Raw genomic sequence first — 46,840 nt, 5'->3', positions numbered from 1 at the left:
GCGCACCCCATGTCCTCAAGGCGATCCGCCGCCGTTTTCCGTGGCTGCGCCACATCTTCGCCGATGGTGGCTACGCCGGAGCCAAGTTGAGGCGAGCAATGTGCGGCCATGGTGACTGGACGATCGAAATCGTCAAGCGTTCGGATCACGCCAAGGGCTTCGTCGTCCTGCCCAAGAGATGGGTGGTGGAAAGGACTTTCGCCTGGCTTGGACGCTGCCGCCGTCTCGCCAAGGATTGGGAGAAATCGATCGAAAGCGCAACCGCATGGGCGCAAATCGCTTCAATCAGAATGCTCACGCGGGGACATCCCAATGCAGGTCGCCGACTATCGGACGCAGACCCGCGTTAGAGCAGGCTTTTGTCAGGCATGTACTCAGCGGTTGTCGGCATTGCGACTGAATGGCGGGAGCTTGACACTACGCGCTGCTACGAAATGCCCGCTGAGCCCACGAATTCACCTCGGCACGCGATTTGCTCTGGTCACGGTATGTCGCCAATCGCAGCGCGATGGTCTTCGGGCGGTGCGTCGCTGTTCGCGAGGTCCCGATGGTTTGCTGTGGCAATGATAGTGGCTCCGTTGTGACCGGGGAAAATCTCAGGAGTGTTGGATGCGATCTAGAGTTCTTCATTTGCGAGCCACAACGATCGCCCACGTCGCGGGCGGTACAGCCAAAGCGGCAGACCTTGAGCCAGGAGGGAAGCCGGGGGTGTGGGACTGGTCTGGAAGTTATGTTTGCGGACGGGTCGGTAGGTGGGTGCGGTCGAACCTGCTGCGCCAATTCCTACGGTCGGGCGACCTATGGCGATACCGACATGTTCGATTTCAACCGGCTGCACCTGCCGCTCGGCTAAGGGCTGTATCTGTGCCTGGGCGCTGCGCTGGCGCGCCCGGAATTGGGAAGTGCCTTCCCCCCGCCGTTCGTGCGGTCGGAGGATCTGGCGCTGGTAATCGCCGCAGAGGACGTCGTCTACGCGCTGTCTTAACTCATTTGCTGCCCGCAGTCTGCCCATCATCTTCCGCCCCTTCCAGGCTCAGAGAGTAAAGCGTCACCATGTCCGAACAATCCTTGCCGGCGCTGCCGATGTGGCGGGTCGATCACATCGAGCCCTCGCCCGAGATGTTGGCGCTACGTGCCAAAGGTCCGATCCACCGCGTGCGCCTTCCGTCCGGGCACGAATGCTGGTGGGTGACAGGCTATGACGAGGCCAAGGCGGTGCTGTCTGACGCGGCATTCCGGCCCGCGGGAATGCCTCCGGCGGATTTCACCCCGGATTCGGTCATTCTCGGTTCGCCGGGATGGCTGGTCTCGCACGAAGGGGACGAGCATGCTCGGTTACGCACGATCGTGGCGCCGGCCTTCAGCAACAGCAGGGTGAAGCTGCTTACGCAGCAGGTCGAGGCGATCACCGTGCAGTTGTTCGATACGCTGGCGGTTCAGCCCCAGCCCGCAGACTTGCGACGCCATGTCTCCTTTCCGCTTCCGGCCAAGGTAATCAGCGCGCTGATGGGCGTGCCCTTCGAGGAACACGCCTTTTTCGCAGGACTCTCCGACGAGGTGATGACGCACCAGCATGAAAGCGGCCCGCGCAGCGCGTCGGGCCTGGCCTGGGAAGAGCTCCGCGCCTACATTCACGGCAAAATACGGGGCAAGCGACAGGATCCGGGCGATAACCTGCTGACGGATCTGCTCGCCGCGGTCGACCAGGGCAAAGCGACCGAGGAAGAGGCGATCGGCCTCGCGGCGGGCGTGCTGGTGGCGGGGCACGAGAGCACCGTCGCGCAGATCGAATTCGGCCTGCTGGCCATGTTTCGCCATCCGCAACAGCGCGAACGCCTGGTCCGCGATCCGTCCCTGGTGGACAAGGCGGTGGAGGAAATACTGCGCATGTATTCGCCTGGTGCGGGCTGGGACGGCATCATGCGCTATCCCCGGACCGACGTCACCATCGCAGGCGTGCATATACCCGCGGAGAGCAAAGTACTGGTCGGCCTGCCGGCGACCTCGTTTGATCCGCGCCATTTCAAAGACCCGGAAGTCTTCGACATCGGACGCGACGCAAATCCCCACCTGGCGTTCTCCTACGGGCAGCACAATTGCATCGGGGCGGCGCTGGCCAGGCTGGAACTGAAGGCCGTATTCGGTTCGATCTTCCAGCGCTTTCCCGCGTTGCGCCTGGCCGTGGCGCCCGAAGAACTGAAGTTGCGCAAGGAGATCATCACCGGCGGGTTCGAGGAGATGCCGGTGATCTGGTGCGGACGCCGCCCGGTATCGCAATTTTCTCATTTGAGGGCGCCTGGCGCGCGCCGGTCAGATCAGCCACCCGACAGGTAACCAAGATGGACGTGCAAGAAACCAAGGCAGCATGCCACGACGCCTTCGCCGAGCTGGCGTCGCCAGCATGCATCCAAGACCCGTACCCGTTCATGCGGTGGTTGCAAGAGCACGATCCGGTGCACCGCGCGGCGTCGGGCATCTTTCTGTTGAGCCGCCACGCCGACATCTACTGGGCGTTCAAGGCCACGGGCGATGCGTTTCGGGGACCGGCGCCATCCGAACTGGCGCGCTATTTTCCGCGTGCGGCGAGCAGCCTGTCGCTCAATCTGCTGGCGTCCACGCTAGCCATGAAGGAACCACCGACGCATACGCGTCTGCGCCGGCTGATTTCGCGCGATTTCACCGTGGGCCATATTGACAACCTGCGCCCGAGCATCGCGCGCATCGTCGCAGCCCGCCTGGATGGCATGGCGCCCGCACTGGAGCGAGGAGAGGCGGTGGACCTGCATCGGGAATTCGCACTGGCCTTGCCCATGCTTGTCTTCGCTGAATTGTTCGGCATGCCCCAAGAAGACATTTTCGAGCTCTCAGCGATCGTCAGCGCCATTCTAGAAGGCCTGAGCCCGCACGCCAGCGATCCACAGCTCGCCGCGGCGGACGTGGCCAGCGCCAGGGTGAAGGCCTATTTCGGCGACCTCATATTGCGCAAGCGCGCCGATCCCTGCCGCGACATCGTGTCGACACTGGTCGGCGCACACAGCGACGATGCCGACACGCTTTCGGACGCGGAGTTGATCAGCATGCTGTGGGGCATGTTGCTGGGCGGTTTCGCCACCACTGCTGCGACTATCGACCATGCGGTGCTGGCGATGCTGGCCTACCCCGAGGAGCGGCACTGGCTGCAGGGAGACGCCGCAGGGGTGGAGGCATTCGTGGAAGAAGTACTGCGCTGCGAGGCGCCCGCCATGTTCAGCTCCATTCCGCGTATCGCCCAGCGCGACATCGAATTGCGTGGCGTGGTGATCCCGAAGGACGCGGACGTGCGCGTGCTGATCGCGGCCGGCAATCGCGACCCGGACGCTTTCGCTGATCCCGACCGATTCGATCCGGTGCGGTTCTACGGCACCAGGCCTGGCATGTCGAACGACGGAAAGATTATGCTGAGCTTCGGCCACGGCATCCACTTCTGCCTAGGTGCGCAACTCGCCAGGGTGCAGCTGGCCGAGAGCCTGCCGCAGATCCAGGCGCGCTTTCCCACGTTGGCCTTGGCCGAGCAGCCGACCCGGGAGCCCTCAGCGTTCCTTAGGACGTTCCGCGCGCTGCCGGTGCGGCTGCACGCGCAGGCGGCGGCTGAGGTTCGCGTCGTGGTCGACCAGGACCTGTGCGGAACCACTGGTCAGTGCGTGTTGACGCTGCCGGGCGCCTTTCGTCAGCGCGAACCGGACGGCGTGGCCGAAGTGTGCATGGCGACGGTCCCGCAGGCGCTGCACGCCGCCGTACGGCTAGCAGAAAGCCAGTGCCCGGTCGCTGCCATTCGGGTGATCGAAAGCGAAGCCGGCGATAACCACTGCACCAACCCCGGCCCTACGCCCTCTCAGGCAGACGCTGAGCGACATGCAGCGAAAGACCTACGCAATCCAGGAGAACATGATGGAACGATTTAAAGGCAAGGTGGCCGTGGTGACCGGCGCCGGCGCCGGGATCGGCAAGGCATGCGCCCTCGCCATCGCACGCGAGGGCGGAAGAGTGGTGGTGGCCGACATTGATGGCCCCGCTGCCATCGCCTGCACCGCACAGATCGCAGCCGAAGCGGGCCAAGCGCTGGCCGTGGCCATGGACATCGCAGATGCGCAGGCGGTGGCAGAGCTTTTCCAAACGGCGAAGCGGCGCTTCGGTGGGGTAGACGTGCTTGTGAACAATGCGAGCGCCATGCATTTGACCCCGCACGACCGCGCGATCCTCGACCTGGACGTGGCGGTCTGGGACAAGACCATGGCGACCAATTTGCGCGGCACGCTCCTCTGCTGCCGGCAGGCCATCCCACAAATGATCACCCGCGGTGGTGGCGCGATCGTGAACATGTCATCGTGCCAAGGGCTCAGCGGCGACACCGCACTGACGTCCTACGCCGCGTCGAAGGCCGCAATGAACATGCTGTCGGCCTCGCTTGCCACCCAGTACGGACACGCGAAGATCCGCTGCAACGCGGTTGCGCCAGGTCTTATCATGACGGAACGCCTCTTCGCCAAGCTGGACGAGTGCATGCAACGGCATCTACACCGGCACCAGCTCCTGCCGCACGTCGGCCGCCCCGAGGACGTAGCCGCGCTGGTCGCATTCCTGCTCTCCGACGAGGCTGCGTTCATCACCGGCCAGGTGTTGTGTATCGACGGCGGCATGTTGTCGCATGTTCCAACCTACGCCGACGGTGGCAACAGCGCGGCTCTGCCGGCCGGTGACGCCGCCGAAGCAGCCGCAACGTCGCACTGTTGATGGACATGCTGCTCAACCCGCTGAACCGCTGGCACCGGCTACGGGACGACATCCCGGTCATGCCTGGCGCTTTCCCCCTGGTCGGGCATCTTCCCGCCATCGTCTGCGATCTGCCGCGCCTGCTGCGGCGCGCCGAAAGGACGCTAGGCAGCCACTTCTGGCTGGATTTCGGCCCGGCCGGACACCTGATGACATGCCTGGATCCGGATGCGCTCGCATTGCTCCGGCACAAGGAAGTGTCCTCGGCACTGATCGAAGAGATGGCGCCCGACATCCTTGGCGGAACGTTGGTCACTTTGGACGGTAGCGCGCACCGGCAGGCGCGCGATGGGATAAAGGCGGCGTTTCTGCCCAGGGGTCTGACCGAGGCCGGCATCGGCGAGCTGTTCGAACCAATTATTCGGGCTCAGGTCAAGGCGTGGCGCGACCGCGGTGAAGTCGCTATCCTGCCAGACACCCGCAACCTGATGCTTAAACTCACCTTCAGTCTCATGGGCATCCCCGCCCAAGACCTGTCGGAGTGGCATCGCAAGTACCGGCAACTGCTACAATTGATGGTCGCGCCCCCGATCGACCTGCCGGGGATGCCATTGCGGCGCGGCCGCGCCGCCCGCGATTGGATCGACGCGCAGTCGCGCCAGTTCATCCGGGACGCGCGCGCGCGCGCCGCGCGCACCGGGTTGATCAACGACATGGTGAGCGCCTTCGATCGCAGCGACGGCGCGCTCTCCGATGACGTCCTGGTCGCCAATATCCGCTTGCTGCTGCTTGCCGGCCACGAGACCTCCGCCTCAACGATGGCCTGGACGGTGATCGAGCTGGCGCAGCAGCCAGAGCTGTGGGACGCCCTGGTCGAAGAGGCCCAACGCGTGGGCGCGGTGCCGACCGGGCACGAGGACCTGGCGCAATGTCCGGTCGCAGAGGCACTGTTTCGGGAGACGCTACGAATGCATCCGGCTTCCTCGCTCGTACCGCGTCGCGCGATGCAGGAATTACAACTCGGCCAGCGGCGCATTCCTGCGGGCACTCATTTGTGCATCCCACTGCTGCATTTCTCGACCTCGGCGCTGCTGCACGAAGCGCCTGATCAGTTCCGTCTGGGACGGTGGCTGCAACGCCCGGAGCCGATCCGGCCGGTGGACATGCTGCAGTTCGGTGCCGGCCCACACGTCTGCATGGGCTATCATCTAGTATGGCTGGAGCTGGTGCAGTTCAGCATCGCCTTGGCATTGACCATGCATGAGGCCGGGGTGCGGCCGCGGTTGATGAGCGGCGTCGAAAATGGCCGGCGCTATTACCCGACCGCACATCCGTCCATGACGATCCGCATCGGATTCTCATGAGCTAGGATCGTCTGCCCCGTGTCAAGAGGCAGCGGCGCCGGCGATGGGCGGCAATGCTGCACTCGGCGCGCGCGCCCGGTGCGACGCCGGCAACACCGCGGCTCGCCGCTCGCCGCGACATTCTCTGTCACGTACAAGGAGATGAACAACATGCAGACGGGTTCCACGCTAAACGACGACCGAACTGGCGTTTCCCCGTTCGACGGATTGGGCGCGCAGGCGTGCGGCGGAGTGCCGGTGCGCGCGTCCGTACGCATGGTCGCGCTATGCGCCGTCGCGGAGGATGCCGCGCGTTACGCTGTTCCGCGCGCTGGATCGCTATCGCGCCTGTTTCGGCCTTGTATCGTAGGTGGTCGAGGATGACACGCCAGCGGATGACGCGACGCTGGGCGAGCCCCCGGCAAGCATGTGGCGGAGAAGAATGCAACCGGCGTGCCGATCACGGAGCTGCATGCAGCGCGCCTATGGCCCGAGGCCGAGGAAGCCGTCACCCCGCTGCGATCGGTCGGCGGCAGCGCTAGATGCTACATTGTGTCCGATTCCACGGCGCAGATCGCAGCGGTTGCCCACCGCGGTCCGCCGCGCTGTCCGGCGGACCGCCGTCAGCATAGGTGCGCTTCGCCGCGACGGGCCCGCGGCGGTGCCCGGCGTCCGCCCCATCCTGCTTCTCGTCAACTGCCTGCAGAGGGAACATCCCGCATGAATGCGCTGTCCGAACAGATCCTTTCTGAATTGCGCCACCTGCTGAACGACACGCGCGATGGCGGCAGCGTCAGTCCCTCCGTTTACGACACGGCGCGCGTTTTGCACTTCCGCGGCAACGTCACCGGTCGGCAGAACGCATACGCGTGGCTCATGGCGCAGCAACAGGCGGATGGCGGGTGGGGAAGTGCTGACTTCCCACTGTTCCGCCATGCACCCACGTGGGCGGCGTTGCTTGCATTGCAGCGTGCCGATCCTCTTCCCGGCGCTGCGGACGCAGTTCAGGCTGCAACGCGGTTCCTCGAGCGCCAGCCGGATCCCTACGCAGATGCGGTGCCGGAAGACGCGCCGGTAGGCGCGGAGCTGATCCTGCCGCAGATCTCCGGCGAGGCTACATCCTTGGTGGACGACGTGGTGTTTCCGCGCTACCCGGCGCTGTTGCCATTGCGGCAGGCGTGCCTGGCCAAGTTGGGGACGGTGGGACCGCTGCCGAGCGGCCATCCGTTGTTGCACTCCTGGGAAGCCTGGGGGACGTCGCCGACCACGGCATCCCTGGACGACGACGGCAGCATCGGCATCAGCCCGGCGGCAACCGCCGCGTGGCGTGCGCACGCCCTCACACAGGCGAGCGCGCCACAGGTTGGGCGTGCCGACAGGTATCTTCAGGCCGCATCGCGCGCGGCGCGCAGCGGCATCGAAGGTGTCGTTCCCAGCGTCTGGCCGATCAACGTGTTCGAGCCGTGCTGGTCGCTGTACACTCTGCATCTGGCCGGGTTGTTTTCGCATCCCGCGCTCGCCGAGGCGGTAGGCGTGATCGTCGCGCAGCTCGATGCCTGTCTGGGCGTGCGCGGTCTGGGTCCGGCCTTGCACTTCGCGGCCGATGCGGACGACACCGCCGTTGCGTTGTGCATCCTGCGCCTAGCAGGACGCAACCCGGCTGCCGACGCGTTGCGCCATTTCGAAATCGGCGGGCTGTTCGTTACCTTTCCCGGCGAGCGCAATGCCTCGGTGTCCACCAACATCCACGCCCTGCATGCGTTCAGACTGTTGGGAAAGCCCACCGCCGGCACCAGCGCTTACCTTGAGGCCAATCGCAACCCGGACGGTCTATGGGACAACGAAAAATGGCACGTTTCGTGGCTGTATCCCACCGCGCATGCAATCGCTGCGCTCGCGCAAGGCGCGCCCCAGTGGCGCGACGAGCGCGCGCTGGCGGCGCTGTTGCAGGCGCAGCGCGACGACGGCGGCTGGGGCGCCGGTCGCGCGTCAACATTTGAGGAAACCGCCTATGCGCTGTTCGCCTTGCACGTGATGGATGGGCGCGAAGAGCCGACAGGGCGCGCCCGCATCGCGCTGGCGGTCGCGCACGCGCTGGAGTGGATGCTCGCTCGCCATGAGGCGCATGAATTGCCGCAGACGCCGCTGTGGATCGGCAAGGAATTGTATTGCCCGACCCGGGTCGTGCGCGTGATCGAACTCGCCGGCTTGTGGCTGGCTCTTCGTTGGGGGCGGCGCATCCCGGCCGAGGGAGCAGGAGGAATAGCGCAATGATCCCGACCGAAAGCGCGCTGCAGCAAGTACTGGAGTGGGGGCGTTCCCTGATCGGATTCGCCGACGAGCATGCCGTGGAAGCAGTTAGGGGCGGACAGTACATCCTGCAGCGTATCCAACCGAGCCTGCACGATACCAGCGCCCGCACCGGCCGGGATCCGCAGGACGAAAAGCTGATCGTGGCGTTTTATCGCGAGTTGGCGCTACTGTTTTGGCTCGACGATTGCAACGACCTTGGCCTGATCGCGCCAGAGCAGCTGGCCGCGGTGGAGCAGGCGCTGGGGCAGGGCGTGCCATGCGCGCTCCCCGGGTTCGAGGGCTGCGCTGTGCTGCGCGCTTCCCTGGCCGCGCTCGCCTACGATAGGCGCGACTATACTGCGCTTCTTAACGATACCCGGTGCTACTGCGCGGCGCTTCGCGCCGGTCACGCGCAGGCGGCGGGGGCGCAACGCTGGTCTTACGCCGAATACTTGCACAATTCCATCGATTCGATCGCCTACGCGAACGTGTTCTGTTGCCTGTCGTTGCTTTGGGGGCTGGACATGGCGACCCTGCGCGCGCGTCCGGCGTTTCGCCAGGTACTGCGGCTCATCTCCACGATAGGGCGCCTGCAGAACGATTTGCATGGACGCGCCAAGGATAGGTCGGCGGGAGAGGCCGACAACGCTGCCATCCTGCTCCTGCAGCGTTATCCGGCTATGCCTGTGGAGGATTTCCTCAACGACGAGCTGGCCGGCCATGAGCGCATGCTGCACCGAGTGATGGTGGAGGAAAGCTTTCCTGCGCCATGGGGACCGTTAATCGAGGCCATGGCGGCCATTCGCGCGAAGTACTACGAGACCTCGATCAGCCGCTACGGCAACGATGCTGCGGGGGGAGGCCAGCGTGCGCCGGCGTGAACGCGCGGGAGGCGGCGGCGTGCGCGCAGCGCCCTCGGTCCGATCCGACGCAACGCCAACGCCCAATACGGCGGATCAAGCGAGCATGTGCGACGACGCCCTGACCCGGCGCAAGGACGACCATCTGGACCTCGTGCTTAATCGGCGAACGGCGCCAGCCACGGTCGCCGCCGGCTGGGAGCAAATCCGGTTCGAACACTGCGCACTACCCGAGCTGGACCTGACGCAGATCGGACTGCGCACCTCGCTGTTAGGCAAGCCCATGCGTGCGCCGCTGCTGATCAGTTCCATGACCGGCGGAATGCCACGCGCCGAGGCCATCAATCGGCATCTGAGCGAGGCGGCGCAAGCCTTGGGGATCGCCATGTGCGTCGGTTCGCAGCGCGTGAGCCTGCAATCGCGCAATTCCCAGGGACTGACGCGCGCGCTTCGCCGCCTGGCGCCTGACATTCCCTTGCTGGCCAATATCGGCGCCGCGCAACTGCGTGAGGCCGACGGCCTTGATCTGGCGCGCCGGGCTGTCGATGCGCTGGAGGCTGATGGGCTGATCGTCCATCTCAATCCGCTGCAGGAAGCGCTACAGCCGGATGGCGACCGCGACTGGCGCGGCGTCCTGGCGCAGATGGCTCGCGCCGCGCGTAGCGTGGGCGTGCCGATCGTGGCCAAAGAAGTGGGGTCGGGCCTGTCCGCCTCGGTGGCCTGCGCGCTCGTCGAGGCGGGTGTTGCGGTGATTGATGTCGCCGGAGCGGGCGGCACCAGTTGGGCCGCGGTGGAGGGCGAGCGCGCCCGCGATGCCGCCGGCCGTGCAGTGGCGATGGCGTTCGCCGATTGGGGGATCCCGACACCGGCCAGTTTGCAGGCGGTACGTCGGGCGCTGCCAACGGTGAAGCTTATCGCGTCCGGCGGGATCCGCGATGGCGTCGACGTGGCCAAGGCCATTCGCCTGGGCGCGGACATCGCCGGGCAGGCAGCCGGCGTGCTGCCAGCGGCTACGGTATCGACCGAAGCGGTCGTCGCGCATTTCGAGGTCGTCATCCGCCAGTTGGCCGTCGCCTGCTTTTGCACCGGCTCACCTAATCTGGCGACGTTGCGCCAGGCGCGCTTGTTGCCCTCCGCGCATCCGCCAGCTGGATGATGCCGTCGTCGCTCGCTCGTGTCGGCCGGCGCCTAGCTGGTTGCAAAAACCGTTAACGCTAAAGCTAGACCTCTAATCCACCTGGCCCACGGGTTCGATACAGGGAACGAAGTGTTCATGAGGCAGCTGTTGACGATGAAGCGGTAATGATGCCGCCGGTTAGCTAGGTTATGCGTAACGGAATTCGGAGCTCATAAAGGTGCGCAATCCAGCGCCGCTTGTTGAATTAGCCCGGCTTTTCCCGGTCCCGCCACGCCTTTGCAAAGTGCATGATTCAGCCAGTTAACGAAGGACCGTTTGTGAGGGCTGGCAGGAACGGTGTCACCTATCTGTTCGAGATACGCGTAAAATCTGGCGGCTGCGCTGTCCAATCCTTCGCCGCGAACGATACTGGGCCGCTTCAGCTGCGTGTCCACGGCAGGCAATTTGCCAAGCACTTCGGCGCGACCGACTGTATCTGCGATGTCGTCGGCGATCTGATACGCATGCCCGAGCAATTCCCCCACCTTAGACCATGGGGCCGGATCAACATCACTTGCCAGGGCACCGCACGTGGCCGCTGCGACAAAGAGGGAGCCGGTCTTGTAATGGTGATAGCGGTCGATTGGGACGTGCGTCATTGCCTCCATCGACTGTCCGGCGATCAGTCCGTGACTGGGGCCGACCGCCTCCGCAACCACCTCGATCATGCGCGCGCCCAACTCAGGTGTTAGCGCAGCCTGCAGGCTGAGGTATTTGAAAGCCATCACAATCAAGGCATCGCCAGCCAAAACGGCGATAGGCTCTCCGAAAAGCCGGTGCACCGTCGGTCTGCCGCGGCGTAGCGCGGCGTTATCGAAGCAAGGCAAGTCGTCATGCACCAACGAGGCACAGTGTAGCAATTCAATTGCTGCCGCGGCTCTTGTCGCCAGCTCAGGATGTCTTTCGCCGCACACATAGGAGACTTTCAAGCAGAGCTTGGGGCGCATCCGGGAGCCACCTGGAAACACTGCCGCGTCTAGCGCTCCACGCAGGTGAGCCGGCGCAGCCGGACTTAGAGCACTATCCATGGCAGCTCGCAGCGCATGCTCGATGAGCTTGTCGCTATCACAAACGACGTCGGCTTGGTGATTCGAAATCATATCGCATCTCCACTTTTGAGACGAAAACGAACATCGGGCCTAGTCCAACCGGTGCCAAACAAAAGGCCAATTTCGCTGTGTCTCTTCAGGTTCCAGGGCGCCGTTAAGTTTAGCGGGGTGCGGCGGCCAACATGCGGCACCGGCGTCACCAATGAACCCGCGTGCCAGTGGGAGCCCTAACTCGGCAAGGCGATCTCCCGCTGGAATCCCTCGAAGCAGTCCCATTCGCGGCGACATGACATCTGGACGAATTCGGTTATTTCGATCGCGTGCGAAAAACATTGGCTCTGGCGGCGCTGTCGGCCAGAATGGCATTGCTCTCGACGTCTTGATCCAAAGCCGAAGAGGCTCCCGCGCTGAGCAGTGGCTCGTGACAAAGCTCTTTGGATCGGCTGCACGCCGCCGCGCGTGATGATCGCTGACGAGCTCCGTTCGTAGGGTACGACATGGGCGAAGATGGGCCTTACATCTAAAAGTGTTGGTCATCGTCGATAGTAACCACTGGAGCTTGGACCGGAACCATTGCCGGCAGAGATCTGGGCTCTTACAAGCAATTGGTGTACCACCAGAGCATTGTTAGTGAATGGTTCAATGGCGGCAGAAGGCGCCTTCCGGTGCTCACCGTGTGTCGGGAGTCGTAGATTGTGCCACTCCGCCTAGTATGTGAACGCCGTCAACCTTGCGAGCGATCCGTCCGAAGGCCGACCCAGCATTGGGAGTGAATTGGGTCGAGCTCACAATGCACGTCGGCACTTGCATCATGCCAACCTGTCAATGTGCGCGATCGCACGCGACTGTTATCTTTGCGTCAATTGCGGTCGAACCAATGCTTTTGACGCTTCACGAGGTTACGCTGCCGATAGACCCAGCGGAGAAGAGGACTGAGCCCTTCCTGTTGCTCTTCGGCGCGATGTTGCCGAAGCCTTAGACTCGACCGGCTTGGCGAGGATTTCGGCGCTGCCGTAGCCCTAGTCGGCCGGCAGGAAACCGCTTCGAGAAGTCGGTCCCCGACCGCCTTTTGCTAGCGGACTAAAAGGTCGGAGCAGGTGGATATGCAGCGCTCTCCTTCGATAGCTTGGTTGAAGGAGGGGGAATTTCGAACCTACACGCTTGCGGGAGCGGTAACCGATATGGGTTCTTGGCTGGGTGATCTCCAGCACGGCGGAGCTTTCCCAGCTAGCCAAATGGGATATCCTGGGACGGGGAAATGGATCGGTTTTCGAAATTATTTTTTATCGTCCTCAACGATGACGGCTTAGAAGATGTTGAGCATTGAATGTGAATTTTCGCTCAAATTCGACGCTAACCTAGATGATTCAGTGGCGGGTGCGGCCATAGCAACAGATCTTTCACGGAACTGGGCGACCGGTCTCAGCGCCTGTTTTGCATGCATTCCTGAAGCAATTTGGCTAAACCCTCAAATATTTGCTATAACGCAAAAAATGCCCAAAATGGGTATTTAAAACGGTTGTAGTGTGGCGATGACAAGTGGTTCAAATCCGCTCAGTTGGCGCACGCCTACAACGAGTGGCAGGAAAACAGGGACGTGCGGTGACGGAAGATCTAACAAGCTACAGAAGTTCGAGAGGCCTCGTCAGCACCGCCGATCCGGAGGTTGACAAGCCGATCTGTCGAAAGCCAGGTTTCGACGGCAAAATTACATCCCTGGGACACATGGAGGAATTGATCAGCGCGTTCCTGAAAAAGACACGCGAAGCGCAAGGCCTGTCTCGTGCGGACGTTGCTCCAATGCTTGGTCTGTCCATCCCTGTATACGGACGCTACGAGCGGGCATTTTCCAAAATGACTGTTACCCGGATGATCCATCTGTGTGAGATTCTTGGCTTTATGCCTATCGATATGATCTTTGAAGCTGCGCCACATCTTTGGGGCCGTACATCGGAGGAGGCCGAGGATTGTCTCACACTGGCTCGGGTTCTCAGGAGACTTCCGAACGGCACGACGCGCGATCTTATTCGGCTCCTGCAGCGAATGATCCCCGATGACGACGATAGCGACAGGGGTATCAGTGATGTAGCGGAGACCGTGAAGTGAGCTGGGTTTGTCTATGACGCCCCCGACCAGTTGCAGTATTGGTGATAGCCGGGTGTCGCAGCCGACGCGCTGTCGTCGGTGTGCAGACACCCACAATCTCACAACTTAGCTTTTCACTCGCATTTCCGTCTGAACACAATACGTGCCGATTGCGCAATATTCGATCGTTGGTTGGCGTCGATCTTGCTCGATGCTCGAGCGATTCGTCGACGAGCGATGCCAAGTCTATTTGCATGCGCTTTGCTTCGACAGTAGGGTCTGTGATTAACTCCCACATTGGGTTCTCCTGCTCAATGCCATGTGGGTATTCGAGCTGCCGGCGCGCATGCTTTTTTCAATTACTAAATCGAAGCCTGTCCTCTCCGCGCCTCTGTTTCATCGCGCCGATCCCTTTGTGCCATTAGGCTCGGAAATAGCCTTTCGACATCACGGATCAGGTTCCGCGAAAAGGGGTCGACTCGCCGAGACGGGAAACGCAGCTAGACAAACCTCGCTGTTCATGGCTGCCGCCCTTCAGAGGTACTATGAGGGCATCGCCTAGGGCAGCCAACACGCGCAGCCGTGATTGGTTGGCCGTGAGCCGAGAGTCTCCACGTGCAGGACAAAAGACCACCATGCCCGCACACGACGTCCCGGAAGGTGTTCATAGCCAATTTGGCGCAATTGGATAATCCTTGCGTGAAGCGATTTCGGTGTTGGCTAGATCTATGTACTTGCGCTCACTGATATATTTGAGTGAACGATAGCAAGCGGGTGAGGTTCGCGTGGACAAAATTGCGCCAAATGAGACCGAAATTCAAACATTGGTGGTTCCAAGCACATCACTTTCCGGGTAAAGAGCTCTGGCGCATTTACCTCAGTCGGAGCAATGTCAGGACCATCATTGAAGCAATGGATTAATGAACTCGGTTTGCAACAAGTCGATGATCCAGGCATAGACAAGCCGGTCTATCGAAAACCTTTTGACGGACGGATTGCACTTAGCGCCGAACTCGAAAACTTGATCAGCATCAGCCTTCGCGAAGCCCGCGATAAGCGAAAACTCCCGCGCTCGAAACTGGCGCCCTTGCTTGGCATCACTAAGCAGGTCTACGGCCGGTACGAAAATGGAGTATCCCGCTTGACCGTGAGCCGACTGATTCATCTGTGTGAGGTTTTGGATGCGACTCCGGAAGAGATTATCGCCCCGGCGGCACCTTATCTTTGGGGCGAAACTGAAACCAAAGCGGTTCTGCTGTTGGCTACTATCGTGAAGTTGCGGACTTTCGATGAAGAGATTTTGCAAGATATTTACAGCTTACTAAGCCGCATAGACGAGACCGGTAGCGATAGCGGCGATGGTGCTGTGAAAGTCGCGTCTACCAGCGCCACTGCAGACGATCGCGAATAAGGTGTAGATCGCTCGCGTCAAGAAACAGAACGTGCGTCCGTCCCTGATGAAGTTCTATCAGAAGCCGCGACCAAACGCTCGCGCCGTTGCTGGTTGCCGAAGCGAGCTTTGCGCAGGCGGTTAGGACTAGCTGCCGACCAATTATCGCCACAGCTCTGCGGGGCATAGGTGGGTAAACGGGGAGGCGCATGTTGGGTCAACTGGTCCAACTCATCCCTGCTCTCGGCCGCTGAAGGGGTTGCGCGGTCGTCTTACGCGGCAAGGAGGAAGGTCACGTCAAAGCCTAAGAAACCCGTATATTCATCATCCAAAGCATCGATGATTTCATTGACACAATTAATTTTACCAATCTCCCATGATGATGCATTAGGAATCTTGATCTCAGACGCGAGTGACGGCGAAACCTTCGACGGTCCGGACTGGCTATAGCGCGAACCCGAGCAACGGAGCCGACATGCAGCGGGGTGACCGCTGCTTCAATCAAACAATGCGTGCTTCAAAATAGCAGCAAGAAATACCAAAGGAGGTCTTTGCATGCGTTCTGAGCTGCGGTGGAAGCTGTGCTGGGAAAACGAGCTGGACATCATCGACCATGTCGATCCTCCCGAGTTCTTTCGCAAAGCTTATGGGCCGACCGGGGTCTTCAATACAAAGCTTTTCAGCGGTAGCCAAAGCTGGGCAAGGCGCGCCGACAACGTGCATTGGCAGGCGACGGGCGTTGACAAAGGCGCACGCGCGGCGATGAAGAGCCAGCGGCCAGCCGTCCTGTGGTTCACCGGACTTTCCGGCTCCGGCAAGTCCACAATCGCCAATGCGCTCGACCGGTTGCTGCATGCCCGCGGTAAGCACACCTACATCCTCGACGGCGACAACGTGCGCCACGGGCTCAATCGCGACCTAGGCTTCAACCAGTCTGATCGCGTCGAGAACATCCGCCGCGTCGCCGAGGTCGCTAAGCTGATGGCCGATGCCGGGCTGATCGTGCTCGTATCCTTGATCTCGCCGTTCCGCGGCGAACGCCGGATGGCTCGCGAACTGATGGAGGAGGGGGAGTTCATCGAAATCTTCGTCGACATGCCGCTCGAAGAATGCGCGCGGCGCGATCCGAAGGGGCTTTATCGGAAGGCGTTCGCTGGCAAGATAGCCAATTTCACCGGCGTTTCCTCACCGTACGAGATCCCTGAGAGCCCCTGAGAGCCCTGAGTTGCATCTCGAAACGGTTGGCCACGACCCTGCGGCGTTGGCGTTTGAGATCGAACAGTTCCTCGAAAGGCGAATGGAGCAAAGTGACGCATGATTGTGAGAGTGCGGAGGCTTAAGCATTGGCGGCTTGAGGCGGCCGCGGCGGTCCTTGGCTATTAACTACGCGGTGGTCGTTGCAGCCCCAGGCGGGCCGCGCCAACGTCCGATGCTATTGTTGGCTTCAGCATGAGACAGCCGATCACGCGCTCACGGCCGGCTTACTGAAACGGAGAAAAGATATGTCTGATGCAAAGCTGCAGGGCGTGCTTTCGGCTCTTTCGCCGGTGGCGAGACAGCTAAATGCGCTACCCTCCAATCAACCGGGGCGAGATGCAAACTGCGTTAAACTAAACACGAATGAGAATCCATTTCCGTTGCCGATGATGGTGATGCAAAGTGCGCTGGCGGCCCTCGAACGGCATTATCTGTATCCCGAAGATGACAATCTGAGTTTGCGCGACGCAGCCGCCAATGCGTATGGCCTCTCCCAGGATCAGGTGATCGCCGGGAATGGCTCGTCTGAGCTGCTCGGGCTCATCTACAGAGCATTCCTAGACCCGGGAGATAGCGTGGCGATGATATCGCCAGGTTTTTCCTTTAACCGCAAACTTGCCATGTTGCAGGGTGCTCGACTTCTCGAAATCGAATGGGGCGAGTCTTATTCTCTGCCGATCGAGCAGCTGCTTCTTGGTCCAGCAAGAGATGCAAAATTCATACTGCTGGCCAATCCGAACAATCCGACCGGAACATTCGTTCCCGTGGACGAAATCGACCGCCTCGTCGCGCAATCTGACCAATTGATAGTGGTGGACGAAGCGTATGTCGACTTTGCGCCCGATGATGCCCTGCGCCTCGTCGATCGCCATTCAAACCTTCTGATATTGAGAACATTTTCGAAAGGCTTTGCAGCCGCTGGAATACGTGTTGGTTTTGGCTTTGGTCATCCTGAGCTTATTGAGAGGCTCCGCAACCTCCAAAATGTCTTCAATATGAACGTAATCGGCCATGCGGTGGGCATTAGTATCCTTTCGCACCGCGCCGACTACCACGAGAACCACAAATATATTAAACATGAAAGACACAGAACGACGACTGCCTTGTCTCAATTGGGCTTTTCTGTGATCCCGTCCCACACAAACTTTTTGCTTGCTCGGGTGCCCCCCGCACAAGATGGCAAATGGTGGCAAGCGTCTTTGGCTAGGCAGAACGTACTTGTAGCCGTCTTTCCCGATTCCGGATTGGAAAATTATATTCGCGTCAGCATCGGCACCAGAACCCAAATGGATGCGTTCCTTTCAGCTGCCAGGGACATCATTTCTGGAAGCATGAAGACGCAGAGCTAGCCGGTTCGAACTATTGCTCACTGCTTGTCACGTGGCAATAAGATCACAAATAGGCGCAACACAGTAAGGCATGCGCAGTCTCGATTCCCTTGATTACGCGTGTTGTTAGCGCACGAGTGGAGCACCCGGTCACAGACGACATGGCCAATTGGACGGCTCTATGTAGATAAGACCACGGCTCCATTGTTTGGATGGGGCGCGGCAGGACGAAAATAGCTATCTCTGGGGCTGCGACCGCGGCTGGAACGGATCTTTGCCGTCCGGCGGGGTGCTCGGCCTGGGCGTAACGGCGAATATGCTGCAGAAATTAAGACGGATTCAACGGCGCGATCCAAGTCGATGCCTATGGGGGCTACTCTCACCTGGTTACGCCAGACCGCATGCGCGGTAATCCGCTGAGGCTCGCTTTCTGGTGGGCTCATGGCGCCAGAAAGCTGATCAAGGCAAAGCCGAAGAAGGGCTCGCCTATCGTCGACGAGGCGTTGCTGCGTATCGCGGCTCTTTACAGGATCGAAGATGGCATCCGCGGTTCTGATCCCAAAATCGTAAGCGTACTCGGAAATGAGCACGTGGGGATACGCCACCACCATCCCCTTGCGTGGATGACTGGAGAGGCGATGGGTCAAACATGGTTGTTAGTGATGGGCCGCTCAATGGCTATTTTTGTCGGGTTTCATCGACTTACGACAAAACTTGGTATGTCCAGCCTTGCACCCAAGCGGTCGAATCGTTGATTAACATCGGCAATTGCTCCGGGATCTAAATTGGCACAGCTCTTGATACTCCTCGAATCAAGTCCAAGAGCAACACACGTGGTCAGAGCAAGTTGTGTAGCCCTTCCGGCAGTAACGCCGGAGTTTCTGCATCGAAAACTCTGTAACGACGGTGACGATGTTTGGAGGCAAAGGATGCGGCGGCAGAGCTACAGAACTTGGGTGAATGCATTCTGTCGAGGCCGCGGAGCCGACAGGTACCTATCCTTTCAGCTTTCTTTTGGTTCCGCTCATGCAATTCCCTAAATCAATCGAAGAAGCGCATGCAGCTGAATTTTACCAATTCCTCGAAAAAACTCAGGGCTTAATTCGATCCCCGAAGCTTTTCGAATTGTTGTGTTCATTTGCTCGGATTCTCGAATTCCCATGGGTCGCCTATCATCGTCAATCGGGCGATGAAATCCTAAAGATGGTCCGCTGCAATCCGCCTGCCGTCAGCTATCCTGATGAGTGGCAGGATCATTATGCCAAGATGGGCTATGACAGAATTGATCCCATCATCAAAAAGAGCCGAAAGCAGGCGGACGCTTTCCGTTGGAGTGAAGCGCACAATGACATGATCAAAACGGAACTGGAACGGCGATTTTTCGAGGAGGCTGCAGCGTTCGGTTTGAGGTCAGGGGTCAGTGTTCCATTGCACGGTCCCGGAGGTAGTTTTGCGATTATGAGCTTTGCTCGGCCCTCGTCCTGCGAGCCCGAGAATAAAATGGTTACATATCTGAAATTTGCGGCTGTGCACTTCCATCTGAGTGTCGCGGATTTTGCGAAGCGGGTTGCGGGAAAATGCCCCGAACTTACTCCAAGAGAAAGAGAGTGTATTCTCTGGGTAGCAAGGGGGAAGTCTTCATGGGATATAGGGCGGATACTTGATATTTCTGAGAATACTGTAAATTTTCACATAAAAAATACAACGCGGAAGTTGGATGTCAGTAGCCGAACGGTCGCGGCTTTGAAAGCAGCAAGCCTTGGAATTATCGAATTGTAGGACCAACTCGGGGTGTGGTCCTGCGTCCGGCCGTTGCGGGGCGGCCATCGGAACCTGTCTTCGGTCATATCGCAACTGCTGATGTTGGACTGGGCACAACGCTGCCGTCCGGCAGTAACGGCAGCCAAACGTGTATCCGGCACGCGCTGAGCCTGTAACCAAGAAACGGTCTATGACGATACTCCCTTTGCAGGTAGGTGCAATGGGTCGCCGTTGTCGGCTAGGATGCCAGCCTACAATTGTAAAGGGTTAGTGAAGGCAGACCGGGAGCGGTTCGACTAGTTCACGACCAGATGAGACTCTGCAAGTTTCTTATGGAGGAAGATCATGCCTCAAGAGAGTAGTTCTAACTCGCTACTGGAATTTGAAACCCTCGAGTCAAATGTGAGGTCATATTCACGATCCTTCCCTGTGGTGTTCAGAAAGGCGGCAGGAGCCATCCTCGAAGACGAGAATGGTTGTGAGTTCATTGATTTTCTTTCCGGCGCGAGTGCCCTTAACTACGGTCACAACGACCCCTACATCCGAAATGCTGCAGTGGAATACCTGCAATCGAATCGGATCGTCCACGCGTTAGACATGGCAACATCAGCGAAACGAGAATTTATCAAAAATTTTGACCATATAATTTTGCGCCCGCGCGGGCTGGCGTACAAATTTCAGTTTACCGGCCCCACGGGTGCCAACGCTGTTGAAGCTGCTTTGAAACTCGCACGTAAGGCAACCGGCCGGCACAACGTAATCTCGTTCACAAACGGCTATCACGGAGGGAGTTTGGGGGCCCTTGCCGTAACCGGCAATCGATATTTCCGAAATGCAGCAGGTCTTACCCCTGCCGGCGCAGTTTTCATGCCCTACGACGGCTACTGGGGAGCCGACAACGATACGTCCGACTACTTGGATAAGGTGCTTGCTGATAGTAGTAGCGGAGTCGACTTGCCGGCAGCTATTATTCTGGAAACTGTTCAAGGCGAGGGAGGTATCAACCCTGCAAGCACAGACTGGCTGCAGTCAGTTGAGCGGCTCTGCAGAAAGAACGACGTCCTACTGATTGTTGACGACATTCAGGCTGGCTGCGGCCGAACTGGCGAATTTTTCAGTTTTGAGTCTGCGGGTATATCCCCAGACATCGTGCTTTTATCCAAATCCCTCAGCGGTTATGGGTTACCTCTATCGCTTCTGCTGCTCAAATCCGAATTGGACGTTTGGCAGCCAGGTGAACACACTGGGACTTTCAGAGGCAATAACCTTGCACTCGTGACGGCAAGTGCTGCTTTGCAAAAATACTGGACAAATGAAAACTTATCTAAGGGCGTTATCGAAACAGGACGCCAGCTCATGGAGCGCCTTCGGGAAGTTGCTCAAAGCAACCAACGTTCTGAACTTGCCGTGCGGGGAAGAGGCATGATGTTGGGGCTCGACTGCCGTACGGGGAAACTAGCGGAGAAAATCGTCCGCCAAGCCTTCGAACAAGGACTGGTGGTAGAGCGATGCGGCGCGGAAGACCAGGTAATCAAGCTTCTTCCTCCCTTGACTATCGACAGTCAAACTGCCCAACGCGGTTTGGACATCCTGGAGAAGTCGGTGCGGGTGAGCGTTTAAAGACAAACCTTGGTCTCTCGTTTCGGCCGATCAGCGTACAACTTGATTATGGTGGCCGATGCGAGGGCTTATCTTTGGCGATTCCGGCCGCGGTTCTGCCGCGTAGTGGGAATTGTTTAGGTTTTTTTTTGATAACCATCGGTCCTCCGCATGGCATTGAGCGAACAGTAAATCTGCGGTCGTCCCCGATCTTGCCGTCGATCACCTGCGACAGAGCCTCGATCCGCTGCAGAGATCACGCGCGCTCATCGCCACCACGTCAGCAAACCTGGGCAGTATGACATTCGAACTTAGCAGAAACAGAGCACTTTCTATCTGCGGCTACACCCTAGCCGCTACGGAAATTCGAACCGGAAGCCGTGTGGCCTTCCTCACCATCCGTCTTAATGCCAAATGGGACAAGCAGAGCCGCGGCTTCGCCGGTCGGCAGGTCGACAACCGTGATTGCGCTCGCTGCAAGGAAACGCCGCTCGTTTTTGGTAAGGCCTTCCGCATCAAGTACTGCAAAGTGGGGGCCGTGGGAGCGCTTGATGATCTGTCGAGCGTAGATCCGGAGCATTTGATCGTTGAAGCGGCAGCCAATGAAAAGAAAACCGCGATCTGTACGCCGTTCTTTCACCATTTCAGGAATTGGCGTCTGGATATCAATTTCGGTTAGGACTTCCACGTAATCGGAATCGGACACTAGAAAGTTCGAGGCTGGCATAACACTGCCGTGCGGCGCATAGAGGACCGTCTTTGGCGCTGAGACGCGTTCGACGTCTCTCCCGGAGAGATCGTAAGTTTTTGTCCAAATGTCGCCGCCGCCGTTCGCACGCGTGACGCCTTGCATCTCGACGACATCCGTTCGACCGGTCTTCGCGAAAGCCGCACGCATTGTCCCGTCGTACCAGCCGTCGACGATAAGGGAGATCGGCAACGTCGCGAGCCAGTCGTGGAGGGCCGTCGGCGCCACGGGTGCTCCAAATATTTCTGCCATCCAGGTCTGAAGCGTCCGGCGATGCCGTCGCTGTTCAATGAACTGCGCGACTGACCACATATTGCTGCGTATCCTGGAGGGAGCAAGTGTGCGTTTGTTGAGTGCCGCGGAGACGGCTTCCGGGGTGTCCGGTACAGGTGGTTCCGTGGATTGCAGCCGAAGGAGATCCGGACCGAGATAGGGAATGATCCGATCCGCAGCGAGCGCTTCCTGAAGCAGCTTAAGTCTTTTTTCCGCGTCACCGTTGCGAACGATTAGGAGACGGTCCGAGGTCAAGATTGTGTTCATGCTGGTTTCTCTTGTCTGTCATTGCAGCATCAGTCCTCGTCAGGAATCTTCCTTGCTTGGACGGTGATCGGCAGAGGCGTATCCCGCGATAGCTTGGGCAGGACGAGCCTCCAGCCGTTCCTGAGTGTGACCGTGCCGCCCCACAAGTCATCAGTCTCGACGTCTACGATCGGCTCTTCGAGATCTTTCTTTGGTACGTAAGCCGACAAGCCGGCGCTCGTTCTGCGAATCATTATCTTCATGTCGCTATTCCTTCGTTGGGGGCCCCGCGATTTCAGCAGCGCCGCGAGCAGCGGCGTTGTCTAGGCTCGTCAGTTCACGCGCACGCATGCCGACGATAGTGCCATGTTCGACCCATTCGACGGCATAGATGTAAAACTGCTGGAGAAAGGTGCCGATGTCGCGCACATAGCCTTCGTCGCCCTTCCGCACCAAATTTTCGCCGATGTTTTTGCCAGCATAGGTGCCGTCATTCTTTACGTGAAGTCTGGCCCTCACCCGCTCGCCGGGTATAAATCGTGGAGGCTTGTGGATTTCGACCTCCTGTTCACGTCCAAGGCCCATCGGCGTTCCTCCTTCTGGGAGCTGCAGGATGTCATTGCAGGCGGCTTCTCCGCAGGAGCCCCGACCATGCTGAAGGTCAAATCGCAGGTGCGGCGGCGACGCAGGTCTTCGGCACGGGACAAACCTCCGCGCATTGCTGCGTTTCAAAGGTGCCCTTGCATTCGGTGCATTTTTCCGCGTCGATAACGTAGATCTCTCCTTTGAACCTGATCGCGCCGGAGGGGCATTCGAACTCGCAGGCACCGCACTGGGTGCATTGGGACGCTATGATCCTGAAGGCCATTTTAAAACTCCTGAAGATGTTGGATTAAGAGCGCTCACGCCGTCGCCGCTTGTGGTTCGACGCCAAACTTGGCGGCGTAAAGGGTGCCGATGGCGGTCTCGATGTAGTCATAGCAATAAGCATCCGTTGCCCGAACCCCGGCCTCCGTGAGCCGATTCTTAGGGCACTCCCCGATCTTGGCGCATAGCACGACGTCAATGCCCTCCAGCGCAGTTATGATGGCGTCGAGGGTGGCTTCCTCGCCCATGCCTCCGAGGCAATACTGTTCAATCCTGCGATGCCCGACGTAGGTGATGCCTCTCGACGTAGCTTCGTATACTTGGAATTCCTTCGCATGGCCGAAGTGCTCGTTGATGCGACCGCCACCCTTTGTCGCGACCGCGACGTGGAGGGACCCGTCGCCGGCTGCTTTGACTGTCTCGATTGCCTCGCTCTTGGCGGTCGCGTGATCGCCGCGTTCGCGCGCGACCACTTCCCGATAGGCCTCGCGCTTATGGGCGTCATAGGTGATCTCTTCGGGAATCTGGTCGAGTGCGAACTCCTGGCCGCGATCATCCCCAAGCAGGCCGACGGCGTCGGCCCTGCACTGCCGACAATGGCGCATCAGCTTTGCGCCGCCTTCGAGACGATCCTGGAGCGCCTTCAATTCGAGCGCCCGCGGGCCGCGCTGTCCCGTCAAGCCGTAGTAGGTGCCATGGGCCGGATCGGAAATAAGCGGCATGACGTTGTGCAGGAACGCCCCCCGCTCCTTGACCCATTTGTTTACCTCGACCAGGTGTTCGTCGTTGACGCCAGGGATCATCACCGAATTGACCTTAGTGAGGATGCCGCGCGCGGTCAGCATCTCCAGGCCCAACATCTGCCGCTCGTGCAGGATTCTGGCGCCTTCGATGCCGGTGTAACGACGGTTGTGGTAAAAGATCCAGGGATAGATCTTTGCGCCGATTTCAGGGTCAACCATGTTGATCGTGATTGTCACATGATCGACATTCATGTCGACAAGTTCGACGACGTGATCCGGCAGCGCAAGCCCGTTGGTGGAGATGCACAGCTTGATGTCGTGGATCTCGCCCGCGACTCGTTCGAACGTTTCCTTTGTCTTCTTCCAGTCGTAACAGGCATCGCCCGGTCCGGCGACACCCAGCACGGAAAGCTGCGGCACTTCGTTGGCGACGGCAATGACCTTGCGCCGCGCTTGGTCTGGCGTCAACTTTTCCGAGACTACCCCAGGCCGGCTTTCGTTGGCGCAGTCATATTTACGGTTGCAATAGTTGCACTGGATATTGCAGGCTGGTGCGACCGCGACATGCATGCGCGCGAAATAATGGTGAGCTTCTTCTGAATAGCAGGGGTGGTTTTTGATCTTCGCCCAGATAGCCTGGTCCATGTCGGCCGGCTTAGTGGACACGCCACATGACGAGGATGTGCAGCCACTCGGTTTCGCGGTCACCAGCAATTGATCCGAGGATGTCGTGCTGGTCACACTCTCAAGCGAAATCATCGGTGCGGACATTGAATGCTCCGTTGCTAGTTGACGTCGCGTTTCAAAACGCAAAAGCCATGCCATCCCAAGCATTGGATTTCGCTTCAATAATTTGCTTATTGTTGTTCGATTCCGACCGTGTTCTGACACAGATTTGTCGAGCTTTCGACAGTCGACAAAGGAGTTGGCCGAAGCCATAAAACCAGGCATTGAAAATGCGAGAAGGTCCAAAAGTCACTTGGACGCTTAAAGCTTTTTCACCTCGATGCGATGCTGGCGTAAAGCATAGCCGACCTGACGTGGCGTAAGGCCGAGGATACGAGCCGCCTTGGCCTGAACCCACCCGGCCTTTTCCATCGCCTCGATCAGCCGGTCCCGTTGCGTGAGGCGCGACTCCATTGCGGGACAACCGGAACCGTTCGGATCACAGGCCTTGACGGAAGACACCTCGTCCGACGCACCGACGTTCCCGCTCGAGCGCGGCGATGCAGCCGGCATCACATTGCTCCGGGCACGCCCATCGATGGTATTGCCGCTGGGCGACCCGTCGGTTCCTTTCCAGAGGAGCGACGAAAGGCACTGACTGTTCTTGCAGGCAAAATCAGACGAAACGATCGAGCTTGAACGTGCAAGGGTAGCAGTCCTTCGCACGCAGTTTTCGAGTTCCCGGACGTTGCCTGGGAAATAGCATTGCGACATCACCTCGATCGCCGACGGCGAAAACGTAAGCTCGCTTTCGTTCTCCTTGTTGAATCGGTCAAGAAGAGCTTTCGCAAGGCGTGGAATATCGCCGGGTCGCTCTCGAAGCGGCGGCAGGACAATTGGAACTACGCTGATGCGGTAATACAGGTCGGCCCTGAATTCGGCGTTTGCAACAGCCATTTCGAGGTTTTTATTCGTGGCGCATATGAGCCGGACGTCGACCGCAAGCGTCTTGGTCCCGCCCACTCGCTCCAGCTCGCCTTCCTGCAGGACGCGCAGCAGCTTGGCTTGAAAGGCGGGCGAAATCTCGCCAATCTCGTCAAGCAGAAGCGTTCCGCCATTTGCCAGTTCGAAGCGTCCGGCACGCTGCGCGATGGCCCCGGTGAAAGCGCCCTTTTCATGCCCAAACAACTCCGATTCCAGGACGCCTTCAGGCAGCGCGGCGCAGTTCAATTTGACGAACGGCTTGTTTCTACGAGGGGAAAGCTCATGGATCGCCTGAGCAAAAAATTCCTTGCCGGTGCCGCTTTCGCCCCGCAGAAGCACGGTGGAATTCGTCCTTGCCACCACCGAGACGGTTTCAACCACCTGCTGGAGAGCCGGGCTATCCCCGACAATCCCGTCGATTTTGACGGGTGGATGTCGGCCCGGGGCGCCCCTTTGCGTGTTGATCGGCTTCTCCGGTCTCTCTTGTTCGCCGATAAGTCGCCGACTCTCCAGGTTCAGGAAGCGATGAAGCCGGATCGTCCGGCTGACCAGATTGGCGACCATGGTCAGAAAGCGAACGTCCTCGTCGGCGGGGAAGGGGGCGGCGTCGTTCCTGACGCGATCGACCGATATTGTGCCAATTATTTTGTTATCGGCTTTTACCGGAACGCCAACAAAAGAAATCGGGACGGTGCCGCTGCTCCAAGGCGGTTGCGGATCAGCCTGAAACAATTCGGACTTGCCAACATCCTTTACGATAAAGGGCATACCGGTTGTCACGATATGGTCGATTACGGCCTTCGGTATAACGCCTCGAGCGGCTAATTGAGAGGATGGGGGGATGTCGCCAGTTGCGGCAATCTCGGGATGACCTCCAGCGTCCAGAACAACGATTGCTCCCTGTCGAATCTGCAGAAAGGAAGAGAGGATGTTCACGACGTTGGCAAGCGTGATCTCTAGCCGGGCGGGGGCAGTTAGGACCTTTGATATCTGGTAGATTCCGCTGCCCGCTTGGCGCATGGGTCCAGCAGGTAGCGCAGATAGGGGCTCCACTCCATCGACCGATCGCGCGGGCATGTGGGTCATTATATGGCCTTGGGTTGTCTAACGTTTCTTATAACCCCTGCTTGCATGTATTTATAGTAATTTCTAATGCCAATCCGCAACGCGCACCTCTGCAAGTTTCCGATGCGCCTGTCTGCAAACCCAAGTTGGTTCTGAGTCGTTGAGTTGCAAACCTTTATCCGAACTTGAAGAGAACGCCGAAACCGCCTCTCGGATAGTTCCACTCGATATCTCCACTTGCCTCACAGAGTACGCGGCACGTGCCGCACTCCATGCACCCGTCGGCGATGACCTCCACTTGGCCCTGGTCATTCAATTCGTAGCACTTGGCCGGACAGACACCTGTCAGGGCATACAGATTTACGCTCGGCCACTCGTGTGGACGCACCCGAATATGCGGACGTCCGGCATCGACCACATATCGATTTTGGTAAAGCTTGTCCTCTACGCGTATGTTCGTCACTGCAACCGTCATCTCATCTTTCCTTTATCGCCACGCGCGCGCCAAGCGGACCGCATCACCAAACAGCCCCCAGCGCGAGCGTGCCTTGATGAAGGTGGCCGTGGTCGCCCGTTCCTTGTCGATCTTCGGGGTGCCGTCCACTCGCACAAAGTTCTGTGCGGCCTGCGACAGCAATTTTGGATAAGTCGTGAAGAAATTGCGGGAATTGGTGTGCAGCAGGGCAGGCATGTCCTTGTACTTCCGCAAGTCTTTGATGACGAATGAATTGTCAAGCATCGACTTGTAAAGGGAGAGGTGCTCCTTGTCCATCGGCTTCTTGCGGTTCTTGATCTGGACGATTGCTTCGCCGGCGATGCGCCCCGACGTCATGGCGAGGTTGGACCCCTCGCGGTGCACCGCATTATTAAGCTGTGCCGCGTCGCCGACGACGACCCAGCCGTCACCAAAAAGCTGCGGAATTGCCTTGTAACCACCTTCTGGAATGAGATGAGCCGCATATTCCTTGACTTCCGATCCTGCGATCAGCGGCTTGACCGAGGGATGGGTTTTGAATTTTTCGAGCAGGTCATAAGGACTTTCCATTGTTGCCGCGAATTCGGAGACAAGGCAGCCAATCCCGATCGAGATCGATTCTTTGTTGGTGTAGAGGAAGGCAAGCCCGGCCATGTTGCGAGAGATCGTGCCAACTGCCTCGATGACGCAGCCTTCATTGGCCTTGAGGCCGAACCGCTGGTCAATCACCTCTTCGGCCAGGAAATGCATTTCCTTGACGGCGAGCGCGACAGTTTCCGGCTTTGGCGTGTCACGCAACCCAGCCCGCGTGCCGAGCAGTCCATTGACGCCCTCTGCGAGAACGACCACGTCAGCAAGGATCACGTCGCCGGCGCGGTCGGTGCGAACGCCAATCACCCTGCCCTTTGGATCACGAACGAGTTCCGTCACGGTCGTCTCGCATAGAAGAGTAGCTCCGGCCTCGCGCACCTTGCGTGAAAACCATTTGTCGAATTGGGCGCGAATGACCGTGTAGCGATTGGGTCTTGACTCGTTGAAGTCGTCCGACCGGTATTGCATACCGATGTGGGATGAGTCGTCCATCATCCAGAAGCGCTGCTCGACCAAGTGCCGCTCCAGTGGCGCATCATCCCGGAAGTCCGGCAGGATTTTCTCCAGCATGTCCGCGTACATGATGGCGCCCTGCACATTCTTGGAGCCCGGATACTCGCCGCGCTCCAATTGCAGCACCTTCATGCCGCGGCTCGACATCGTGTAAGCAGCTGCGTTTCCGGCCATGCCGGCCCCGATAACTATGGCGTCGAAGTTTTCCTCGGTCATGGGGCGCCCTCAGTTTGCAAGCTTATCGCGACTGTGCGGCGACAGTCGATGGGTGAATAGTTCCGTCAATGACGGCAGTAGACGGATCGCATCGGTGACCACGCCAAGGTGAGCGAAATCAAAAATCGGCGCGTTAGGATCGGTGTTAATGGCTAAAATAAGATCAGCTCCCTCGACGCCAACGCGATGCTGGATGGCGCCGGAAATGCCGGCCGCTATGTAGAGCTTCGGCCGGATAGTTTTGCCAGTTTGGCCGATCTGCCGATCAGCAGGCATCCAGCCCTTTTGGACGAGGGGGCGCGAACAGCCATAATCGGCCCCGATCGTCCGCGCGAGTTTCTTCATAAGCTTCACGTTCTCCACCGCGCCGAGACCGAGGCCTCCAGCAACCACGACATCCGCATAGGCGAGATTCGCCGTCTCCGACTGACCATCAGACAAGAAACCGAGGACCTTAGTGACGATCTCTTCCTCGATCATCGACACTTTGTGTCGAATGACGCGTCCGATCTTATTATTTCCGCGCGGCGGCATGGCCATGACCCTCGGCCGAACCGTTGCCATCTGCGGCCGGCAGTTGAGCGTGTAGATCGTGCACAGCAAGGAGCCGCCGAAAGTCGGCCGGGTCGCCGCAAGCGAGCCGTCCGCATCCACATCAAGTTCGGTGCAATCCGCCGTGAGCCCTGTCAACAAGGTCGTCGCCACGGAACCGGCAAGGTCGCGCCCGAGCGTCGTTGCCCCTAAAAGAAGGATTTCCGGTTTGTAGTTAGTAACCAGATCCGTCAATGCTTTGGTGAAGGGCTCGTTTCGATAGTCGGCGAGCAGTGGGGCCTCGATGAGGTAGGCAAGGTCGGCGCCATATGCAAAAGCCTCGGCGACGGCAAACCACGTGGCCTCTTCCGGCGGTCCGAGAACGACGCCGGCAAGCTGGACGCCCAGCTTGTCGGCGAGTTTGCGGCCTTCGCCGAGCAGCTCGAAGGAGACGGGATGGACTTGGTCGCGCTCCAGCTCGATGAAGACCCAAACGTGCCGATGGTCCTTAAACTGTTCGGGCAGCTCTTTCTTCATGGCGGCACGGCCAACGGCTGGAGGAGGGCTCTCTCGATTCGTGCTCAACATCGTCGCTCCTTGCCTTTACGCTTCGCCGTCAAAGGCGAGTTCGCTTTCGAGCGCCGGCTGGCGCAAAAAGATCCCAGCGATCAACTCCTCCGCGAGATCGCGCGGCGTTTTTTCCGCGGTATCGATCTGCTCCGCCTTTTTCGGCCGCTCAGGAGGGGCAAAGACCCTCTTAACGACGGTTGGCGAGCCACGCAGGCCGCACTTGGTGAGGTCCTCTATGCCAGCGTCGGCCGCATTCCACTTCACGATCTGGCTGCGCGCGGCCCGTAGCGCGTCATCGAGCGAGCCGCGGCGGATTTCGTTTGTGCCTTCGAGCATTGTAATCAGGCAAGGGAGCTTGCTCAACAGCGTCTGCGTGCCCCCTTCCGAGCGGCGCTCCACCGTAATCTCGCGCCCATTGATGTCGACAGAGACGATTTTCGCCACGTAGGTGAGCTGCAGGAGGTCCAGGCGCTTGGCGATGCCAGGCCCAACCTGGGCGGTATCGCCGTCGATGGTCTGTTTGCCCGTAAAGACGATATCGGGCGTACCGAAGGCCTCTCCGATCTTCGCGATGGCTTGCGAAAGAGCAAACGAGGTTGCCAGAGTGTCGGAGCCGGCAAAATGACGGTCGGTCAAGAGTACGGCGCGGTCGGCGCCGTAAGTGAGCGCCTTGCGCAACGCGTCCTCTGCCATGGGCGGCCCCATGGTGAGCACGGTCACCTCGCCTCCATGGCGGTCGCGCAACTGGAGTGCCTCCTCAAGGGCGAACAGATCATAGGGGTTGATGATGGTTGGCACCCCCTGACGCATGATTGTGTTCGTCACCGGATGCACTCGTATTTGTGCGGAGTCCGGTACCTGTTTGATACAGATAACTATGTGCATGGCGGTTTCTTACTCCCTCCCTCTATGGGTGGCCGGCTTGTCAGTACATATGCTTGCGTGCATCATTCGTGCCAACCGTTTGGCATTCGCTATCCCCTTGAAACGGCTTTAATTCCGGCGTTGCTAGCATATGACTGAATTGTAGGCTTCCCGACATTGTCGTGTCGCAACCGTGCTCATTCCTTTTCGAACGGCTTCAGGAAGGAGTCCAACGGGATAATGGTGCGGCCGGGTGTGACAGGTCTGTCCGGATTGTGGTCCCTGAGCACCTTGAAGACCCGGTGCGTGAGCGGCGCGGAGGTGGCGAAATCACAGTAGGCCCTTTCCAGTATGGCACGGGCACGAGCAGCGATTACCTGGTCAGGGAGATGGGAGAAGTCCTCTGCCGCGAGGTATTGGCCCATACGCTTCATGATATGGAGTCGTGAGACATCGAGAACCTTCGGGTCATAGCGGACCCCGAGGGCTGCGAAGAACTCCTCCGCAGCTGAGAGACATTTCAGCCGATTGAGGATATCCTCGACATTGATGGGACTGCTGTCAGCGGAGCAACGGCACATAAGATTTCCCCTTGTCGTGAGCGGTGATCTCGAGACCGTTCTCCCGTAGCTTAAACTGCAACATACGGAATGCGCGGTTCGACGCGGTTTCCCGCAAGGCAGTCGCGTTGCTACTGGAATCGGCATAGGCTGGTGGTCGAAATCGATCCACCGATGGTGTCGAGAGATCCAATAAGATGATGTGGCGCGGGACGCCCTCATGAACACGCATTGGCGGTGAACCGGCGATCTGTGTGACTGAACGAGCCCCAGCTTTTCTCTGATCGTTCATACGATGCCGGTGAAGGTTCGCCGTAATGCAGGTCGTATCGGTGAGAAGGAATTGCCGTTTCATGAGCGTGCCTGCTACTACTCCCCTGAACGAACCCGGCTGCTCGTGTCGGCCACGTGGCCGGAACGGGATTGGCTCCGCAGCTTCTCAACGATGCCAGGTAAAACTTCGAGCACCCGGTCGACATCCTCCTCACAGTTATCGCGCGAGAACGAGAAGCGGATTGTTCCGTGCGCCACGGCATGAGGGATGTCCATTGCCCTCAAGACATGGCTCGGCTCCGGCGAACCGGAGGAGCAGGCAGACCCGGAAGAGCAGGCGATGCCATAGCGATTGAGAAGAAGGAGCATACTGTCGCCTTCGACACGTTGAAAGGCGATGTTCGCCGTGTTTGGCAACCTCTTAAGCCGATCGCCGGTTACGAAGGCGCCTGGAACACGCTGGACGATGCCGTTCTCCAATCGATCTCGGAGCGACCTTAATCGGGTCGTCTCGTCGTCCATTGATTTCAAGGCGAGTTCGGCAGCCTTGCCTAAACCTACAATCCCGGCCGTATTTTCTGTCCCTGCGCGTCGGTCGCGCTCCTGATGACCTCCCTTGACCAGTGAGGAGAAAGATACGCCCCGTCTAAGATAGAGTGCGCCGATTCCTTTTGGTCCATGGAATTTGTGTCCGGACAACGACAGCATGTCGATTGCAGTAGGTTGGAGGTTCATTGGAACCTTACCGACCGCCTGGACCGCGTCCGTGTGGAAAAGTGCACCGATCCTCTTGGCCATGTCGGCAAGCTTAGCGACCGGAAAAATGGTTCCCGTCTCGTTGTTCGCCCACATGATCGAAACAATCGCTACGCGATGAGTGAGGGCGTTCTCGTAGGCGTCAAGATCGAGACGTCCATGCCGATCCACTGGGATCCTGTGTACCTTCACGCCGCGCGTCTTCTCCAGATGGCCGCAGAGTGTCAGCACCGCTGAATGCTCGACTGCGGAGGTCACGATCTCTGTGCGCTCAGGCATCACCTCCAGCGCCGAAATGATTGCTGTATTGTCGCTTTCCGTCCCCCCCGAGGTGAACACGATCTCATGATCGAACTCGGCGCCGATCAGCGCTTGCAATTGCCGGCGCGCCTTCCTCACCGCCTCGCGGATGGAGGAGCCAAAAGCGTGTGCCGACGAAGGGTTTCCAAACTGATCCGCAAAGAACGGCAGCATGGCTTCAACCACTTCAGGATCGACCCTGGTCGTTGCATTATTGTCGAGATAGATCGCTCTCATGGGTCAATCTCGACTGAGGGGACGCGGTGATAATGCTTCAGCGTCTTGTACATGCTGTTGTTTGCTGGCCTCGGGCAGCCAGCGCGGGCTGGAAGGCGCGTCGCGCGATCTCGTTGGCGTCGATAATGTCGCATCGCCGCTATCAGCAGAAAGGGAGGAACGCTTTGCGCTCGCGCCGTTTCCAATGGCTGGATTCGCCGCGGCGGCTTAACTAGGTGGGTCGTCAGCCTAGCTTGTCGCTGAGAACTGAACTGTTGCAGGCGGCGGCGATTTTTTGCTCCTGCCCGACGCGATTGTCGGCTACAACATCGAGTTCGACCCTGCCAACTTCTCAAGGCCTCAGATTTCTGTTGTGGCGGTCTGATGGTCTTCTTCTGCCGGAACGAGGCTTTCGACGACCAGTACTGTATAAACCCCTGACACGTCTTCGACGGCTTGGACGAGTGTCGTCCGGCTACAGCCAAACCTAGCGAAGTGAGCGACTTGGTCATGGAATCGAGCTTCTTGACACGCACGCTTCTTCGCTCACCCTTCATCGGCACGGAACTGTTTGAAGATGGGGCGTCACCTTCGTGATCCTTGCCCGGATGTCCGCCACGAAATTTTGCTGCCTCAGGATAATCCGTGGATGAGCAGACGTTTTTCTCCGGCAGCAAACAGTCTAAAAAGCCTGCTGTCTCCTGACGGACGGTCCGAGGCGCTTTATCAGCGGGCTTTCGGGTTATGAGTTCGGCCAGCGCTGACGAGGAGGCGGTTGCTGGGTGGCAACGCAAGGACGACGGTGTCACCGTAAACGCTTCCACCTTTGGGTCGACTCCGATGATCAATTCAGGCCCTCTACCATCGGCTGCCCCGGTCTCAATGACGGGATTTTCCTGCATGCCGTCGTTCTTCTGATCGAACAAGGAAATCATGACCGTTTCGCTATAATTCCACATGGGCTCTCTCCCTTTCCCGGTGATCAGCCGAAAGATTTGCCGCATGTGCACTTTTGTTGCGCATTGGGATTGTCGAAGACAAAACCGGAGGATTCGGGCCCCGTCACAAAGTCGATCGTCATGCCGTTGATGTGTGCTTGGGAGCCGGCGTCAACGAACACCTTGACCCCATCTGTTTCGATCACCGCGTCGCCCTGGCCCTGGACACTCTCCAGCCCCACCAGGTATTTGTAGCCGGCGCACCCACCTGCCTCGACCGCGATGCGAAAGCCTTCCGCCTGCTCGGCTCGGGAAAGCGCGACGTTCATGATGGCAGCGGCATTCTCTGTGAGCTTGATCATGGGATGATTCCTTTCTGTTCGATGGCGCATTTCGGATTACCGTGCATGCACCGTGCCAAGCGGTGAGGAAGACCAAGAGCTCCACCGGCCCGTGTGTTGTATTCCTGCGTCGTCGAACATCGGACATCCCGAAAAAGCGTCAACTCCAGAACGTCTGCCCGCGTCTCTCCGTTTGTCATTTCCGGTTGAGGCTCTCGTTGCCGCCGCACCGAAATTTTAGCGGTTCGGCGGAAAATGAATGGGAGCCGACAACTACTTTCAGATTTGTCGATTGCGCGACATCAAAATTCGGCACGAGCTTCGTGATTAACCACTTAGCCGCCAAAGCGCTTGAGCTATGGAGCAGACATCTAGTCTTTTCTAGAATTTCTTAAGCAGCCGGCACAACTTTTGAAGCTCCCCGTGACGAGGCTGCGGTCGCCAGCCCATATCAAATCGATCTATGGAGAAGGACCAGAGCATGATGTCACATGTGCCTCAGGTTTGCGGATTGTGGGAAGGGCGTGACCCATGGTACGAAGGCCGTTATCCCTCCGCGGCCGCTAGTACAAACCGTTTCTCCCGCCGGCGTTGCGCGGACGAGGGGATGTTCATCGCCTCGCGATATTTGGCGACTGTGCGGCGAGCAATGTCGACGCCAGTTTCCTTGAGCCTCGCAACGATGCCATCGTCGGACAGCACATTATCGAGCGTTTCTGCGGCAATAATTGACCTAATCTGATGGCGCACAGCTTCGGCCGAGTGCGCGTCACCGCCTTGTGAGGAGGGGATCGCAACTGTGAAAAAATATTTGAGTTCGAACACGCCGCGGGGCGTGAGAATATATTTGTTCGACGTCACCCGACTTACAGTGGACTCGTGCATGTCGATCGCGTCAGCGATGGTCTTAAGATTGAGAGGCCGAAGATGGGCAATGCCATCTTCCAGAAAGACATCCTGGTGGCGCACGATTTCGGTCGCCACCTTGAGGATTGTCGTGGCGCGCTGATCGAGACTCCGAACCAACCAGCTCGCGTTCTGGAAGCATTCGTTGAGGAACGACTGATCTTTCGAACTTTGGGCGGTTAGGCGAGTAACTTGCGCAAAATAGGTTTGGTTGATCAGTACCTTGGGCAGAACCTCCCGATTAAGCTCGACTTGCCATCCGCCCCCTGGCGAGGGCAGGACAAAGACGTCGGGTATGATGGATTCCGACCCTGCAGACTGGAACTGGTTCCCAGGCTTTGGGTCAAGGGCACGGATTTCGTTCAACATATCGAGAAGATCGTCTTCATCGACCCGGCAACGTCGCTTCAGTGCTCGAAAGTCGCGTCGCGCCAGTAACTCGAGATTTGCGACCAGAGCTGCCATGGCCGGGTCGAACCGGTCTCGCTGGCGCAGCTGAATCTCGAGGCATTCGCTCAGACTTCGCGCAAAAATGCCCGGTGGGTCAAATAGCTGCAAAGCCTCAAGAACCAGTTTCACTCTAGCCTCAGGGCTATTTAGCCTCTCTGCTAGCTCCAGAAGGTTCACTTGCAGATACCCGGTGTCATCCAGATGATCGGCAAGCGCGCCAGCAATCAGCCGCTCCTGGGGTGTGAAGGCGGTGAGGGCGATCTGATGGGCGACATGTTCGTGCAATGTCTCAGTCGAGGCGGCGAACTCATCCAGAGAAGGCCTTTCCCCCGGCGAAAGGTTGCCTGTGTCGCGGATTGATTTCCAGGGACTCGACAGCTCAGGCATGTCCGTCCTGGCCGGCCCATCAACGTGGTCTTCGCGCGCGCTGATATTTTGATTATCCGCCACAGTCGGCGATACGTCGCCAGAAGCCCCGCTGTCATTCGACGCCAGGTCGAGAAATGGGTTCTTCTCGATTTCCTGTTCCACGAATTGATTCAGTTCGGTGTGCGCCAGCTGCAGCATGCGAATAGACTCGATGAGCTGGGGTGTAATAACCAGCGATTGCTGCTGACGCTGATGAAGGCTTGTAAAGGACTTCATGGTTCGAGCAAACTCCTATCGTTCGGCGCAGGTGTGCGCGACAAGTGGTAGCTGCTGGCCGTTGGCTTCTCTGCTCATGCGAAGGCTGGGGTCTTGAGGCATTTCAAAATGTTTTGCGGTGAAGAGACGCCATACGGATCGGTTGCGCAGTTGTCGCCAAAGCCTTCCTCCTCGAACCACTCCTCCACGACGCCATTATTGATCACGGCAGCGTAGCGCCAGGAGCGCAGACCGAATCCGAGATTGTCCTTGGCGACGAGCATACCCATTTTGCGAGTGAATTCTCCCGAGCCGTCCGGGATAAGCTTGACATTTTTCAGCCCCTGGGCCTTGCCCCAAGCATTCATGACGAAGGCATCGTTGACGGAGAGACAGTAGATTTCGTCAATGCCCTTCTTCTTAAACTCGACATAGAGACTTTCGAAATCGGGCAGTTGGAAAGTGGAGCAGGTGGGGGTGAAGGCGCCTGGCAGGGAAAAAAGGATTACCCGCTTACCGCTGAAATAGTCGTCGGTTGTCTTGTCTTCCCAGCGGTAGGGGTTGGGACCGGATATAGACTCGTCGCGAACCCGCGTGCGAAAGGTGACAATAGGGACCTGCTTTTCCATGGTCATCAATGAAGCTCCTCTAGGAAGATTTATGTGCGGCCTCTCGGTCACGGCTAACAAATCCGACCTCGGCCCACACGCCGGGGGAGCAAGCGTCATGCCATTTGACCTGAAGGAACTGGACTTGCGGTCAGCACAGAGCCTTCGTCGCCGTATTCGAGCGCTTGCTTATGCGGGCAAGGTGAATTGTGAAGCCTTTGTCCCGCGCTGACGGCAGGGCGCTGTGTTGGCTACTTCCGACCGCATCTCGATCAGGGTCTCTGCCGCCTACCAGAACTTTAGCATGCTGCCCGCCGATCCGGTCGCGGCGGGAAACGAAGCCGGCGCGGGTCACGGTGTTTGAGGTTCTGCTCGTGCGTATGTCTACCCGCGCACCTTTTCTTGTCTGAAACGGGACAAGAATGTTTGAGGCCCGACAAAAAGGGGTCGCCAGGCTCGGACCGTGCATCGAAAATGGTGAAACGCGAACGGTGCATAGGCACGCGACTTGCTCCGATGATTTCGTCACGCAGACGGCGATGGCCAATATCGCAGGGCGCGGCGTGAAGAACTCGCAGCCGCCAATATCGATCGGCTGATGCCGATCGGCACCCGGGTCGCCGTGGCGCGCGATGTAGTCTTTGGCCTACGAGCATATGTTGCTCGGCTGGCGGCGCCGCGGGGCTGAGATTTTGCTCCTCTCACCGCTCGCTGGCGACGCCGGCCGCCGATGGCGATGCCATCTACCTGCCCGGCGGCTATCCCGAGTTGCAAGCCGGCGGCTCCGGGACTAAAAGTTTTGTGCCGGAATGCTCGATGTGGCGGCGCGCGGCACGTCCGTCTGCATCCCGACAATGCGGCCCAGTTCTTTACACTGGCGCGCCAAGCCGGCCCTGCCAATATGCGGGTGGTAATTACCCGCTGATTTTCTTTGCGAGCGCATCCATGTCGGGCACGGTGATATGCCGGATGTTCTCGATGCGGATGACGCCGCTTTTGCGCAGCCGGGTCAGCTGGCGGCTGACGGTTTCGATCGTCAGCCCGAGGAAATCGGCGATTTCGGCGCGCGATAGCGACAGGTCGAAGGCGGTGCTCGTCGCCGTCGCCGTCTCGGCGTGGGCGGCAATGAGGTGGAGCAGGCTTGCGACCTTCTCCTCGGCGGTCCGCCGGCCGAGCGTCAGCATCCATTCGCGCGCGGCATCCAGCTCGATCAGCGCCTGAGCGTGCAGGCTACGCTGCAATTCCCTGGTCTCCAATATCATGCGTTCGAGCAAATTGCGGGGGAACACGCAGATCTCCGCGTCGGTCGCGGCCTCGGCCGACAGCGTGCTTTCACGCACGAAGGGCCGGCCGACGAAATCGGGGGCGAATTGCAGGCCAACGATCTGCTGGCGCCCGTCCGGCATCACCTTGCAGAGCTTCACCACGCCGCGCATGATGTTCGAATAGAAAGAGTTTTCCGACCCTTGTGCGATGATCTCGCAGCCCGCATCGACCTTGCGGCGCAGCGAGTGGCGGCCGAGTTCGATAAGCTGGCCAGCCGACAAGGCGCCGCAAACGACGCCGTGCCGCGCCTGGCAGGAACGGCAAGCGACGGAAGTGCCAATCTCGAGTACCTCACTGCGTGCGACGTCCATGTCCTGATCCCTTCGAAAACCGCATATGCCGGGCATGCCGAGACGACTACGCGGTCGTTGCGACTTCGGCTATCCCGATTTCTTCCAGCGCGTCTTTGATGCCTATCAATTTCATTGGGATTGCGATTTGATCCAGATCAAGTCTTCATACCTACGCTCTTGCCGTGCGAGGCAGGGCCGTTTGTGCATTTTATTCGGACGGCATCTTCGCCCCGCCGGCTGAGCGGGCTTTCTGCGGCATCGCCTCCCGTTTCGGCTGACGGCAAAGGCCACCATTCCATTGCTGTTGGGCAACACCAAATCGGCAAATTGCCGCCGCGATGTCCTCTCAGGGTGGCGTCGTCGGGGCTGGTAGAACTGATATCCTAGGACAGAGGAGTTGCACGCGTCGAGCTGTTCCCCGGAATTCGGCCGCTTAGCTCGATGCCGCAATTCAAAGCTACCACACCCTCAAGCTATCCCACTGCATCGCTGTACATCAGCGCATCGTTATGCGTCGCGCTGCAGGTCTCTGACTGCCGGCTGTGGTGGCTGGAAAATTAGTCGCGCTTGAATAATGGCATCCGACACCTGATGTCGGATTTTGTTAGATACGCGACACGGGCCTGAGCAGCCAATCTTTGTTCTGGCTCAAGCTAAATAGCTGGGAAAGCAATCAAAAAACTTTTTGCCGGCCAAATCAATCAAATTGGCACGAACCTTGGAAGTTCTTGCGGGGCGGCAAGAGCTGTCGGCCGGTACTCATTCTTTGGTGGCCGCCATGGAGCGAATGAAATCAAAATGTATGTTTTGCTTAGATCTCATTCTACCGGAAGAGAGGAAGCCCGTGAAATTCCGATGCCGATCGGCAAGGCGGGCGAGGCATCTAAGAATTTCGACTTCGGCCAAAACCCAGCGTAAATTTCGAGCCGCACGACGATCTGATCGCTGCATCGCATGTTATCGGCGCGTCACGCTGCGGAAGTTGGTAGTCTGGCGCTCCACGATTTTTCTCGTTTCCTCTGCGAGGAAAATTCGTTTTCGGCGAAGGGTCTTTGACGGCAGGAGAAAAGCAGTGGTTACCATTCGGGTTCCAGAACATGTCCCTCCCGAAATGGTGAAGGACTTCAGCCTGTTCACGTCGCCCGGCATGGAGCGCATGCCAAACGGGGATCCGCACGCAGCTGTCGCTTGCCTCCATAATGGGCCGCGGATCTTTTATTCTCCCTGCAATACGCGCGATGGACGGGGTACTTGGGTCATTACGCGCGCCCAGGACCAACGCAAATTGCTGCAGGACACGGGAACCTTTTCCAGCCATCGGAGCCTTTTCGCCTCGGCGCTTGGCGAAAACTGGCCGTTGATCCCGCTTGAACTCGACCCACCGGCTCACAGCGTGTTTCGCTCGCTACTCAATCCGCTGCTTTCGCCCAAGCGGATAATGGAGCTTGAACCGGCTGTCCGCGATCGGGCGATTGCGCTGATTTCCAAGATTTCCGCGTCGAGCACAAGCTGCGACGTCTTGACGGACTTCGCCTTTCCTTTTGCGGTTAGTATCTTCCTCCGTTTGCTCGGCTTATCCGATGAGCGCCTCGAGACGTTTGTGGGCTGGGGAAGGGACCTGCTCCACGGCGACGGCATCAGACGAACGGCAGCCGCCCGGACGATTCTGGCGTTCATCGATGAACTTGCAGCCATGCGCCGCAAACAACCGGCCGACGATTTCATGACCTTCGTCGTGCAGGCAAAGGTCGATGGCCGCGCGTTGAGAGACGAGGAAATCCATGGTATTGGCGTGCTCCTATTCGTCGCCGGACTGGACACGGTCGCAACGGCGATAGGGTTTGACCTCGCCTATCTCGCGCGCAATCCCAAAGAACAGGAATTGCTGCGGAGTAAACCGCATCGAATCGTGCTCGCAGCCGAAGAATTGCTTCGCGCCTATTCGACCGTGCAGATGATCCGTGTGGCAACGAAAGATATCAATTTCGAAGGCGCGCCGATCCGTAAGGGGGACTTCGTTTCCTGCGCCACAATGATTGCCAATCGTGATCCGGCGGAATTCGAGCATCCGAACACGATCGATTTGGCACGAGAAGACAATCGCCACACCGCTTTTGCGTACGGTCCCCATCGTTGTCTTGGATCACACCTTGCCCGGCAGGAGATCGTCATCGCCCTGGAGGAGTGGCTGTCCCGCATTCCTGACTTCCGTATCAAGGATGGTACCGCGCCCATCACCTATGGTGGCCACGTGTTTGGAATGGAGAATCTGATCCTGGACTGGTCCTGATAATTGAGAGGACGAAAGACATGGAGTACCGCATGCGCATCATAGTACACACTGCCAAATGCCAAGGTCATGCAAGATGTTGGGCCCAAGCGCCCGAAATATTCAATCTTGACGACGAGGGATACATACTCCCCGGTGCAATCGATGTTGAGGAGAAGGACGAATTGTTCGCATCGCGAGGCGCTCGATCCTGCCCCGAACGTGCGCTGGAGATAGATTGCACTTCCGATGCGTTGCTTGATCGCCTTTTGTTCAACCAACATTGTGGGGGTTGAAACGCAACGTAACTGGTGCATGACGGCGCCGTCGCTGTCCGAACACCTTACCCGCAGCTCTCCCAGTGGTGTCTACTTCTAGGGCAGTTGTTTACATGCATGCCTAAGCAGAGAGAGGGTTTTTCCTTACGTCAGCCGAGCAGTTGAAAGCTGGCTGCGTCACTGGTTGGACAAGCGCCCCCGATATCAGATGTGCGATAAGCGATGAAACACAAAAAAAATTACCGAATTGCTCGACCGCGAGGCGATCCGCGACTGCCTCTATCGCTATTGCCGCGGGATAGACCGCGCCGATGAAGGGGCGCTGCGCAGTTCCTACTGGCCCGATGCACGTGACAATCACGGGGCCTATTCCGGTTCGGCCGAGGGCTTCATTGAGCTCGCCCTCGGTGTCTTCAAGACGGGACCGCGCAACATCCATCAAATCACGAACATTCTGATTGAGTTCAGCAGCCCGGAAAAAGCCGCCGTCGAAAGTTACTTCGCCGCACTGCAACGCGCACCGGACAAGGCCGGAACGCTAAGTCAGGCCCTGATCTGCGGCCGCTATTGCGATCTGTTCCTGAAAAAGGGAGGGGATTGGAGAATTGCCGAACGGACGGTGGTCTATGATCTGGTCGAGGAGCAGATCTTGGCCGCGGCATCCGAGACTGAGCAGTTCGGCCGCCGGCAGCCGATCGGAGCATCAGGTCCCGATGACCCCGTCTACGCATTTAGGAAGACTGCATTCCTTCAAGAGGATGAAGATGAGGCTTGATCGATCAGGATTCATGCCTCGAGATCGTCAACGTTTGTCAGGGAGCTTTTATCTCATGAAACAAGCCGGACGTATCGTCATCATCACAGGCGCTGCGGGCGGGATAGGCCGTGCCCTGGTGGACACTCTTGCCGCAGGCGGGGATACGTACGCACGCCGATGGTTTCGGAACTTGAACGCGCGGGCAAGATAGACCTCGCCGCGGTGCGCAGCCGGGTGCCAATGGGTCGCGTGGCGCGTCCAGACGAAATTGCCCGAGCGGTGCGCTTTCTCGCCAGCGCGCAAGAGTTACATCACCGGGTCTGTGCTGATCGTCGACGGTGGCTGGAGATCTTTCAATCAACCGGGCGAGGCGCACCCGCCAGTGCCCGGGACGCCACGAGCCGAACTCTTCCCTCCTGCCGAGCACTCCACCGCGCGAATTGCGCTTGTCATGGGCGGGGCAGACTGCATAGGCGCTGCCGTTGTGCGCCGCTTTGCGGAAAACGGCGCGCTTGTAATTGCCGACAAAGATGGCGCTGCAGCGGCAGAGCTTGCCGGGTTCCTCGGTGGCAAGCATACGCGAGGTCCGTTGACGCCGTCGAAAGTGACGTGGTGGCGCTGTTCGAGGAATTGCGAAGGCACTTCGGCCGGCTAGGCGTCCTCGTCAATAATGCGGCCAACAATCATGTGTCAGAGGTCGAACAAATGCCGACAGAGATCGAGCCCGTACTTGATGTGAATCTCACCGGCGCCTTCACCTGCGCGCGAGGCGATCAAGGTAATGCGTCCGGGAAGCCTTATCTTAAATCTGGGACCGAACAACACATTACTGCCCTTTGCACCGCGCCACGCCTACGATGCTTCCGGAGCGGGCGTGGAAATCCTGACGCGATGCATGGCGGCCGAACTTGGTCCGCTTGGCATTCGCACAGCCACCGTCGCTCCTGGCTACATACACACGCCTGCCGTCGCGAACATGGAAAAGCTCGGCACGTCGATCCGAAAGCAATCAGGCGACGCATCCCGATGGGAAGGATGGGACGGCCGGAAGACGTCGCTGACGCAGCGTTCTTCCTTGCATCGTACGTGACCGGCTCTACCCTTTACGTTGACGGCGGGTGGAGCTCGGCCGGGGATGCGGCATTTGCCGGCAAACTTCATTAAAACATTTAGCGGAGGCTGCACAATGATCGTCGACTATCCACCAAACGGCCGGCTGCGGCTCCATCGGAGCCGACAATGTCGTAGGAGAGCAACTCCGGTGCACGATGCACCCAAAGCGCTCCCGATCGAGGCACTGCATTCATCGAGAAGCGAAACAGACGGACGCGTTCGAGCTTTCTGATTTTGCCCGTGTCGGCGAGCGGGGTGAGGAGCGGATAACCGACGCGCCACGTCTAGTTGGCGAACCCCGGTCGCTAATCTGCCGCAAAGGAATCATCATGGAATTTGCAACGTTCCTCCTGGCCGCGCGGCGCGGTTATCATCAATCGTCCGACGAGATCATCCGCAACTCCATCGAACAGGTAGTTCTTTCAGAGCAAGCTGGCTTCCAAACTGCATCGTTTGCCGAGCATCACTTCAACAATTACAGCCTGGTTCCGTCGCCCTTGATGATGGTGGCGCACTGCGCCGCCCTAACGAGCATCATTCGCCTCGGCACCGCCGTCTGTGTGTTGCCGCTCTATCAACCGCTTCGCCTGCTCTCCGAGATTGGATTGGCCGATATCGTTTCCAACGGCCGGCTCGAGCTCGGCGTCGGCTCTGGATACCAGCAGTTTGAGTTCGAGCGCTTCGGCCTCAATGTCGAAGAGGCGCCGGCTGTTTTTTCGGAATGTTTGGACATTCTTGTCAAGGGTCTCAATCAGAGATCTTCGAGCACGACGGACGGTTCGAAAAGATACCTCCGACAGCGATATCCGTCCGCTCGGTCCAGACGCCAATGCTGCCAATCTGGATCGCTACGGCGTCCGGAAACAGCATGGGGCGGGCCTATCGTGAGGGACACAATCTGTTGATCACAGCATTCCACGACGGTTTGGACAGTTTGAGCGTGCTGCGCGAACGCATCGAAGAAGCCGCAATTTCTAAAGGGAAGAATGTTTCGGACGCGAAGATATCACTGCTGCGCTGCTGCTATGCCAGCGATGAGGAGGCAGAGATCAACAGCTATCTCGATAATGCCCGCTTCCAACGGCGGCTTTCCGAAGTATTGCTTCTGCGCCGCCAGCAAAGCCTGGATGGCTATCTGCTGCATGAAACACCGACGCGGCAGGACCTCTCCTTCGAGACGATGCGCGAGAACCTGCCGATTGGTAGCGTCAATCGCGTCATCGATCGGCTACTGGAAGAGATAGATATCGTGAAACCAACCCAGATCGCAATCCAGACCCAAATGGGAGATTTCGACCAGAAGACGATGCTGCGGCAAATCGAGCTCTGGGGAGACAAGATCATCCCGGAGGTCAACAAATCGCTCGGGCATCGGCCTGACGTGGCAGAGTAACTGCTTTTTCGGCGGTGTGATCTGCGATCAAAATTACGAATGGATAACCGCAATAGATCCCCCCTCGAAGCTAAATGACCCTGAGATCCTTGTCTTCGACCCCAAGACATCGACCACAAAGGCCCTTTGCCTGGGCGCCCACCGATCGAAGAAACCTCTGGTCGGTCTTCGTGGGCCGGCCTACCGCTGCACCCGCAACACGCTTGGCACTCACTCTCGGCTGGCAGGTGTCCCGATTACCCGCTGCGGTCGACACGTCCGCCGTTTCCGGCGAGATGCGCCAAACAGCAGGGGAACAGGACGACGTTGCCTGCTGCCCAACGGCAGGGCCTAAAGGTCGTTCTCGGCTTATTCCCGTTGCGGCACGCCTAGAAGAGGAAATGTTGGACATCGCGTCAATCGAATCGAGAAATGCGGAAGTGCCGACCTCCGCTCGCGTTTGGCGGCGGACCGCGGTCGCGCATTGCAACTCGATTCCTGTAGGCTGCTCCCCCGCCGACTGTGTCATTCGCAGGCCGGCCGGCGCTATGGTCCCGACCAAACTGCATTTAATCGATTTCACGACATTCGTCATGCGCGGCTGCTCATTGTGAATTTCTCCAATGTTATAGATCAATTGCAAACAGCGAGGAGCCAGAACCGCCCGTCCTGCTTGCGCCTGCCTCAAGGTGCGCAAGTACCAGAACACCGCCGGAGCTGCTCGGAGTTTTCTCCCTCGTCTGCGGTTGATTGGCGCGCATGCGGCGCTGCCGATTTGTTGAAACGCGACGCGATATTGTTCGGGCGCTGTTGACGCAGTCGCATCTTAGGCCCTGAACAAATCGGAAATCTTTTTCTGAGGCTCTTTTCGCAGCTGGCACGATTTTTGGATCTCCCACATGCCGAGGGATTGGAGTTTTGTTTGTCAGCAATTGGCGCCGAGTCGACCGTAATGGTGAAGTGGGGCTTCATACGACCGTATGGGCCTCCCGAAGCCGCCTTTAAGGGATACTTCTAGACAAGCTGGAAAATCGCCAGCGATGGGTTGGGCCAATGAAAGGCTCGAAGAGGAGGAAAAGAGCATGAACGGCATTATGTTTCGGACCGTCCACCGCGGTTCTGCCATTGGCGAAGAAGACGCCAAACTGCAACAAGGGCGACGGTGTGTCTGTCCCGGCTGCAAATTCAGGTGCGATGTCGCCCCTCGTACCGAGTGAGGTCCCTCGTGCACTACTTTAAGCCGCTATTAAAGCGTTCTCATCAGGTGTTTGTAGCCGAGGACGGGAGTATCTGGTCGGGAAGGAATCCCGGAAATCAAGAAAGATCATCCAATCTCCTCCGCCTTGGGTCGCCGGTTTGGTTTCGAAACTGGACGGCGAGCATACACTACCAAGGATACTGAGCGAGCTTAAAGCAGAACGGTATGACGTCACCAAATGCGACGTTCACGATTTCGTCTCTGCCCTTGCTAGCTGTGGGCTCATTGAAGAGAGCTGAGCCACTTAAGTTGGAGACTGGGGGTCAATCGAGCAATGGTTGCCCCATGTCCGGCCGCAGCGTTGGAACTGGCTAAAAAGGGGTTTTTCATCAAGGGCGATCACGCAACGAGCGTTCGACGACATGATACTCGTCCTCGAATGCGGCCGTCGTCGGTCAAGCTGGTGACTCTAGCAAGCGCCAGAGTGGGTGTCGCAGATTCCTCACGGCGAACAAAAGCTTCAGCAGTTCGCAGTCAGTTGATCGAGTCCCTGTAGCCCGGGCGACCAGGCTTTGTTTGCTTCCAACGATTGCAAAGGAGCTGCCGTCGCTGCGGGGGGTGGTGAGCTTGAGCGGCGGTTTCTATTTGAAGAACTTTTGTCCACGCCGGCTGGGCAGCCGCGCAACACTTCGGCGCCATTCCTGAGCGGTTTGCTGCCGAGCAATATTGCCGAAAGTTTGTCGTTCCCTGGCGGGCTTACCGTTCGTGGGCGACCTGGCAGGGGCGGAAACTGCCCGATGATCAAGTCGCGAGGCGTCTTCCACTCAAGAAAGAAGCTCGGGCGCAGGACGGGCCTATTCAATACTGTTCGCGATTTGATCGCCCTCGACGTTTTGCGGGATCGAAAGCTTCACCATTTTTCGATTGGGAGCTGGGTGCGATTGTCTCCAGTTTTCGGAGCTTCGTTTGATCCTGCTGATAGTCGCGGTCGCGCTGCCGCGCGGTCGACCGAGCGGTGCAAGTGATGCCCTTACGACACCGTCTGTCGGCTTTGTCCGGTCGGCGACATTAGGGTTGGTTGGCCAGTTTCCTGTGCTGGCTCGGGCTAACTTCCTGAAACCCAACAAAAAGACCTTTGCTTCGGCTCGATCGGCCCACATGGCACGGGTTTTGAAGACTGCCCTGGGAGGCGGCGCGAGCTGCCGGCCTTTTACTCAGCGATGGATGGAACGAGAGAAGGAAGGCGATATGTCAGGTTTGCGTCAAATCGCATTTTACGGCAAAGGGGGGATCGGCAAGTCCACCACCTCCCAAAATACGCTCGCAGCGCTTGTCGACCTCGGGCAGAAGATCCTGATCGTCGGATGCGACCCGAAAGCTGACTCCACCCGGCTGATCCTGAACGCCAAAGCACAGGACACGGTTCTGCATCTGGCAGCCCAGGAAGGTTCGGTGGAAGATCTTGAGCTCGAGGACGTGCTCAAGGCCGGCTACAAGGGCATCAAGTGTGTGGAGTCCGGCGGTCCGGAACCGGGCGTCGGCTGCGCCGGGCGCGGCGTCATCACCTCGATCAATTTCCTCGAGGAGAACGGCGCTTATGACGATGTCGACTACGTCTCCTATGACGTGCTCGGCGATGTGGTGTGCGGTGGCTTCGCGATGCCGATCCGTGAGAACAAGGCCCAGGAGATCTACATCGTGATGTCCGGCGAGATGATGGCACTCTATGCCGCCAACAACATCGCCAAGGGCATCCTGAAATATGCCCATTCCGGCGGCGTGCGGCTCGGCGGCCTGATCTGTAACGAGCGCCAGACGGACCGCGAGCTCGACCTCTCCGAGGCGCTGGCTGCCAGGCTCAATTCCAAGCTCATCCACTTTGTGCCGCGTGACAACATCGTCCAGCACGCCGAGCTCAGGAAGATGACGGTGATCCAGTACGCGCCGGACTCCAAGCAGGCCGGGGAATATCGGGCGCTAGCCGAGAAGATCCATGCCAATTCGGGCCAAGGGACCATTC

41 protein-coding genes and 7 pseudogenes are annotated in these 46,840 nt (G+C 58.7%); 28 read left to right on the top strand and 20 right to left on the bottom strand.

Annotated elements, in window-relative coordinates; translation table 11 throughout:
* From B5E41_RS28180 to fni, 9 genes are all read left to right on the top strand, one after another.
* Nucleotides 1-350 (top strand): transposase (locus B5E41_RS28180; protein ID WP_141098820.1); only part of this gene is annotated, 350 nt, incomplete at its 5' end.
* Nucleotides 351-730: 380 nt separating this feature from the next.
* Nucleotides 731-853, top strand: coding sequence for a hypothetical protein (locus tag B5E41_RS32615; protein WP_280950645.1), 123 nt, complete (start codon nucleotides 731-733; stop codon nucleotides 851-853).
* Between the two features lie 200 nt (nucleotides 854-1,053).
* A complete protein-coding gene (locus B5E41_RS28170; RefSeq protein ID WP_088396971.1) occupies nucleotides 1,054-2,334 on the top strand; it encodes a cytochrome P450 in 1,281 nt (426 codons plus the stop codon).
* A 5-nt stretch (nucleotides 2,335-2,339) separates the two neighbouring features.
* Nucleotides 2,340-3,941: a cytochrome P450 gene (locus tag B5E41_RS28165; RefSeq protein WP_088396970.1), complete on the top strand. Its 1,602-nt coding sequence runs from the start codon at nucleotides 2,340-2,342 to the stop codon at nucleotides 3,939-3,941.
* A complete protein-coding gene (locus B5E41_RS28160; RefSeq protein WP_088396969.1) occupies nucleotides 3,928-4,770 on the top strand; it encodes an SDR family oxidoreductase in 843 nt (280 codons plus the stop codon). The genes B5E41_RS28165 and B5E41_RS28160 overlap by 14 nt, the downstream gene beginning before the upstream one ends.
* Nucleotides 4,770-6,113 carry a cytochrome P450 gene (locus tag B5E41_RS28155; protein ID WP_088396968.1) on the top strand — a complete coding sequence of 448 codons (1,344 nt, stop codon included), beginning with the start codon at nucleotides 4,770-4,772 and terminating at the stop codon, nucleotides 6,111-6,113. The genes B5E41_RS28160 and B5E41_RS28155 overlap by 1 nt, the downstream gene beginning before the upstream one ends.
* 699 nt (nucleotides 6,114-6,812) lie before the next feature.
* Nucleotides 6,813-8,366, top strand: a complete 1,554-nt coding sequence (locus B5E41_RS28150) for a hypothetical protein (RefSeq protein ID WP_088396967.1) — start codon at nucleotides 6,813-6,815, stop codon at nucleotides 8,364-8,366.
* The gene (locus B5E41_RS28145; RefSeq protein WP_088396966.1) at nucleotides 8,363-9,265 is read left to right on the top strand and encodes a terpene synthase family protein; all 903 of its coding nucleotides are present in this window, start codon (nucleotides 8,363-8,365) and stop codon (nucleotides 9,263-9,265) included. Before B5E41_RS28150 ends, B5E41_RS28145 begins: the two co-directional genes overlap by 4 nt.
* An 85-nt stretch (nucleotides 9,266-9,350) precedes the next feature.
* A complete protein-coding gene (gene fni, locus B5E41_RS28140; RefSeq protein ID WP_088396973.1) occupies nucleotides 9,351-10,400 on the top strand; it encodes a type 2 isopentenyl-diphosphate Delta-isomerase in 1,050 nt (349 codons plus the stop codon).
* A 191-nt stretch (nucleotides 10,401-10,591) separates the two neighbouring features.
* Here the strand turns inward: fni and B5E41_RS28135 are convergent, their stop codons facing one another.
* Entirely contained in the window at nucleotides 10,592-11,521 is a 930-nt protein-coding gene (locus B5E41_RS28135) for a polyprenyl synthetase family protein (protein WP_088396965.1), read from the bottom strand.
* A 1,551-nt stretch (nucleotides 11,522-13,072) separates the two neighbouring features.
* On the opposite strand from B5E41_RS28135, the gene B5E41_RS28130 reads away from it, so the two are divergent.
* The 8 genes and pseudogenes from B5E41_RS28130 (at nucleotide 13,073) to ectB (ending at nucleotide 20,911) form a co-directional block, all read left to right on the top strand.
* Nucleotides 13,073-13,576, top strand: a complete 504-nt coding sequence (locus tag B5E41_RS28130) for a helix-turn-helix transcriptional regulator (protein WP_088396964.1) — start codon at nucleotides 13,073-13,075, stop codon at nucleotides 13,574-13,576.
* 883 nt (nucleotides 13,577-14,459) lie between these two features.
* Nucleotides 14,460-14,966 (top strand): helix-turn-helix domain-containing protein, encoded by a 507-nt coding sequence (locus B5E41_RS28125; protein WP_063856477.1) that lies wholly within the window; start codon nucleotides 14,460-14,462, stop codon nucleotides 14,964-14,966.
* Nucleotides 14,967-15,500: 534 nt separating this feature from the next.
* A pseudogene (locus B5E41_RS32610) lies at nucleotides 15,501-15,593 on the top strand (adenylyl-sulfate kinase); the annotation flags it as partial.
* 54 nt (nucleotides 15,594-15,647) lie between these two features.
* A pseudogene (gene nodQ / locus B5E41_RS28120) lies at nucleotides 15,648-16,263 on the top strand (bifunctional sulfate adenylyltransferase/adenylyl-sulfate kinase NodQ); the annotation flags it as partial.
* 184 nt (nucleotides 16,264-16,447) lie between these two features.
* Nucleotides 16,448-17,551 (top strand): histidinol-phosphate transaminase, encoded by a 1,104-nt coding sequence (hisC, locus tag B5E41_RS28115; protein WP_088396963.1) that lies wholly within the window; start codon nucleotides 16,448-16,450, stop codon nucleotides 17,549-17,551.
* Nucleotides 17,552-17,704: 153 nt separating this feature from the next.
* A pseudogene (locus tag B5E41_RS28110) lies at nucleotides 17,705-18,090 on the top strand (IS66 family transposase); the annotation flags it as partial.
* 400 nt (nucleotides 18,091-18,490) lie between these two features.
* Nucleotides 18,491-19,309: a LuxR family transcriptional regulator gene (locus B5E41_RS28105; RefSeq protein WP_088396962.1), complete on the top strand. Its 819-nt coding sequence runs from the start codon at nucleotides 18,491-18,493 to the stop codon at nucleotides 19,307-19,309.
* A gap of 327 nt (nucleotides 19,310-19,636) precedes the next feature.
* Complete coding sequence (gene ectB / locus B5E41_RS28100) at nucleotides 19,637-20,911, top strand: diaminobutyrate--2-oxoglutarate transaminase (protein WP_088396961.1); 1,275 nt, start codon at nucleotides 19,637-19,639, stop codon at nucleotides 20,909-20,911.
* A gap of 328 nt (nucleotides 20,912-21,239) precedes the next feature.
* Here ectB and B5E41_RS28095 read toward each other — a convergent pair whose 3' ends face one another.
* The 17 genes from B5E41_RS28095 to B5E41_RS28015 all read right to left on the bottom strand — a co-directional run bounded on the left by B5E41_RS28095 (nucleotide 21,240) and on the right by B5E41_RS28015 (nucleotide 36,241).
* Entirely contained in the window at nucleotides 21,240-22,178 is a 939-nt protein-coding gene (locus tag B5E41_RS28095; RefSeq protein ID WP_088396960.1) for an SIR2 family NAD-dependent protein deacylase, read from the bottom strand.
* Between the two features lie 29 nt (nucleotides 22,179-22,207).
* A complete protein-coding gene (nifT, locus tag B5E41_RS28090) occupies nucleotides 22,208-22,420 on the bottom strand; it encodes a putative nitrogen fixation protein NifT (RefSeq protein WP_007636888.1) in 213 nt (70 codons plus the stop codon).
* 4 nt (nucleotides 22,421-22,424) lie between these two features.
* Entirely contained in the window at nucleotides 22,425-22,742 is a 318-nt protein-coding gene (locus B5E41_RS28085; RefSeq protein WP_088396959.1) for a nitrogen fixation protein NifZ, read from the bottom strand.
* A gap of 76 nt (nucleotides 22,743-22,818) precedes the next feature.
* A complete protein-coding gene (locus B5E41_RS28080) occupies nucleotides 22,819-23,025 on the bottom strand; it encodes a 4Fe-4S binding protein (protein ID WP_082366400.1) in 207 nt (68 codons plus the stop codon).
* A gap of 34 nt (nucleotides 23,026-23,059) precedes the next feature.
* Nucleotides 23,060-24,538 (bottom strand): nitrogenase cofactor biosynthesis protein NifB, encoded by a 1,479-nt coding sequence (gene nifB, locus B5E41_RS28075; protein ID WP_088396958.1) that lies wholly within the window; start codon nucleotides 24,536-24,538, stop codon nucleotides 23,060-23,062.
* 216 nt (nucleotides 24,539-24,754) lie between these two features.
* The gene (gene nifA / locus B5E41_RS28070) at nucleotides 24,755-26,437 is read right to left on the bottom strand and encodes a nif-specific transcriptional activator NifA (RefSeq protein ID WP_088396957.1); all 1,683 of its coding nucleotides are present in this window, start codon (nucleotides 26,435-26,437) and stop codon (nucleotides 24,755-24,757) included.
* A 220-nt stretch (nucleotides 26,438-26,657) separates the two neighbouring features.
* A complete protein-coding gene (locus B5E41_RS28065; protein WP_007636883.1) occupies nucleotides 26,658-26,957 on the bottom strand; it encodes a ferredoxin family protein in 300 nt (99 codons plus the stop codon).
* A 12-nt stretch (nucleotides 26,958-26,969) separates the two neighbouring features.
* Complete coding sequence (locus B5E41_RS28060; RefSeq protein WP_088396956.1) at nucleotides 26,970-28,277, bottom strand: FAD-binding protein; 1,308 nt, start codon at nucleotides 28,275-28,277, stop codon at nucleotides 26,970-26,972.
* A 9-nt stretch (nucleotides 28,278-28,286) separates the two neighbouring features.
* Entirely contained in the window at nucleotides 28,287-29,396 is a 1,110-nt protein-coding gene (locus B5E41_RS28055) for an electron transfer flavoprotein subunit alpha/FixB family protein (protein ID WP_088396955.1), read from the bottom strand.
* Between the two features lie 15 nt (nucleotides 29,397-29,411).
* Nucleotides 29,412-30,263: an electron transfer flavoprotein subunit beta/FixA family protein gene (locus B5E41_RS28050; RefSeq protein ID WP_088396954.1), complete on the bottom strand. Its 852-nt coding sequence runs from the start codon at nucleotides 30,261-30,263 to the stop codon at nucleotides 29,412-29,414.
* Nucleotides 30,264-30,439: 176 nt separating this feature from the next.
* Complete coding sequence (gene nifW, locus B5E41_RS28045) at nucleotides 30,440-30,823, bottom strand: nitrogenase stabilizing/protective protein NifW (RefSeq protein WP_007636875.1); 384 nt, start codon at nucleotides 30,821-30,823, stop codon at nucleotides 30,440-30,442.
* Entirely contained in the window at nucleotides 30,804-31,157 is a 354-nt protein-coding gene (locus tag B5E41_RS31470) for a hypothetical protein (protein ID WP_141098819.1), read from the bottom strand. The genes nifW and B5E41_RS31470 overlap by 20 nt, the downstream gene beginning before the upstream one ends.
* A 14-nt stretch (nucleotides 31,158-31,171) precedes the next feature.
* Entirely contained in the window at nucleotides 31,172-32,368 is a 1,197-nt protein-coding gene (gene nifS / locus B5E41_RS28040; protein ID WP_088396953.1) for a cysteine desulfurase NifS, read from the bottom strand.
* On the bottom strand, nucleotides 32,365-33,306 hold the full coding sequence (locus B5E41_RS28035) for a nitrogen fixation protein (RefSeq protein ID WP_088396952.1): 942 nt from the start codon (nucleotides 33,304-33,306) through the stop codon (nucleotides 32,365-32,367). The genes nifS and B5E41_RS28035 overlap by 4 nt, the downstream gene beginning before the upstream one ends.
* A gap of 23 nt (nucleotides 33,307-33,329) precedes the next feature.
* A complete protein-coding gene (locus B5E41_RS28030; protein WP_007636868.1) occupies nucleotides 33,330-33,647 on the bottom strand; it encodes a HesB/IscA family protein in 318 nt (105 codons plus the stop codon).
* Nucleotides 33,648-34,172: 525 nt separating this feature from the next.
* Complete coding sequence (gene rpoN, locus B5E41_RS28020; protein ID WP_088396951.1) at nucleotides 34,173-35,627, bottom strand: RNA polymerase factor sigma-54; 1,455 nt, start codon at nucleotides 35,625-35,627, stop codon at nucleotides 34,173-34,175.
* Between the two features lie 74 nt (nucleotides 35,628-35,701).
* Nucleotides 35,702-36,241 carry a peroxiredoxin gene (locus tag B5E41_RS28015; protein WP_037080445.1) on the bottom strand — a complete coding sequence of 180 codons (540 nt, stop codon included), beginning with the start codon at nucleotides 36,239-36,241 and terminating at the stop codon, nucleotides 35,702-35,704.
* Between the two features lie 547 nt (nucleotides 36,242-36,788).
* Between B5E41_RS28015 and B5E41_RS32490 the strand changes: the two are divergent.
* A pseudogene (locus B5E41_RS32490) lies at nucleotides 36,789-37,056 on the top strand (cobyrinate a,c-diamide synthase); the annotation flags it as partial.
* Nucleotides 37,050-37,139: pseudogene (locus B5E41_RS28005) on the top strand (L,D-transpeptidase); the annotation flags it as partial. The pseudogenes B5E41_RS32490 and B5E41_RS28005, both read left to right, overlap by 7 nt.
* Here B5E41_RS28005 and B5E41_RS28000 read toward each other — a convergent pair.
* On the bottom strand, nucleotides 37,129-37,851 hold the full coding sequence (locus B5E41_RS28000) for a Crp/Fnr family transcriptional regulator (RefSeq protein WP_088396950.1): 723 nt from the start codon (nucleotides 37,849-37,851) through the stop codon (nucleotides 37,129-37,131). The pseudogene B5E41_RS28005 and the gene B5E41_RS28000 sit on opposite strands and share 11 nt — an antisense overlap.
* Nucleotides 37,852-38,944: 1,093 nt before the next feature.
* Between B5E41_RS28000 and B5E41_RS27995 the strand changes: the two genes are divergently transcribed.
* The 3 genes from B5E41_RS27995 (at nucleotide 38,945) to B5E41_RS27985 (ending at nucleotide 41,155) form a co-directional block, all read left to right on the top strand.
* Nucleotides 38,945-40,123, top strand: a complete 1,179-nt coding sequence (locus B5E41_RS27995) for a cytochrome P450 (protein ID WP_176439507.1) — start codon at nucleotides 38,945-38,947, stop codon at nucleotides 40,121-40,123.
* 20 nt (nucleotides 40,124-40,143) lie between these two features.
* Nucleotides 40,144-40,398 carry a ferredoxin gene (locus tag B5E41_RS27990; protein ID WP_007636857.1) on the top strand — a complete coding sequence of 85 codons (255 nt, stop codon included), beginning with the start codon at nucleotides 40,144-40,146 and terminating at the stop codon, nucleotides 40,396-40,398.
* Between the two features lie 229 nt (nucleotides 40,399-40,627).
* A complete protein-coding gene (locus B5E41_RS27985; protein ID WP_088396948.1) occupies nucleotides 40,628-41,155 on the top strand; it encodes a nuclear transport factor 2 family protein in 528 nt (175 codons plus the stop codon).
* 37 nt (nucleotides 41,156-41,192) lie between these two features.
* On the opposite strand, the gene B5E41_RS32855 is transcribed toward B5E41_RS27985, so the two are convergent.
* Nucleotides 41,193-41,714, bottom strand: coding sequence for a hypothetical protein (locus B5E41_RS32855; RefSeq protein WP_245303169.1), 522 nt, complete (start codon nucleotides 41,712-41,714; stop codon nucleotides 41,193-41,195).
* A 32-nt stretch (nucleotides 41,715-41,746) separates the two neighbouring features.
* On the opposite strand from B5E41_RS32855, the pseudogene B5E41_RS32850 reads away from it, so the two are divergent.
* The 6 genes and pseudogenes from B5E41_RS32850 to nifH all read left to right on the top strand — a co-directional run.
* Nucleotides 41,747-41,845: pseudogene (locus tag B5E41_RS32850) on the top strand (hypothetical protein); the annotation flags it as partial.
* A gap of 73 nt (nucleotides 41,846-41,918) precedes the next feature.
* Nucleotides 41,919-42,227, top strand: a complete 309-nt coding sequence (locus B5E41_RS32845) for an SDR family oxidoreductase (RefSeq protein ID WP_210191827.1) — start codon at nucleotides 41,919-41,921, stop codon at nucleotides 42,225-42,227.
* Nucleotides 42,164-42,301: an SDR family oxidoreductase gene (locus B5E41_RS32840; protein WP_425350147.1), complete on the top strand. Its 138-nt coding sequence runs from the start codon at nucleotides 42,164-42,166 to the stop codon at nucleotides 42,299-42,301. Before B5E41_RS32845 ends, B5E41_RS32840 begins: the two co-directional genes overlap by 64 nt.
* A 104-nt stretch (nucleotides 42,302-42,405) precedes the next feature.
* A pseudogene (locus tag B5E41_RS27975) lies at nucleotides 42,406-43,643 on the top strand (LLM class flavin-dependent oxidoreductase).
* 1,335 nt (nucleotides 43,644-44,978) lie between these two features.
* Nucleotides 44,979-45,119, top strand: coding sequence for a hypothetical protein (locus B5E41_RS32725; RefSeq protein WP_342588090.1), 141 nt, complete (start codon nucleotides 44,979-44,981; stop codon nucleotides 45,117-45,119).
* A gap of 949 nt (nucleotides 45,120-46,068) precedes the next feature.
* Nucleotides 46,069-46,840 (top strand): nitrogenase iron protein (gene nifH, locus B5E41_RS27965; RefSeq protein ID WP_088396972.1); only part of this gene is annotated, 772 nt, incomplete at its 3' end.

The sequence above is a fragment of the Rhizobium esperanzae genome, from assembly GCF_002204185.1.
GTDB lineage: Bacteria > Pseudomonadota > Alphaproteobacteria > Rhizobiales > Rhizobiaceae > Rhizobium > Rhizobium esperanzae.
The sequence above is the reverse complement of the archived record's forward strand: the minus strand, read 5'-3'. Positions and strand labels throughout refer to the sequence as shown.

Excerpts from the sequence above, each read along its gene's own strand:
- B5E41_RS28160 (WP_088396969.1), top strand. The coding sequence starts at position 3,928 with ATGGAACGATTTAAAGGCAAGGTGGCCGTGGTGACCGGCGCCGGCGCC.
- B5E41_RS28145 (WP_088396966.1), top strand. The coding sequence starts at position 8,363 with ATGATCCCGACCGAAAGCGCGCTGCAGCAAGTACTGGAGTGGGGGCGT.
- B5E41_RS28165 (WP_088396970.1), top strand. The coding sequence starts at position 2,340 with ATGGACGTGCAAGAAACCAAGGCAGCATGCCACGACGCCTTCGCCGAG.
- rpoN (WP_088396951.1), bottom strand. The coding sequence starts at position 35,627 with ATGAAGTCCTTTACAAGCCTTCATCAGCGTCAGCAGCAATCGCTGGTT.
- B5E41_RS28095 (WP_088396960.1), bottom strand. The coding sequence starts at position 22,178 with ATGAACACAATCTTGACCTCGGACCGTCTCCTAATCGTTCGCAACGGT.
- B5E41_RS31470 (WP_141098819.1), bottom strand. The coding sequence starts at position 31,157 with ATGAAACGGCAATTCCTTCTCACCGATACGACCTGCATTACGGCGAAC.
- B5E41_RS28105 (WP_088396962.1), top strand. The coding sequence starts at position 18,491 with ATGCATTCTGTCGAGGCCGCGGAGCCGACAGGTACCTATCCTTTCAGC.
- nifB (WP_088396958.1), bottom strand. The coding sequence starts at position 24,538 with ATGTCCGCACCGATGATTTCGCTTGAGAGTGTGACCAGCACGACATCC.
- nifW (WP_007636875.1), bottom strand. The coding sequence starts at position 30,823 with ATGTGCCGTTGCTCCGCTGACAGCAGTCCCATCAATGTCGAGGATATC.
- nifT (WP_007636888.1), bottom strand. The coding sequence starts at position 22,420 with ATGAAGATAATGATTCGCAGAACGAGCGCCGGCTTGTCGGCTTACGTA.
- B5E41_RS28055 (WP_088396955.1), bottom strand. The coding sequence starts at position 29,396 with ATGTTGAGCACGAATCGAGAGAGCCCTCCTCCAGCCGTTGGCCGTGCC.
- B5E41_RS32615 (WP_280950645.1), top strand. The coding sequence starts at position 731 with ATGTTTGCGGACGGGTCGGTAGGTGGGTGCGGTCGAACCTGCTGCGCC.
- B5E41_RS28170 (WP_088396971.1), top strand. The coding sequence starts at position 1,054 with ATGTCCGAACAATCCTTGCCGGCGCTGCCGATGTGGCGGGTCGATCAC.
- B5E41_RS28015 (WP_037080445.1), bottom strand. The coding sequence starts at position 36,241 with ATGACCATGGAAAAGCAGGTCCCTATTGTCACCTTTCGCACGCGGGTT.
- B5E41_RS32845 (WP_210191827.1), top strand. The coding sequence starts at position 41,919 with ATGCGTCCGGGAAGCCTTATCTTAAATCTGGGACCGAACAACACATTA.
- B5E41_RS32840 (WP_425350147.1), top strand. The coding sequence starts at position 42,164 with ATGGGAAGGATGGGACGGCCGGAAGACGTCGCTGACGCAGCGTTCTTC.
- B5E41_RS27990 (WP_007636857.1), top strand. The coding sequence starts at position 40,144 with ATGGAGTACCGCATGCGCATCATAGTACACACTGCCAAATGCCAAGGT.
- B5E41_RS28050 (WP_088396954.1), bottom strand. The coding sequence starts at position 30,263 with ATGCACATAGTTATCTGTATCAAACAGGTACCGGACTCCGCACAAATA.
- B5E41_RS27995 (WP_176439507.1), top strand. The coding sequence starts at position 38,945 with ATGGTGAAGGACTTCAGCCTGTTCACGTCGCCCGGCATGGAGCGCATG.
- B5E41_RS28060 (WP_088396956.1), bottom strand. The coding sequence starts at position 28,277 with ATGACCGAGGAAAACTTCGACGCCATAGTTATCGGGGCCGGCATGGCC.
- B5E41_RS28150 (WP_088396967.1), top strand. The coding sequence starts at position 6,813 with ATGAATGCGCTGTCCGAACAGATCCTTTCTGAATTGCGCCACCTGCTG.
- ectB (WP_088396961.1), top strand. The coding sequence starts at position 19,637 with ATGCCTCAAGAGAGTAGTTCTAACTCGCTACTGGAATTTGAAACCCTC.
- B5E41_RS28065 (WP_007636883.1), bottom strand. The coding sequence starts at position 26,957 with ATGACGGTTGCAGTGACGAACATACGCGTAGAGGACAAGCTTTACCAA.
- B5E41_RS28135 (WP_088396965.1), bottom strand. The coding sequence starts at position 11,521 with ATGATTTCGAATCACCAAGCCGACGTCGTTTGTGATAGCGACAAGCTC.
- hisC (WP_088396963.1), top strand. The coding sequence starts at position 16,448 with ATGTCTGATGCAAAGCTGCAGGGCGTGCTTTCGGCTCTTTCGCCGGTG.
- B5E41_RS28080 (WP_082366400.1), bottom strand. The coding sequence starts at position 23,025 with ATGGCCTTCAGGATCATAGCGTCCCAATGCACCCAGTGCGGTGCCTGC.
- nifS (WP_088396953.1), bottom strand. The coding sequence starts at position 32,368 with ATGAGAGCGATCTATCTCGACAATAATGCAACGACCAGGGTCGATCCT.
- B5E41_RS28030 (WP_007636868.1), bottom strand. The coding sequence starts at position 33,647 with ATGATCAAGCTCACAGAGAATGCCGCTGCCATCATGAACGTCGCGCTT.
- B5E41_RS32855 (WP_245303169.1), bottom strand. The coding sequence starts at position 41,714 with ATGCTTGCCACCGAGGAACCCGGCAAGCTCTGCCGCTGCAGCGCCATC.
- B5E41_RS28000 (WP_088396950.1), bottom strand. The coding sequence starts at position 37,851 with ATGGACGTCGCACGCAGTGAGGTACTCGAGATTGGCACTTCCGTCGCT.
- nifA (WP_088396957.1), bottom strand. The coding sequence starts at position 26,437 with ATGCGCCAAGCGGGCAGCGGAATCTACCAGATATCAAAGGTCCTAACT.
- fni (WP_088396973.1), top strand. The coding sequence starts at position 9,351 with ATGTGCGACGACGCCCTGACCCGGCGCAAGGACGACCATCTGGACCTC.
- B5E41_RS28085 (WP_088396959.1), bottom strand. The coding sequence starts at position 22,742 with ATGGGCCTTGGACGTGAACAGGAGGTCGAAATCCACAAGCCTCCACGA.
- B5E41_RS28035 (WP_088396952.1), bottom strand. The coding sequence starts at position 33,306 with ATGTGGAATTATAGCGAAACGGTCATGATTTCCTTGTTCGATCAGAAG.
- B5E41_RS28155 (WP_088396968.1), top strand. The coding sequence starts at position 4,770 with ATGGACATGCTGCTCAACCCGCTGAACCGCTGGCACCGGCTACGGGAC.